This is a genomic window from Clostridium tetanomorphum, from assembly GCF_017873215.1.
In the GTDB taxonomy this organism is placed as follows: Bacteria; Bacillota; Clostridia; order Clostridiales; family Clostridiaceae; genus Clostridium_AO; species Clostridium_AO tetanomorphum.
The window spans coordinates 1-57,671 of the sequence record NZ_JAGGKA010000016.1 but is presented as its reverse complement, the minus strand read 5'-3'; the positions used below and the strand labels follow the sequence as shown (position 1 = coordinate 57,671).

The 57,671-nt window shown below is 28.4% G+C and carries 52 protein-coding genes, 1 pseudogene and 1 other annotated feature; of the genes and pseudogenes, 15 read left to right on the top strand and 38 right to left on the bottom strand.

All coding sequences use genetic code 11. From position 1 onward, the window contains the following. Positions 1 to 40: 40 nt before the first annotated feature. Positions 41 to 216, bottom strand: a binding site (T-box leader). Between the two features lie 63 nt (positions 217 to 279). The 16 genes from carB to J2Z24_RS14850 all read right to left on the bottom strand — a co-directional run bounded on the left by carB (position 280) and on the right by J2Z24_RS14850 (position 17,820). Continuing rightward, positions 280 to 3,468 carry a carbamoyl-phosphate synthase (glutamine-hydrolyzing) large subunit gene (gene carB, locus J2Z24_RS14925; protein WP_035145986.1) on the bottom strand — a complete coding sequence of 1,063 codons (3,189 nt, stop codon included), beginning with the start codon at positions 3,466 to 3,468 and terminating at the stop codon, positions 280 to 282. Then, a complete protein-coding gene (gene carA, locus J2Z24_RS14920) occupies positions 3,455 to 4,537 on the bottom strand; it encodes a glutamine-hydrolyzing carbamoyl-phosphate synthase small subunit (RefSeq protein WP_035145983.1) in 1,083 nt (360 codons plus the stop codon). Before carA ends, carB begins: the two co-directional genes overlap by 14 nt. A gap of 23 nt (positions 4,538 to 4,560) precedes the next feature. Beyond that, positions 4,561 to 5,553: an ornithine carbamoyltransferase gene (gene argF, locus J2Z24_RS14915; RefSeq protein ID WP_035145980.1), complete on the bottom strand. Its 993-nt coding sequence runs from the start codon at positions 5,551 to 5,553 to the stop codon at positions 4,561 to 4,563. A 28-nt stretch (positions 5,554 to 5,581) separates the two neighbouring features. Then, positions 5,582 to 6,382: an ABC transporter substrate-binding protein gene (locus J2Z24_RS14910; RefSeq protein WP_035145978.1), complete on the bottom strand. Its 801-nt coding sequence runs from the start codon at positions 6,380 to 6,382 to the stop codon at positions 5,582 to 5,584. 519 nt (positions 6,383 to 6,901) lie between these two features. Then, complete coding sequence (locus J2Z24_RS14905) at positions 6,902 to 7,927, bottom strand: AI-2E family transporter (protein ID WP_035145976.1); 1,026 nt, start codon at positions 7,925 to 7,927, stop codon at positions 6,902 to 6,904. Then, entirely contained in the window at positions 7,902 to 8,420 is a 519-nt protein-coding gene (locus J2Z24_RS14900) for a PRC-barrel domain-containing protein (RefSeq protein WP_035145973.1), read from the bottom strand. Before J2Z24_RS14900 ends, J2Z24_RS14905 begins: the two co-directional genes overlap by 26 nt. A gap of 166 nt (positions 8,421 to 8,586) precedes the next feature. Continuing rightward, entirely contained in the window at positions 8,587 to 9,669 is a 1,083-nt protein-coding gene (mnmA, locus tag J2Z24_RS14895; RefSeq protein ID WP_085059003.1) for a tRNA 2-thiouridine(34) synthase MnmA, read from the bottom strand. Between the two features lie 181 nt (positions 9,670 to 9,850). After that, positions 9,851 to 10,282 carry a Fe-S cluster assembly scaffold protein NifU gene (gene nifU / locus J2Z24_RS14890; RefSeq protein ID WP_035145968.1) on the bottom strand — a complete coding sequence of 144 codons (432 nt, stop codon included), beginning with the start codon at positions 10,280 to 10,282 and terminating at the stop codon, positions 9,851 to 9,853. 2 nt (positions 10,283 to 10,284) lie between these two features. Further along, a complete protein-coding gene (nifS, locus tag J2Z24_RS14885; RefSeq protein ID WP_035145965.1) occupies positions 10,285 to 11,478 on the bottom strand; it encodes a cysteine desulfurase NifS in 1,194 nt (397 codons plus the stop codon). 6 nt (positions 11,479 to 11,484) lie between these two features. After that, entirely contained in the window at positions 11,485 to 11,916 is a 432-nt protein-coding gene (locus J2Z24_RS14880; protein WP_035145963.1) for an RrF2 family transcriptional regulator, read from the bottom strand. 247 nt (positions 11,917 to 12,163) lie between these two features. Continuing rightward, a complete protein-coding gene (locus tag J2Z24_RS14875) occupies positions 12,164 to 13,447 on the bottom strand; it encodes a replication-associated recombination protein A (RefSeq protein ID WP_035145961.1) in 1,284 nt (427 codons plus the stop codon). A gap of 18 nt (positions 13,448 to 13,465) precedes the next feature. Continuing rightward, positions 13,466 to 14,440 (bottom strand): hypothetical protein, encoded by a 975-nt coding sequence (locus J2Z24_RS14870; protein WP_051593160.1) that lies wholly within the window; start codon positions 14,438 to 14,440, stop codon positions 13,466 to 13,468. Positions 14,441 to 14,461: 21 nt separating this feature from the next. Next, positions 14,462 to 14,926, bottom strand: coding sequence for a flavin reductase family protein (locus J2Z24_RS14865; protein WP_244983373.1), 465 nt, complete (start codon positions 14,924 to 14,926; stop codon positions 14,462 to 14,464). Positions 14,927 to 14,993: 67 nt separating this feature from the next. After that, a complete protein-coding gene (locus J2Z24_RS14860) occupies positions 14,994 to 15,782 on the bottom strand; it encodes a histidinol phosphate phosphatase (RefSeq protein ID WP_051593159.1) in 789 nt (262 codons plus the stop codon). A gap of 18 nt (positions 15,783 to 15,800) precedes the next feature. Continuing rightward, on the bottom strand, positions 15,801 to 16,709 hold the full coding sequence (locus tag J2Z24_RS14855) for an AEC family transporter (RefSeq protein WP_035145954.1): 909 nt from the start codon (positions 16,707 to 16,709) through the stop codon (positions 15,801 to 15,803). 70 nt (positions 16,710 to 16,779) lie between these two features. Further along, entirely contained in the window at positions 16,780 to 17,820 is a 1,041-nt protein-coding gene (locus J2Z24_RS14850; protein ID WP_035145951.1) for a C45 family autoproteolytic acyltransferase/hydrolase, read from the bottom strand. A gap of 232 nt (positions 17,821 to 18,052) precedes the next feature. Here J2Z24_RS14850 and proB point away from each other — a divergent pair, with 232 nt between their 5' ends. The 5 genes from proB (at position 18,053) to nadC (ending at position 23,372) form a co-directional block, all read left to right on the top strand. Beyond that, positions 18,053 to 18,868: a glutamate 5-kinase gene (gene proB, locus J2Z24_RS14845; RefSeq protein WP_051593158.1), complete on the top strand. Its 816-nt coding sequence runs from the start codon at positions 18,053 to 18,055 to the stop codon at positions 18,866 to 18,868. Positions 18,869 to 18,886: 18 nt separating this feature from the next. Then, positions 18,887 to 20,176 (top strand): glutamate-5-semialdehyde dehydrogenase, encoded by a 1,290-nt coding sequence (locus J2Z24_RS14840; protein ID WP_035145948.1) that lies wholly within the window; start codon positions 18,887 to 18,889, stop codon positions 20,174 to 20,176. 170 nt (positions 20,177 to 20,346) lie between these two features. Then, positions 20,347 to 21,249, top strand: a complete 903-nt coding sequence (gene nadA, locus J2Z24_RS14835) for a quinolinate synthase NadA (protein WP_035145945.1) — start codon at positions 20,347 to 20,349, stop codon at positions 21,247 to 21,249. A 4-nt stretch (positions 21,250 to 21,253) separates the two neighbouring features. After that, positions 21,254 to 22,555 carry an L-aspartate oxidase gene (locus J2Z24_RS14830; protein ID WP_035145943.1) on the top strand — a complete coding sequence of 434 codons (1,302 nt, stop codon included), beginning with the start codon at positions 21,254 to 21,256 and terminating at the stop codon, positions 22,553 to 22,555. Further along, positions 22,536 to 23,372, top strand: coding sequence for a carboxylating nicotinate-nucleotide diphosphorylase (gene nadC / locus J2Z24_RS14825; RefSeq protein ID WP_035145941.1), 837 nt, complete (start codon positions 22,536 to 22,538; stop codon positions 23,370 to 23,372). Before J2Z24_RS14830 ends, nadC begins: the two co-directional genes overlap by 20 nt. A gap of 119 nt (positions 23,373 to 23,491) precedes the next feature. On the opposite strand, the gene J2Z24_RS14820 is transcribed toward nadC, so the two are convergent. The 3 genes from J2Z24_RS14820 to J2Z24_RS14810 are packed head-to-tail and all read right to left on the bottom strand — an operon-like array spanning position 23,492 to position 27,997. Beyond that, positions 23,492 to 24,856, bottom strand: coding sequence for a SpoVR family protein (locus tag J2Z24_RS14820; protein WP_035145940.1), 1,365 nt, complete (start codon positions 24,854 to 24,856; stop codon positions 23,492 to 23,494). Between the two features lie 23 nt (positions 24,857 to 24,879). Continuing rightward, complete coding sequence (gene yhbH / locus J2Z24_RS14815) at positions 24,880 to 26,070, bottom strand: sporulation protein YhbH (RefSeq protein ID WP_035145938.1); 1,191 nt, start codon at positions 26,068 to 26,070, stop codon at positions 24,880 to 24,882. A 4-nt stretch (positions 26,071 to 26,074) separates the two neighbouring features. Beyond that, positions 26,075 to 27,997 (bottom strand): PrkA family serine protein kinase, encoded by a 1,923-nt coding sequence (locus J2Z24_RS14810; RefSeq protein ID WP_035145935.1) that lies wholly within the window; start codon positions 27,995 to 27,997, stop codon positions 26,075 to 26,077. A 195-nt stretch (positions 27,998 to 28,192) separates the two neighbouring features. Between J2Z24_RS14810 and ltaE the strand changes: the two are divergent. Together ltaE and J2Z24_RS14800 are read left to right on the top strand one after the other, a co-directional pair. Then, positions 28,193 to 29,223, top strand: a pseudogene (gene ltaE / locus J2Z24_RS14805) (low-specificity L-threonine aldolase). 181 nt (positions 29,224 to 29,404) lie between these two features. Beyond that, positions 29,405 to 30,478, top strand: coding sequence for a GerMN domain-containing protein (locus J2Z24_RS14800; RefSeq protein ID WP_035145933.1), 1,074 nt, complete (start codon positions 29,405 to 29,407; stop codon positions 30,476 to 30,478). A 139-nt stretch (positions 30,479 to 30,617) separates the two neighbouring features. Here the strand turns inward: J2Z24_RS14800 and J2Z24_RS14795 are convergent, their stop codons facing one another. The 5 genes from J2Z24_RS14795 to J2Z24_RS14775 all read right to left on the bottom strand — a co-directional run bounded on the left by J2Z24_RS14795 (position 30,618) and on the right by J2Z24_RS14775 (position 34,275). After that, the gene (locus tag J2Z24_RS14795; protein WP_035145931.1) at positions 30,618 to 31,133 is read right to left on the bottom strand and encodes an NUDIX hydrolase; all 516 of its coding nucleotides are present in this window, start codon (positions 31,131 to 31,133) and stop codon (positions 30,618 to 30,620) included. Between the two features lie 13 nt (positions 31,134 to 31,146). Further along, positions 31,147 to 32,505 carry a PFL family protein gene (locus J2Z24_RS14790; RefSeq protein ID WP_035145929.1) on the bottom strand — a complete coding sequence of 453 codons (1,359 nt, stop codon included), beginning with the start codon at positions 32,503 to 32,505 and terminating at the stop codon, positions 31,147 to 31,149. Between the two features lie 15 nt (positions 32,506 to 32,520). Further along, complete coding sequence (locus J2Z24_RS14785) at positions 32,521 to 32,790, bottom strand: ACT domain-containing protein (protein WP_035145927.1); 270 nt, start codon at positions 32,788 to 32,790, stop codon at positions 32,521 to 32,523. A gap of 134 nt (positions 32,791 to 32,924) precedes the next feature. Next, positions 32,925 to 33,614 carry a hypothetical protein gene (locus J2Z24_RS14780; RefSeq protein ID WP_035145924.1) on the bottom strand — a complete coding sequence of 230 codons (690 nt, stop codon included), beginning with the start codon at positions 33,612 to 33,614 and terminating at the stop codon, positions 32,925 to 32,927. Between the two features lies 1 nt (position 33,615). Continuing rightward, entirely contained in the window at positions 33,616 to 34,275 is a 660-nt protein-coding gene (locus J2Z24_RS14775; RefSeq protein WP_035145923.1) for a tetratricopeptide repeat protein, read from the bottom strand. A gap of 186 nt (positions 34,276 to 34,461) precedes the next feature. Here J2Z24_RS14775 and J2Z24_RS14770 point away from each other — a divergent pair, with 186 nt between their 5' ends. Next, positions 34,462 to 35,445 carry an alpha/beta hydrolase gene (locus J2Z24_RS14770; protein ID WP_035145921.1) on the top strand — a complete coding sequence of 328 codons (984 nt, stop codon included), beginning with the start codon at positions 34,462 to 34,464 and terminating at the stop codon, positions 35,443 to 35,445. An 82-nt stretch (positions 35,446 to 35,527) separates the two neighbouring features. On the opposite strand, the gene J2Z24_RS14765 is transcribed toward J2Z24_RS14770, so the two are convergent. The 3 genes from J2Z24_RS14765 to J2Z24_RS14755 form a co-directional block, all read right to left on the bottom strand. After that, on the bottom strand, positions 35,528 to 36,958 hold the full coding sequence (locus tag J2Z24_RS14765) for a M56 family metallopeptidase (protein ID WP_035145919.1): 1,431 nt from the start codon (positions 36,956 to 36,958) through the stop codon (positions 35,528 to 35,530). Between the two features lie 5 nt (positions 36,959 to 36,963). Continuing rightward, the gene (locus J2Z24_RS14760; protein ID WP_035145917.1) at positions 36,964 to 37,341 is read right to left on the bottom strand and encodes a BlaI/MecI/CopY family transcriptional regulator; all 378 of its coding nucleotides are present in this window, start codon (positions 37,339 to 37,341) and stop codon (positions 36,964 to 36,966) included. Between the two features lie 266 nt (positions 37,342 to 37,607). After that, positions 37,608 to 41,378 carry a phosphoribosylformylglycinamidine synthase gene (locus J2Z24_RS14755; RefSeq protein ID WP_035145914.1) on the bottom strand — a complete coding sequence of 1,257 codons (3,771 nt, stop codon included), beginning with the start codon at positions 41,376 to 41,378 and terminating at the stop codon, positions 37,608 to 37,610. Between the two features lie 224 nt (positions 41,379 to 41,602). On the opposite strand from J2Z24_RS14755, the gene J2Z24_RS14750 reads away from it, so the two are divergent. The 4 genes from J2Z24_RS14750 to J2Z24_RS14735 all read left to right on the top strand — a co-directional run bounded on the left by J2Z24_RS14750 (position 41,603) and on the right by J2Z24_RS14735 (position 45,558). Further along, on the top strand, positions 41,603 to 43,462 hold the full coding sequence (locus tag J2Z24_RS14750; RefSeq protein ID WP_035145910.1) for an LTA synthase family protein: 1,860 nt from the start codon (positions 41,603 to 41,605) through the stop codon (positions 43,460 to 43,462). A 122-nt stretch (positions 43,463 to 43,584) separates the two neighbouring features. Then, positions 43,585 to 44,625 (top strand): FAD:protein FMN transferase, encoded by a 1,041-nt coding sequence (locus J2Z24_RS14745; protein ID WP_035145908.1) that lies wholly within the window; start codon positions 43,585 to 43,587, stop codon positions 44,623 to 44,625. After that, the gene (locus J2Z24_RS14740) at positions 44,609 to 44,998 is read left to right on the top strand and encodes a NusG domain II-containing protein (protein WP_035145905.1); all 390 of its coding nucleotides are present in this window, start codon (positions 44,609 to 44,611) and stop codon (positions 44,996 to 44,998) included. The genes J2Z24_RS14745 and J2Z24_RS14740 overlap by 17 nt, the downstream gene beginning before the upstream one ends. A 29-nt stretch (positions 44,999 to 45,027) precedes the next feature. Continuing rightward, complete coding sequence (locus J2Z24_RS14735) at positions 45,028 to 45,558, top strand: Gx transporter family protein (RefSeq protein WP_035145902.1); 531 nt, start codon at positions 45,028 to 45,030, stop codon at positions 45,556 to 45,558. Positions 45,559 to 45,638: 80 nt separating this feature from the next. Here J2Z24_RS14735 and J2Z24_RS14730 read toward each other — a convergent pair whose 3' ends face one another. The 6 genes from J2Z24_RS14730 to rsxC are packed head-to-tail and all read right to left on the bottom strand — an operon-like array spanning position 45,639 to position 50,548. Beyond that, complete coding sequence (locus J2Z24_RS14730) at positions 45,639 to 46,463, bottom strand: RnfABCDGE type electron transport complex subunit B (protein ID WP_035145900.1); 825 nt, start codon at positions 46,461 to 46,463, stop codon at positions 45,639 to 45,641. Positions 46,464 to 46,475: 12 nt separating this feature from the next. Continuing rightward, positions 46,476 to 47,051, bottom strand: coding sequence for an electron transport complex subunit RsxA (rsxA, locus tag J2Z24_RS14725; protein ID WP_035145898.1), 576 nt, complete (start codon positions 47,049 to 47,051; stop codon positions 46,476 to 46,478). Between the two features lie 44 nt (positions 47,052 to 47,095). Next, positions 47,096 to 47,701, bottom strand: coding sequence for an RnfABCDGE type electron transport complex subunit E (locus tag J2Z24_RS14720; protein ID WP_111947481.1), 606 nt, complete (start codon positions 47,699 to 47,701; stop codon positions 47,096 to 47,098). A 2-nt stretch (positions 47,702 to 47,703) separates the two neighbouring features. Then, on the bottom strand, positions 47,704 to 48,273 hold the full coding sequence (locus tag J2Z24_RS14715; RefSeq protein ID WP_035145893.1) for an RnfABCDGE type electron transport complex subunit G: 570 nt from the start codon (positions 48,271 to 48,273) through the stop codon (positions 47,704 to 47,706). Between the two features lies 1 nt (position 48,274). Further along, the gene (locus J2Z24_RS14710) at positions 48,275 to 49,207 is read right to left on the bottom strand and encodes an RnfABCDGE type electron transport complex subunit D (RefSeq protein ID WP_035145892.1); all 933 of its coding nucleotides are present in this window, start codon (positions 49,205 to 49,207) and stop codon (positions 48,275 to 48,277) included. Positions 49,208 to 49,240: 33 nt separating this feature from the next. Further along, on the bottom strand, positions 49,241 to 50,548 hold the full coding sequence (gene rsxC, locus J2Z24_RS14705; protein WP_035145890.1) for an electron transport complex subunit RsxC: 1,308 nt from the start codon (positions 50,546 to 50,548) through the stop codon (positions 49,241 to 49,243). Between the two features lie 707 nt (positions 50,549 to 51,255). On the opposite strand from rsxC, the gene J2Z24_RS14700 reads away from it, so the two are divergent. Further along, positions 51,256 to 52,032, top strand: a complete 777-nt coding sequence (locus J2Z24_RS14700) for a threonine/serine exporter family protein (protein ID WP_035145887.1) — start codon at positions 51,256 to 51,258, stop codon at positions 52,030 to 52,032. Further along, positions 52,029 to 52,472 (top strand): threonine/serine exporter family protein, encoded by a 444-nt coding sequence (locus J2Z24_RS14695; RefSeq protein ID WP_035145884.1) that lies wholly within the window; start codon positions 52,029 to 52,031, stop codon positions 52,470 to 52,472. Before J2Z24_RS14700 ends, J2Z24_RS14695 begins: the two co-directional genes overlap by 4 nt. 35 nt (positions 52,473 to 52,507) lie before the next feature. On the opposite strand, the gene J2Z24_RS14690 is transcribed toward J2Z24_RS14695, so the two are convergent. After that, the gene (locus J2Z24_RS14690; RefSeq protein ID WP_035145881.1) at positions 52,508 to 52,777 is read right to left on the bottom strand and encodes a metal-sensitive transcriptional regulator; all 270 of its coding nucleotides are present in this window, start codon (positions 52,775 to 52,777) and stop codon (positions 52,508 to 52,510) included. 176 nt (positions 52,778 to 52,953) lie between these two features. On the opposite strand from J2Z24_RS14690, the gene J2Z24_RS14685 reads away from it, so the two are divergent. Continuing rightward, the gene (locus tag J2Z24_RS14685) at positions 52,954 to 53,442 is read left to right on the top strand and encodes a DUF4883 family protein (RefSeq protein WP_307861371.1); all 489 of its coding nucleotides are present in this window, start codon (positions 52,954 to 52,956) and stop codon (positions 53,440 to 53,442) included. 65 nt (positions 53,443 to 53,507) lie between these two features. Here the strand turns inward: J2Z24_RS14685 and J2Z24_RS14680 are convergent, their stop codons facing one another. The 4 genes from J2Z24_RS14680 to hprK all read right to left on the bottom strand — a co-directional run bounded on the left by J2Z24_RS14680 (position 53,508) and on the right by hprK (position 57,437). After that, positions 53,508 to 54,917 carry an aminopeptidase gene (locus J2Z24_RS14680; protein ID WP_035145879.1) on the bottom strand — a complete coding sequence of 470 codons (1,410 nt, stop codon included), beginning with the start codon at positions 54,915 to 54,917 and terminating at the stop codon, positions 53,508 to 53,510. A gap of 102 nt (positions 54,918 to 55,019) precedes the next feature. Next, positions 55,020 to 55,958: a magnesium transporter CorA family protein gene (locus J2Z24_RS14675; RefSeq protein ID WP_035145876.1), complete on the bottom strand. Its 939-nt coding sequence runs from the start codon at positions 55,956 to 55,958 to the stop codon at positions 55,020 to 55,022. 8 nt (positions 55,959 to 55,966) lie between these two features. After that, positions 55,967 to 56,518 (bottom strand): 5-formyltetrahydrofolate cyclo-ligase, encoded by a 552-nt coding sequence (locus J2Z24_RS14670; RefSeq protein WP_035145875.1) that lies wholly within the window; start codon positions 56,516 to 56,518, stop codon positions 55,967 to 55,969. Beyond that, entirely contained in the window at positions 56,508 to 57,437 is a 930-nt protein-coding gene (gene hprK, locus J2Z24_RS14665; protein ID WP_035145873.1) for an HPr(Ser) kinase/phosphatase, read from the bottom strand. Before hprK ends, J2Z24_RS14670 begins: the two co-directional genes overlap by 11 nt. Between the last annotated feature and the right edge of the window lie 234 nt (positions 57,438 to 57,671).

Genomic DNA, 57,671 nt, shown 5'->3' with positions numbered 1-57,671 from the left:
TGCAAAATGTTTTTAAAATCAAAAAGAAGCCTTATTCCCTATAAGGGACGAAAGCTTCTCCGCGGTACCACCCTAATTATATAAGTTGTAAACTTATACCTCTTCTATATTACTTAGCTCCAAAACAGCTTCAATACCATTACCAAGAAGTTTGCACCCACCACTTCCTCTCTAAATGATAATCCTGTATTTACTCCTTTTTTTCATCACTAAAATATTCATTTTGATAAAAATTATAATTTAAAAAAAGATTTATGTCAATATTTAACCTTTTATTAATTACTTTCTATATTCCATTAAGGTGCTACAATTAATACTTTTTTCTTCTCTTTTAACCTGTATTGCTCTAATATAAGCTTTTGCCGTATCTAAAGAAGTAAAAATACTTATATTATTTTCTATGGCTTTTCTTCTTAATTTAAATCCTTTTGTGTTTTTATTATTTCCAACACTTGCAGTATTTATTATTAAATTAAATGCCTTGTTTTTCATATCATTTATGGCTTCTTGTATATCTATTAATTTGCATTTTATTTTATTATAATTTAAATATTCATAAGTTTTATAAGATGCAAATATATTAAATCCTAATTTCTCATATTCTTTAATTATATTAACTCCTTCTTCTTTATCCTTATTATTCAATGATACATACATATTTCCACAACTTATAATATCAGTTCCTGAAGCCTTAAAGGCTTTGTAAATAGCCACATTTAAATCAAAATCTATTCCTAGTACTTCTCCTGTAGACTTCATTTCTGGTCCTAAAGCAATATCCACTCCTGCTAATTTCTTTGTGGAAAATATAGGCATTTTTACTGCATAAAATTTTTCATTTCTATAAATTCCTATAGGATAATTTAATTCTTTTAAGGTTTTTCCAAGCATTATCTCTACAGCTAAATCTACCATAGGTATTCCCGTTATTTTGCTCAATATAGGAACTGTTCTAGATGCTCTAGGATTAACTTCAATTACATAAATTTCCTTACCATCATAAGCATACTGTATATTTATAAGTCCCTTAATATCTAAAGCTTTTGATATTCTCCAAGTATAATATTCAATCTTCTCTAAAACATTATTATCTAAGCTTATAGGTGGATATATACTTATACTATCTCCTGAATGTACTCCTGTTTTTTCTACATGCTCCATAATTCCAGGTATTAAAACATTTTCTCCATCACATATTCCATCAACTTCTATTTCAATTGCTTTTATATATTTATCTATAAGAACAGGATGCTCTTTGGATAAATTCACCTCTTCTTTTAAATATTTATACAAATTTTCTTTATGATAAAATACTTGCATAGCTCTTCCACCTATTACATAGGATGGCCTTACAATTAGAGGGAATCCTATACTTTGTATTAAATTATCCACTTCATCTAAATTTGTTACTGCTGCTCCTATTGGAGTGTTAATTTCTAATTTATTTAAAAAGCTTCTAAACTTATCTCTATCCTCTGCTAAATCTATGGAATCAAAACAGGTTCCTAATATATTTATCCCCTTTGACTTTAGCTTTTTACATAAATTTATAGCAGTTTGCCCTCCGAATTGAACAATTACTCCTTCAACATTTTCTTCTCTTATTACATTCATCACATCATCTATATATAAAGGATCAAAATAAAGTTTATCTGCCACATCAAAATCTGTACTAACTGTTTCTGGATTATTATTGATTATTATAGCTTCATATCCTTCTCTTTTAATCGCCCATACTCCATGAACACAGCAATAATCAAACTCTATACCTTGTCCTATTCTTATAGGCCCTGATCCTATAACTAATATTTTCTTATTTTTAGTTATTATATTATCACTTTCATTATCATAGCATGAATAATAATAAGGTGTATTTGATAAAAACTCTCCGCTACAGGTATCCACCATCTTATATACAGGCTTTATATTATTTACACTTTTAATTTTCTCTAAATTTTCTCTATCTATACCTATTAATTTACATATATATTCATCTGTAAATCCCATAGTTTCTGCTTTATGAATTAAATTTATATTTGGAACATTATTTATAAGCTGTTTTTCCATATTAATAATATTTTCTATTTTATTTAAAAACCATTTATCTATTTTTGTAATTTCATGAATTTCTTCTATTTTTAATCCTTTTCTAATTCCTTCAGCTATAGCAAATAATCTTTCATCATCAGAAAGCTTAATTTTATCTATTATTTCTTCCTCTGAAATAATAGATAAACTCGGCAGACTTAATCCTATAATCTCTCCTTCTAAACTTATAACTCCCTTTAACAGAGCACTTTCAAAGCATCTATCAATAGCCATAACTTCTCCTGTAGCTTTCATCTGAGTTCCTAAAGTTCTATTAGCACTTCTGAACTTATCAAAAGGCCACTTTGGTATTTTAACTACACAATAATCTAGAGCTGGTTCAAAAAATGCACTAGAATTTCCTGTTACATAGTTTTTTAATTCATTTAGACTATATCCCAATGCAATTTTTGCCGCAATCTTTGCAATAGGATAACCTGCTGCTTTTGACGCTAAAGAACTTGACCTACTAACTCTAGGATTTACTTCTATAACTATATATCTATTTTCTTTAGGATGGAGAGCAAACTGAACATTACACCCTCCTTCAATTTTTAAACTTTTAATAATCTTTAGGGATGCATTCCTTAACATTTGATATTCTTCATTACTTAATGTCTGAGATGGAGCTACAACTATGCTATCTCCTGTATGAATACTTACAGGATCTATATTTTCCATATTACAAACCACCATAGAATTATCTTTACCATCTCTTATAACTTCATATTCTATTTCCTTCCATCCACCTACACTTTGTTCTAAAAGAATTTGCCCTATAGGACTTTCCTCTAATCCTTTTTTGCATCCTTTTGTAAGCTCATCATAATTAGATACAATTCCCCCTCCAGTGCCACCTAAAGTAAACGCTGGTCTTATAATAACAGGAAAACCCTCTTTCTCTACAAATCTCTTACACTGTTCCAAATTGTTAGCAATTGTACTTACAGGAATAGGCTCCCCTATTTCTTTCATAAGATTTTTAAATTCTTCTCTATCCTCCGCTTTCTTTATAGCTTCCTCCTTTATTCCTAAAAGCTTTACTCCATATTTGTCTAATATTCCTAAACTTTTTAATTCCATAGCAATGTTTAAAGCTGTTTGTCCTCCAAACCCTGCTAGAATTCCATAAGGCCTTTCTTTTTTCAAAATATTTTCTAAACAGTCAACTGTTAAAGGTTCTATATAAGTTTTATCAGCTATATGTTCATCTGTCATAATAGTAGCCGGATTACTATTTACAAGTATTGTTTCTATTCCTTCTTCCTTAATAGCTTCACAAGCTTGAGTTCCTGAATAATCAAATTCAGCCGCTTGCCCAATTATTATAGGTCCAGAACCTATTATTAAAACTTTATTTATATCTTTATTCAATGGCATTTGTATCATCTCCTAGCATGTTATTAATAAATTCGTCAAATAAATAAGAAGTATCTGTAGGTCCTGGAGCTCCTTCTGGATGAAATTGTACAGAAAAAATAGGAAATTTCTTATGTTTTATTCCTTCAACAGTGTCATCATTTAAATTTACATGGGTAATAATTAAATCTAAGTTATCTAAGCTTTCTTTCTTTACTGCATATCCATGATTTTGTGATGTTATATAAGCTTTATCTTTTTCAATGTTATAAACTCCATGATTGCCACCTCTATGTCCAAATTTCATTTTATAAGTATCTCCACCTAAAGATAAAGTCAATATTTGATGTCCTAAACATATACCAAATATAGGTATTTTACCTATAAATTTTTTCACCACTTCTATACTTTCCTTTAATTCTTTTGGATCTCCTGGTCCATTACTTAATAGAATGCCATTAGGATTAATGCTCATAATTTCTTCATAGGAAGAATTATATGGAAACATAGTAATATCACATTTTCTTTCTACCAAGTTTTTTATTATACTCTTTTTTATACCAAAATCTAATATTGCTACTTTTAATTCTTCTCCCTTTATGTGTCTTACACAATTTATGCTTACTTCTTTAACTAAGTCCTTATTCGATATAGATTTCATTTTTTCTTTTATCTTATAAAGAGGTAAATTTTCATTGGATATGATACATTTCATTGCTCCTAATTCACGTATTTTCTTAGTTATACTTCTGGTATCTACTCCAGATATTCCGACTACCCCCTTTTCCTTTAAGAATTCATCTAAATTTTTCTCACTTAAATGGTTTGAAGGAACATGGCAAATAGATTTTACTATAAGTCCTTTAGCATATACTTTAGAGGATTCGTTATAAATATTATTAACACCATAATTTCCCATAAGCGGATAACACATGCTTATTATTTGCCCAGCATAAGATGGGTCTGTAAGTATCTCTCCATAACCTGTCATAGAAGTATTAAAAACTAGTTCCCCAATAGAGGTGCCTTTTTTTCCTATACCTTCTCCTATATATACCGTTCCATCTTCTAAATAAAGTAATCCGTTCATTTTTATACCCTCTTTCTTAAAAGTTACATCAGTGTAGCTACCATAACAGCTTTAATAGTGTGTAATCTATTTTCTCCTTGTTCAAATACTAAAGAATATTTACTTTCAAATACTTCTTCCGTAACTTCTAAAGACTTAAGTCCAAATTTATCATATATTTTTCCCCCAATTTCTGTTTCTAAATTATGATATGCAGGAAGACAATGCATAAATTTTACATTTTCATTATCACTTATTTTTAATAATTTCATATTTACTTGATAAGGTAAAAGTTTTTCTATTCTTTTCTCCCATATTCTTTCTTCTTCTCCCATAGATACCCATACATCTGTATAGATTACATCTGCTCCTTTAATTTCTTCTATATTTTCTGTAATGGTTATTTTACCGCCCTGTTTTTCGGCTTCTTTTATACATTCTTCTATTAAACTTTGTTTTGGAAATAACTCTCTAGGTGAAATTATTTTAAAATTCATTCCTACCTTACTAGCTCCTATCATAAGAGCATTTGCTACATTATTTCTTCCATCACCTATATAAACAAATTTTATAGAACTTAAAGATTTATTAATGGTTTCCCTTAAAGTTAAAAAGTCTGCTAATACTTGAGTTGGATGATCTTCATCTGTAAGCCCATTCCACACAGGCACTTTTGAAAACTCTGCTAAAATTTCCACTGCTTTTTGAGAGTAACCTCTATATTCAATACCATCAAACATTCTTCCTAAAATTCTACCTGTATCTTTTATAGATTCCTTTTTTCCCATATGTGATCCATTAGAATTTATATAAGTAATATTAGCTCCCTGATCATAGGCTGCAACTTCAAAAGAACATCTAGTTCTTAAAGATTCCTTTTCAAAAATTAAAGCTATATTTTTTCCAGTTAGTAATTTATCTTCATTACCCTCTTTCTTCTGCTTTTTCAATTTTTGTGCTAAATCTAGTAAATGCTCTATTTCCTCTAATGAAAAATCTTTTAATGTTAAACAATTTCTATTCTTTAAATTAATCATTTTTATCCCCCTTACATAACTATTCTTCTTAACTTAATTTTTCTTTATAAGCATCATATCCAAACCACTTCATAGAAAGCTTTGATAACGTTCCATCCTTTTCCATATCATCAATTATTTTATCTATCTCTTCTCTTAATTCTTTATCTTCTTTTCTGTAACCAATACCCATAGGTTCTTTACTAATAATGCCATCTAAAATTTCATATTCTCCTTTTTTCTTTCCCATATAATAAGCTCCAACCTGTGCATCCATAATTACAGCATCTACTCTGTTAGCAGATAGTTCATGAAATGCTTCCGTTATTTTGTCATATTTTTTCAATGACTTTATCCCCTTCATATTAGCAGCTACATTATCTCCTGTAGTTCCAAGCTGGCAAGCTAATACTTTTCCTTGCAAGTCTTTCACTTCATTAATACTTTTATTTCCTTTTTTAACAGCTATAATTTGTCCTCCTACTATATAAGGCTTAGAAAAGTCTATAGATTCCTTCCTTTTATCTGTAATACTAATGCTTGCAATAGCTATATCAAATTTTTTAGAATTGAGAGCCATTATCAATCCATTAAAATCTACTATTGAAAATTCTGGAGTCACCCCCAATCTTTTTCCTAACTCTTTGCCAAAATCCACATCAAATCCTACTAGATCTTTATTTTCATCTCTAAATTCCATAGGTGGATATCCTTCTTCTATGCCAATGACTATTTTCTTATTTTTCTTTACACTTTGAAGTAAATTTAAATCTTCTTTTTTAGAAGCACATCCCCCTAGCACACTTCCTAAAATTAACATTGTGATAAAAAATTTAATTGCTTTTTTCATAAAAATGCCCCCTTAAAAATTAATATTTAAATATTCATTTATGCATAAATATACATATTTATTTTTATTAATATATTTATTTTCGTTTCATACCAGCCATATATCGAAAAATATGTTTATAATTATAAGATATATTTTATAATTATGCAATAGATTTTATATAAATACATTAAATTTTCTTTTCTAAAGATCACCGAACATTAGTGAAAATTGAACAAATACACCAATAATGTATATCCTAGAATAAATGATTGAACCATAACTGCTTATTTAGAAACGTATCATCCACTGTGCACAGTATAAGAGGTGTAAATCTCAAGAGTTTCAATGCCCCCAGCCATATAGGTACAGAGTATTGCAAATGATAGCTATGGTATAAAAAATAAATTGATTAGGGACATAAATTACAATTTGATATAATTTAATTAGTTAAATTATTATTTATATAAAAGTTTTTACTTTTTTATAAAATATATATGTAGTAGGAATCAATATAAATTTTTCCCACTACATATACTATTAAAAAATATAATAATTTAAGTCTTCATATACTACTTTAATTATTACTCCTACAGGTATTGCTAATATCATACCAAAAAATCCCCAAATTTTGCCTCCAATTATTAGCAATAGTATTACTATTAAAGGATGCATACTTATATTATCTGCAATGAATTTAGGGGATATAATGTTTCCTTCTACTTGTTGAATAAAATATAGCCACAAAGCAGTCCAAAAGGCAACACTGGGAGATTTTAAAAATGCTACTACAATACTAGGTATAGCTCCAAATACAGGGCCAAAGTATGGAATTATATTAAAGAATCCATTTAATAGTGAAAGTATTAGAGGGAAATCTACTCTTAATATTAAAAGTACTATGAAAGTGAATATTCCCACAATTATGCATAAAATTACTTGAGTAGCTATATATCTTCCCAGTATTTTATCAATATCTTTAGCAACTATTCTAATCATATTTCTACTTTTTACAGGGAAAATAGTAAGCAGTCTATTACTTATATCCTTTCCATCTGAAAGAAAATAGTATGCTATTATAGGCACAATGGCAAAAGATATAAAATTTTCTCCTAATAAAAGTATTCTTTCAAATGCAGTATTAAAAGCATTGTCTAAAGTTACATTAATTCTACCATAAGCATTTTGAAGTAAATTGTAAAAAAATTTATTATTACTTAATGGCTTAATCCTTTCATAAAAATTATTTATAAAAAATTCAATTTTATGTAAAGCATCACCAATATTTGAGCTTTCTCTAAATAAAGTTGGTATAAGAAAAGTAACTCCTACTATAAATAAGACAATAATTATACATATAAGTAATACTGATGAAAAACATCTATTAAAACCTAAATGAATTAATTTCTCATTTATTGGTTTCAAAACATATGCTAATATAAATGATAAAAATAACAAATGTGTTATTTCTCTTATTATTTTCAACCTAAACAACATTATACATAATATGGAAACAATCATAGAAATAAGGATATATTTTTTATTCTTTTTTAGGAAGTTCTTCATATTCCCTACTCAATTTGAATAAGTTACTGGGTATATTTGAGAGAATTATCTTATCCTTATTTCCATAATATAGTATTGAATCTTTTCCTAGAATTATATCCTTTATTAAAATAATCTTTTTGCCATGAATAAAATTAGTTAGATATCCCGTTGATACAACTATTCCATTTATTAAGAAAGTTTTTTCATCAAAAATTATATCATCAGCCATACCAATTATGTTTCCATGTAAATCTATTACATTTGTATAAACTATATCGGAAAACTGAAGATAATTACCTTTATTCCATTTATCTACTATCATGCTTTCATTAAAAGATAAAATATTTTCTTTTAATACATATAAAGATGGACCAAATATCATATAAGATGTTATAGAAAATCCAAGTACTCCTCCTATATGAAAATCTACTATAATATCCTTTATAAAACCAATGCTTTTACCCTTTATACTACTTACTTTCATAAAAAGAAAATCTTTTTTTCTATACATCCTATTCACTCCAAATTATAAATTCATTTTATATTTTTTCCTTTAGTATAAAAAATATGCTTAACATAATATTATAAAAAATATACAAAAAATAATAAAGAATAAATAGGGAAAATTTCTCTATTTATTCTTTATTATTTATGCTCTAAATATATTAAGTTTTAAATTAATTTACAGCTTCTATAATTCCTCCACCAAGAAGTAAATTTTCAATGTAAAACACTACAGATTGTCCTTTAGTTATAGCTCTTTGCTTCTCATCGAATATTACTTTAACTTTCCCATTTTCCAAAGGTTCAATGGTAGCCAAAGAGGTTTTTGAAGAATATCTAATCTTTGCTGTAACTCTCATTTTATTTTTTAATTTATCAAAAAGAATAAAATTTACATCTCTAGCTGTAAGTTCATTTTTAAATATTTCCTCTTCTTCTCCTAATACTACTTCATTTCTCTCTGGAATAATATCAGTAACAAATATAGGTTTTCCTAAAGCAATTCCTAACCCTTTTCTTTGCCCTATAGTATAATAAATTATTCCTTTATGCCTTCCTAAAATTTTTCCATTCTTGTCCACAAAATTTCCTGGAAATATTTTCTTAGGATAATGATTTATTATATAATTTCCATGATTATTATCGGGAATAAAACATATTTCCTCACTGTCTTTTTTGTTATGTACATGAAGACCTATTTCTTTTGCAATTTCCCTTATTCTTTCCTTTGTGTACTCTCCACAAGGCATAAGAACATGTTTTAATTGATGTTGCTTTATATTATATAGCATATAAGTTTGATCTTTATTATCATCTTCTGCTTTATATATTAAATATCTATCTCCGTTTTTTTTAATTTTACAATAATGACCAGTAGCTATATAATCTGCTCCTAGTTCTATAGCTTTATTTAAAAAAGCATCAAATTTTATATGTTTATTACAAAAAACACAAGGGTTAGGTGTTCTTCCCTCTATATAATCATTGATAAATGGCGCTACAACCTTTTCATCAAATTCTTTAATTAAATTTATTTCTACAAAAGGTATCTCTAATTTATCACATACTTTTTTTGCATTTTCTACTATTAAATCTGATTCACTTTTTTGTCCATTACATTTATTTCCTGGGAAAACTTTCATAGTCATTCCTATAACTTTATATCCCTGTTTCTTCAATAAATATGCTGTAACGGAACTATCTACTCCGCCACTCATTCCAACCACAACTTTTTTTGTCATAAATCTTTTCACCAATCCTTTTTTAAAGAATACATAATGGGTAAGTATAATTTTTCTCCACTTTCAATTCTCAACTAAATAAATCTTCTCATAATTTTTCAAAACTATCAATATAATTCCTATAAAAAACGTAGAAATCCGCCATAGACGAATTTCTATATTTATTCTTTATTCCATTATATTTTTTCTATAAATACTATTCTCCATGTACTTCCTCATGAATATGTTCCGAATGAGTTTTCATTTCCCAAGGTTCTAAACCTGCAGATTCTCTATAGTTGTTTATTGCTTTGTGTATAGCTTCTTCTGCGAGTACTGAACAGTGCATTTTTACTGGTGGAAGTCCATCTAATGCTTCAGCTACCGCTTTATTAGTTAAGTCCCATGCTTCTTCTACAGTTTTACCTTTTATAAGTTCTGTAGCCATACTTGAGGAAGCTATAGCTGAACCACATCCAAAAGTTTTAAATTTTACATCCTTTATTATATTATCTTCAACCTTTAGGTAAATTTTCATTATATCTCCACACTGTGGATTTCCTACTTCTCCTATTCCATTTGCATCTTGAATTTCTCCAACATTTCTTGGATTTTTAAAATGATCCATTACTTTTTCGCTGTATATCATAACTACTTATCCTCCTTCTTTAAAAAATCTTCCCATAGTGGTGACATATTTCTTAATCTTTGAACTATTTCTGGTAATACATTTAATACATAATCTACATCCTCTTCTGTACTTCCAGCTCCTAAAGACAATCTTAAAGAACCATGAGCAAGTTCATGAGGCAATCCCATAGCTAAAAGCACATGTGATGGATCTAAAGAACCTGATGCACAAGCACTTCCTGTAGATGCACATACTCCCTCAAAGTCTAAGGATAAAAGTAACGCTTCTCCTTCTATTCCTATAAAACTAAAGTTTGCGCTACCCGGAAGTCTATTTTGACCAACAGGTCCATTAATTTTAGTATATGGTATTCTTTCCATTACTCCATTTATTAATTTATCTCTTAATGCTTTAAGTCTTGCAGCTTCTTCATTTAATTCAGACACCGCAATTTCTATAGCTTTTCCCATACCTACAATGCTTGGCACATTTTCTGTACTTGCTCTCTTTCCTTTTTCCTGTCCTCCACCATGAATAAGATTATCTATTCTTATTCCTTTTCTTATATATAAAGCTCCAATACCTTTAGGTCCATAAAATTTATGACCTGCCATAGAAAGCAAATCTATGTTCATATCTTCTACATCTATTGCTATATGACCTATTGCTTGAACCGCATCTGTATGGAATAATATTTTTCGTTCCCTACAGACAGCACCTATTTCTTTTATTGGCTGAATTGAAGCTACTTCGTTATTAGCAAACATAATTGAAACTAATATAGTTGTATCCTTTATTGCATTCTTCAAATCTTCTATTTTAATTAATCCATTTTCATCTACTGGTAAGTAAGTTACTTCAAAACCATTCTTCTCTAAAAATTTGCATGTATGAAGTACCGCATGGTGTTCTATAGCTGTAGTAATTATATGATTGCCTTTATTTTTGTGAGCAGATGCTATACCTTTAATAGCCCAGTTATCTGCTTCTGAGCCACCACCAGTAAAATATATTTCATCTTTTTTAGCATTTATAGCTTTAGCTACTCTTTCTCTAGCTTTATCAATTGCAACTCTTGGTTCCTCTGATATAGAATAAAACTTTGATGAAGGATTAGCAAATTTCTCTGTAAAATAAGGAATCATCTCCTGTAATACTTCTGGTTTAGTATATGTGGTTGCTGAATAATCCATATAAACATATTTTCTATCCATTTAAATTTACTCCTTTCGTGTTGAAGCCCTTAATTTATCATAATCATCAACTAAATCCTGTAAGGTTGTTGACTTTGTTACTTGCTCTACACTCTCTTTTATTTTTACCCATAATAGCCTAGTTGAACATGAATCCATATTACTACAACTACCCTCTAAAACACATTCGGATAAATCTAGAGGACCTTCCAAAACTTCCATAATTTCAGCTATACTTATATCTCTAGGTTCTCTAGTTAGTATGTATCCTCCCTGTGCACCTCTTATACTTTTTATTAAATCAGCTTTTCTAAGAGAAGAAAATAATTGCTCTAAATAATACTCTGATATATTTTGTCTTTCAGCTATACTTTTAATAGAAACCGGTTCGCTACCATAATTTATTGCTAAATCTACCATAGCTCTAACTCCGTATCTTCCTTTAGTTGATAACTTCATTTAACCACCTCTCTAGTGTTCAATGAAAGTAGACTGTTTTACTAAACTTTCAAATTTATAATAGCAAATCAGAGTAATCTTGTCAACTATAAAAATAAAAAATTTTACCTTTTGAAGAACTTACTTGTAAGCATCTTTTTTATAATATCTCCAAAAGGTAAAATCTTTATGTAATTTTATATTTAGTCCATAATTTCTTTCAAACTTTAATTCAAATAACAATGCTCCTTTAAACAGTTATGTATAACTAAGGCTCTTTCGATGCTCTTAAAAATTTCATATATGCCAGCATCTTTTCCTCCATTTTATTTTTTCCTGGTTTATAGTAAGCTGAATTTTTAATATTATCTGGAAGATATTGTTGATTCACATAATGATTTTTATAATTATGAGGATACTTATACCCTATACCTCTTCCCAAACTTTCTGCTCCATTATAATGAGCATCTTTAAGATAAGATGGTATGTCTCCAACATCCTTATTTCTTATATCCCCTAAAGCTTTATCTATAGCCTCTATTGTTGAATTTGACTTAGGAGAAGTGGCTAGAAGAATTACTGCCTGAGCTAAGGGAATTCTACCTTCTGGCAGTCCAAGTTGCATGGCTGAATCTATACAACTTTTCACTATAGAAATAGCATTAGGATAGGCAAGCCCTATGTCCTCACAGGATATAACTAAAAGTCTTCTACATATAGAAGGTAAATCTCCTGCTTCTATAAGTCTAGCTAAATAATGAATAGAAGCATTTACATCACTACCCCTTATAGACTTTTGAAAAGCGCTTAAAATATCATAATGACTGTCTCCAAACTTGTCATAATTTAATATTTTAATTTGAGTACATTCTTTAGCGACTTCCAAATCTACACCTATTGTTCCATCCTCACTAGATATAGTAGAATATACTGCCAATTCCACTGAGTTTAATGCTTTTCTTAAATCTCCTCCACTTACATCTGCAATATACTCAATTGCTTCTTCTGTAAATTGTATATTTTTATATTCCATTTCTTTTTTTAAAATGTTTATAGCTCTCTTTATTCCAAATATAATATCTTGCTTATTCAAAGATTTAAATTCAAAAATTGTGGATCTACTTAATATAGCTTTATACACATAATGATATGGGTTTTCTGTTGTACTAGCTATGAGAGTTATCTTTCCATTTTCCATAAACTCTAACAGAGACTGTTGTTGTTTCTTATTAAAATTTTGGATTTCATCTAAATACAAAAGTACTCCTTTTACTCCTATTAGCCCATCTAATTCCCCTATTATTTCCTTCACATCATTTAAAGATGCATTTGTAGCATTTAATTTATAAAAAGTCTTATTTGCTTTCTTAGCTATTATACTAGCTACGGTAGTTTTTCCCGTACCTGGTGGGCCATAAAAAATCATATTAGTTATCTTCCTAGAGTTTATAATTCTATTAAGTATTTTATTTTCACCTAATAAATGTCTTTGACCAACTACATCATTTATTTCTAATGGTCTTATTCTTTCTGCTAAAGGTTGTATATTCATTGCCCTTTAAAGTCCTTTCTAACTATTCTTCAAAAGGTTTTCTAATGTTTTATCCATGATTCTCTCACTTGTATCTAAGACCTTTTTACTTTGATTCTTTAAAGCATTTATAGTTCCTTTAAAAACTGCTTTAGAAATATTATTATTTAGAGAATATTTAAATGCCCTTACCTTTTTTCTTTCTATTCGTCCTAAATAAAATAAGATTTCATCTTTACATTCAGGCGAAGTTACCTTTAATGCTTCCTCCAAATACTTTTTACCCATCATTCCAAAATTTTCCTTTTCCAAAGGATCTTTAGCATACATACTTAAAAGCTGTGCGCTTCTCCCAATGCAAACCAAATTTTTTTCATCTTTTACTCCACTCTTTAAGCCTAAATTAATGCTCTTTAACAAAGCCCTTTTGTATGTCCATTTATCTTTGTCAAAAGATTCTTCAATATACTCTCCACCAAATTCGCTACTTATATCCATAGCAGTTCCTATAGGATCTATAGGAGATTTAGCTAAATTCATAATTAAAAATGCTTTTTTATAATAGTTGATACTCTGAGCCAATATCAAAAATCCATATGGATCTTTTAGATTATTTTGAACCATGGTTTGAACCTTTTCTATTCCTGCTGCCCCTTCTGCTATATCGTCTACTAGAGTCACTATAGGAATACCTTTAAATTCTTTTCTTAATCTACCTACAAAATTTAAATCTTTATTTTCTTCTTTTCTTTTTTTATTAGAATATTCTAGCTCTTTCTTTAATTTCTCTATAGAAGTTTTCCTTTTTATTTTTTCCTTATTTTTTACTTCTTCAATCTTTAATTGAATATTTTCTTTTTTATTCTTTAATTGTAAGACTTCTTTTTTTTCTAGACTAATTATTTCTTTCTCAATCCTTTTTGCCTTACTATTTAAATAGCCTCGTTGCACATTTTCTTTTATTTTACTAAAAACAATGCTATTTAAACTATTTACCTTTCTAAAAAAACCCATAAGAAAACCTTTCTTTCATAATTATTTTAAATAGCAATCCACTATTTCTCCATAATAAATAGTGTGATAATCTCCATTCTTATAGCAATTTTCTTTTATCTCCTCACTTAAAAATTCTGGATTCATAGCTTCTTTATATACTATTTTACACTCATAGTGTAAATCACAATTTTCTATAATAGGTGTTTCAACTTTTCTTCCACTTGCTACTTTTAGATTACATTCCTTAAATTTGTCTATGTCTCTTCCTGATTTTGAGCCACAAATAGCTACTTCCTTTTTCATATCTTTATTTACAGGTATACTTACAGTGAAAGTTGAAGATCTTTCTATCATTTCAAAGGTATATCTAGACTTTCTAACCATTACAGCTAAAATTGGTTTTTTCCACTGATATCCTATATTTGCCCAACCTATAGTCATTGTATTTATTTTGTTTTCATTTTTTACAGTTAAAAATGCTCCCTTACTTTTTATTATTTCCATGGCATTTTCCATGTTATCAAAAAAAATTCATAATTAATCCCTCCAAATATATATAATTTATTCTTTACTATTTATTATCTACAATAACCGGTTTTCTTTCTTTAAAATAAACAAGCTTCAGACCACATTCTTCGGCAAACTGTTTCCCTAAGTTAAAATCGCTTCCTATATTTTCAGGTCTATGAGCATCTGATCCTAAAGTAACTATTTTTCCACCCAATTCATTAAACCTTTTGTATATAGGTATAAGATTTTTTATTGCTTCTCCATCTTTAAACCTTCTTGTGTTTATCTCAATAGCTTTATCCCTAGAAATTAGTATTTTAAATATTTCATCTAATATTTCATTATACTGTTCATAATAGATATGACTATCATTATATGGAGCATATCTACATATATAATCTATATGTGATAGTGAATCTATATAATAATGTTCTTTTACACAATTAAGCATATACTTAAGATAATTTTTATATACTTCTTCTTTAGTTCTTTCTTCATAAAAGCTTTCTCCATATATATCATAGTATTCATCTTCATTTTTCACCACATGAATAGAGCCTAAAACAAAATCAAAAGGATAATCTTCACATATTTTTATGTTTTCTTCTACACAGTCAGGTCTCATTCCCATTTCTATCCCTAAAAGCAGCTTATCACTTCTATACTTTTTATATTCTTTAAAATATTCTTCTATATCAAATATAAACTCACCTGGTATCATAAAATTTAAATCTAAATGCTCTGTTATTATAATACCTATATTATTTTGTTCAGAAGCTTTAATAGCTTCCTTTAGAGTCATAGGACAATCTGTTGAAAAATCTGCATGTATATGACAATCGAACATCAATACCCTCCTTAATATTAATTATAATAATGTTATTACTACAGGTATAGTAAAAATAGATAATACTGTAGTCACAAAAATACATTTAGCTGAAAATATTGTATCACTATTATACTTTTCTGCAAATACTGTAGTCATAGCTGCAGCAGGCATGGCTTCTAAAATAACACATAACTTTAATAAATATGTATCTGCATTTATAGCTGTTAACAAAAAATATATTAAAAATGGTATAACCATTAATCTTATTATGGATATGTAATAAAGATTTATATCCTTTATTATAGTGTAAATAGATGCTCCTAAAAAACTTGCTCCTACAATCATCATGGATAATGGTGTAGTCATAGCTCCTATAATATTTAAAGTATTATTGATATATATAGGTAGCTTAATATTAAACATAAAAATTAATAATCCTATTACTACAAACAATATCCCCGGTTGCATAACTATATCTGCTATTTTCAAATTATTTTTTTCTTCTTTATTAAACATAATTACTCCATAAGTTAGAAGTATTATATTAAAAGGTATTCCAAATATGGCTGCATAAAACACTCCTATTTTACCATATATACCTTCTACTATAGGATAACCCATAAATCCAAAATTTGAAAAAATAGCTACAAATCTTAGTATTATTCCCTTATCTCCTTTGAATTTTATAAAAAATATTTTACTTAAAAAAGCTAGAACTATATGTATAAGCAAAGAATATATAATAACTAATTTTACTTTATAAAATAATTCCTTTGAAAAATCCATATTAAAGGATGATAGTATGAGACAAGGGAGTGTTATATTCATTAAAATATCTGTAAGACTTTTTATAGTATCTTCTTTTATAAATTCTTTTTTTCTTCCATAAAGTCCTACGAGCATAATTAAACACAATACAATTACTTGATTTATAATATCATTTTTCATTACTTTCTCTCCCACTTACTCTCATTCATAATTATATCATATACTTTAAATCGAAATAATTTTACCAAATTTAACAACTTCTAAATATATTGTAATCTTTGTAAAACCCTTCATGATCATAAAAAAACTCTAACCATACCTTGTCCTTATTTTTTGTATCTATAGCAAATCTAGAACATGTAAAATTAGGATCTCCTTTTAAACCCAAAATTGAATTAAAATAATTCTCTCCTCTATAATTTAGAATTTCTAAAAAATCAGATATACCTACTTTATCTTCTTTTATTTTAATAATTTCTTCTAACAATTTTTTTCCTGTTTCTAATCTAAAAATTGAAGTACTTCCCTCTTGAGTATTTACTTTTCCATTATTTATATCATTATGAATATAATGATTTGTATGTATATATAAACTATTTATCTCCTTTACACTAATGTGTTTTGAAGTTACTTCTATAGATATACATAGGTTATTATTTATATCTATAGCTGTGGCATGAAAACCCGACCCCCTATTTTCTATACTACATCTTCTTATAAAATCGTCTAAAGATGTTGCTTCACTAATATATCTTTGAATAAAGTATCTAGGTATTCCTTCTATATTAACATCTTTACTATAACAATAATTTATGGTTTTAACTATTCCATGACTATTATAACTAAAGGCATTTCCAAAAGGCATATTGGAATAATCATAAGTTACAAACCATTGATTTCCACTAGTACATTTTGTTATAGCTGCATTTCCTGGCTTATAACAGTCGTCTTCGTTATGAGCTAAAATAAAGGTACCATCTTCTCTTTTATAAACTAAAGAAGTACATCCTACTCCTTCATCCAATATCTCAGCACATAAAGTTAAAAAATATAAATCCTTATTAACCAAAGCACCTTCTGCTCTTCCATAAACTTCTTGTAGATATTCTGGAAAAATTTCTTCAACAATTCCCTTTACTTTATTTATCTTTTTCATAAAATCTTTGTCTTTTAAAAATTTCTCATACTTTACTGTATAATCTCTAATAGCTTTTTTCATTTCTATTCCTGTAATTTTTCCTCTTTCATAAGGTGTGCCTTTTGCTTCTATAAATTTTATTTTATAACTCATGTTAGTCCTTGTTTCCTCCATATAAATAGTTGTACTTTAACTTACTTTTTAAATTATAACATATTATTCTAATATATATTAATAAAAAACTCTTAACGTATTTATATATAATAAAAATAGGTTATAATAAAATAAATCTGAGTTAATTACAAATTATATTATTTATATTAAATTTGAAATTTCACTGATTTATGAGATAATTATATTAAAAAAATTTAAAGGGGCGGTAATTATGAATAGTTCTTTAGCAAAGGAAAGAATTCATCAGTTAGAAAAAGTAAAAAATATAGTTGTAAAAGTAGGCTCCTCTACTCTTACTTATAATAATGGTTTATTAAATCTTTCCCATATTGAACATTTGGTTCGTCAATTATCAGATCTACACAATAAAGGTTATGGAATTATTTTAGTAAGTTCTGGTGCTATAGGAGCTGGCATGGGAAAACTTGGTCTTAAAGAAAAGCCTCAAAGTATTCCTGAAAAGCAAGCTGCTGCTGCTGTAGGGCAAGGTATTTTACTACATATGTATGAAAAAATATTTTCTGAGTATGGCAAGACTGTAGGTCAAATACTGCTTACAAAAGAAGATATGACAGATGAAACTAGACGTGATAACGCCTATAATACCTTCACTTCTCTTTTAGATAAAAGGGTTATTCCAATAATAAATGAGAACGATGCTGTGGTAGTGGATGAAATAAAAGTAGGCGATAACGATACATTATCTGCTTTGGTAGCTAAATTAGTAAAAGCTGATTTATTGATACTTATGTCCGATATAGATGGTTTATATGACTCAGATCCAAGAAAAAATCAAAATGCAAAACTTATTAGTTTTGTAGATGAAATTACTGAAAAAATAGAAGCTTGTGCCGGTGGTGTTGGCTCCAATCTTGGCACAGGAGGTATGGCTACAAAGATAAATGCTGCCAAAATTGCTACCTCATCTAAAATTTCAATGGTAATTGTAAATGGAGATAATGCAGAAGTTTTAAGAGATATACTAGAGGGAAAAGAAGTAGGTACATGGTTTAATTCAAATAAATAATTATAGGAGGACATACTTATGGATAATTTAGAAGAATATTTAATAAAAAAAGGACAGAGAGCTAAAAATGCCGCAAGAGTGTTGTCTACTCTCGATACTAACTGTAAAAATAAAGTTTTACTAACTATGGCAAAATCTTTAGAAGATAATATAGAATCTATAATAAAAGCTAATTCTATAGATATAAAACATGGTGAAGAAAAAGGCCTAAGTAAAGCAATGCTAGATAGACTTCTAATAAATGAAAAAAGAATTTTAGATATGAGTGAAGGCTTAAAACAGGTAGCTGAATTACCAGATCCTATTGGAGAAATTGTAAAAATGCGAAAAAGGCCAAATGGTATAACCATAGGTGAAAAAAGAGTACCTTTAGGAGTTATAGGTATAATTTATGAAGCAAGACCTAATGTTACTGTTGATGCTGCAGCACTTTGCTTAAAATCTGGTAATGCAGTGCTTCTTAGAGGTGGTTCTGAAGCTATAAACACTAATAAAGTTATAGCTGATATATTAAGTAATGCCTGCAAACAATGTAATCTTCCTGAAGGAGCAATTCAACTTATTGAAACTACTGACAGAGAAGCTGTAAATATAATGCTAAAATTAAATGAATATATAGATGTATTAATTCCTAGAGGTGGAAAAGGACTTATTCAAACCGTAGTAAAAAATGCTACAGTACCTGTAATAGAAACTGGTGTGGGAAACTGTCATATTTTTATTGATGAAAGCGCTGACCTAACTGTGGGTGAATCTATTGTAATAAATGGTAAAGTACAAAGACCTGCTGTATGCAATGCTACTGAATCTTTACTTATACATGAAAATATAGCAAATGACTTTCTCCCTATGGTAGCAAAATCCTTAACAGATTTGGGAGTTGAATTAAGAGTTTGTAATAAATCTAAAAGCATACTTGAACAAAAAATAGATGATAAAAATATTTTAAACAAAATAGTTGATGCAGTAGAAGAAGATTGGGATACTGAATATTTAGATTTAATATTAGCAGTTAAGGTTGTATCTTCTATAGATGAAGCACTAGACCATATATACAAACACAGCACAAAACACTCTGAAGCTATAATTACAGAAAACTATTCTAATTCTCAAAGATTTTTAAATGAAGTAGATGCAGCTGCAGTATATGTGAATGCTTCAACCAGATTTACTGATGGCTTTGAATATGGTTTTGGTGCAGAAATAGGCATAAGTACTCAAAAACTTCATGCGAGAGGTCCTATGGGACTTGAACAACTTACTACAACTAAATATATTGTTTATGGAAATGGACAGATTAGAAAATAAACTTACCTAACAAATAAATCACAAAGTATAGAAGGATTACCTAACATTTACGGTAATCCTTTTTTTAATAAATTTATTGATAAAAATAAAGAGTAGTGATATATTATTCGTACAGGTGTATATACATATGAATATATACCTGTATACTTTAATTTAAAGAGGTGTTCTTTATGAATTTAAAAGAAGATATATTAAAACTGAAAAAAGAAAGGAATGTACTTATACTATCCCATTATTATCAAAATCCAGATATTCAAGATATTGCAGATTATATTGGGGATTCTTACTTTTTAAGTGAAATATGTAAAAAGTGCAGTGAAGAAAATATTATTTTTTGTGGCGTTAAATTTATGGCTGAAAGTGCCAAGATACTTTCACCAAATAAAAGAGTTTTTCTTCCCAACCCTGATTCCCTATGCAACATGGTTTTCATGGCAGACTCAGAACGTGTTAAAAAACTAAAGAAAAACTTTCCAAAGGCTAATGTAGTTTGCTATATAAATTCATCTACAGAAGTTAAAGCAGTTTCAGATGTATGCTGTACTTCTTCAAGTGCTCTTAATATAGTTAAAAATATTGATAGTAATGAAATAATATTCGTACCTGATAAAAATTTAGGAAGCTATATTCAAGAACAAATACCGGAAAAGAAAATTATATTATGGGATGGTTTCTGTAATGTGCATAACAAAATAAATAAAAAAGATATTCTATCAGCAAAAGAAGAATATGGACAAGACATTAAAGTATTAGTACATCCAGAATGTACAAAGGAAGTACGTGATTTAGGAGACTTCATAGGAAGTACAGGAGAAATAATAAAATTTTCCTCTTCTGATAGTTCAAAAAAATATCTTATCGTAACAGAAGATGGTATTTTATATAAGTTAAAAAATGAAAATCCTCATAAGGAATTTTATTCTTTACATATGACATGTAATAGTATGAAACTTACATCTCTTGATGATGTATATAATTGTTTAAAATACTTTAAAAATGAAGTATTTATTGATGAACATATAAGAAAATCAGCATATAAATCTCTTGAAAATATGCATATTCTTGGGAGGTAATAAAATGAATATTACTGCAGATGTTTTAATAGTAGGTACTGGAATCGCCGGAATATACAGTGCTTTAAATTTAAATAAAAATCTAAATATAGTGATGATTACTAAATCAAAAGTAGAAGAGTGTAATTCCTATCTTGCTCAAGGTGGAATCTCTACAGCTAAAAATAAAGATGATATAAACTTATTTATTAAAGATACTTTAAAAGCAGGTAACAATAAAAATAATATAAAAGCAGTAGAGTTTCTTGCCTCTAAATCAATAAGCAATATTAAAGAACTTATTAGATTAGGTGTAGAATTTGATACTCTAAATGGTAAACTCGATTATACAAGAGAAGGAGCTCACAGTATAAATAGAATTGTTCATTGTGCTGATGAAACTGGAAAGAGAGTTTTTAAATCCTTATTAAATCACCTTATTAATAAAAAAAACATAAAAATATATGAAAATACTTGTCTTGTAGATTTAATAAAAGAAGACAATACATGTTACGGTGGAATTGCAATTCAGCAGAATAATATATTAAATATTCAAGCCAAGTATACAATACTAGCAACTGGAGGTATAGGTGGTTTATTTAAAAATTCCACTAATCAAAGAACTTTAACTGGTAACGGTATAGGTATAGCCTTAAAAAATAATATTGAATTAAAGGACTTAAACTATATTCAATTTCATCCTACAGGTTTATATGAAGATAATTCAGAAAAAAAGAAATTTTTAATTTCCGAATCTCTTAGAGGCGAAGGCGCTAAATTAGTAAATATTAATGGCGAAAGATTTGTAAATGAACTTCTTCCAAGGGATGTAGTATCGAAAGCTATATTAAAGGAACAGAAAAAAACAAATTCTAGTTATGTATATTTATACATAACTCATATGCCTAAAGATTTTGTCATAAAAAGATTTCCAACCATATATAGTGAATGTAAAAAGAGAAATATAGATATAACAAAAGAAAAAATACCTGTAACTCCAGTTCAGCATTATTTCATGGGAGGAATAAAAGTAGATCATTTTTCAAGAACTTCTATAAAAAATTTGTTTGCCTGTGGTGAAACTAGCTGTACTGGAGTTCATGGAACTAACAGATTAGCAAGCAACTCCCTTTTAGAAGCTTTAGTATTTTCAAAAGAAGCTGCTAATTTTATAAATAATAACATTAATAATACTTTTGTTAACTATATAAACAGAGAAATATCTTATGAAGAAGGGATAAAACTTTCTCATCTAAATGAAAGATTAGCTTTAAATAAATTTATAAAAGTTAGAGGTGATATAAAAAATGAACTGGTTACTTGTTGATGAAATACTATTAAGCGCACTTAAAGAAGATTCATTATATGATGACATAACTACCAATTCTATTATAAAGAAAAATAGCACTTGTTATGTAGACTTAATTGTAAAAGAAGATGGATTTATTTCCGGATTGGAAGTATTTAGACGAGTATTTACCCTTTTAGGAGATGTAAATATACAGTTTTATACAGAAGATGGAGATATAGTTAAAAATTCACAAGTTATTGGCATAATTAAAGGTAATACTAGAAATGTACTTACAGGAGAAAGAATAGCTCTTAACTTACTTCAAAGAATGAGTGGTATTACAACTATCACTAGAAGTTTTGTAAAAGAATTAGAAGGTACAAAAGTAAAACTTTTAGATACGAGAAAAACAACTCCAAATCTAAGGATTATTGAAAAATATGCAGTTAAATTAGGAGGCGCTTTTAATCATAGATTAAATTTATCCGATGGAGTACTTATAAAAGATAATCATATAGCTGCTGCCGGTGGAATAAAAAATGCAATTACCATGGTAAAAAACAATGTGTCTTTCATAAAAAAAATAGAAGTTGAAGTTGAAAATATAGCTCAGGTCTATGAAGCATTAGAAAATAAAGCAGATATAATAATGCTTGATAATATGGATATAGAAACAATGAAAAAGGCAGTAGAAATAATAAATGGTAGAGCTTTAATAGAAGCTTCTGGTAACGTAACTTTAAGTACAATAAGAAATATTGCTAAAACTGGAGTAGATTATATATCTTCAGGTATGATTACCCATTCTGTTAAATCTCTTGATATAAGTATGAAAAATTTAAAAATGTTATAAAATGAGAGACAGTAGATGAGAGTGTAAAAACAAATCTATCTACTGTCTCTTTGAATTTTACATAATTTCTCTAATTTATAAACATATCATCTTAATTCTTTATTTTTAACTGCTTACTATTAAACATAAGTTATCTGCTTATCACTATCACAAATAACGCTTATTTCTCTATCATCTACATAGGTTTTTAATATAATTTTGTGTTTCCATAGCTGAACTATATATTTTAAAACTTCCACAGCATAGTTTAAATCTAATTCTCTTCCATCAAATTTATGATCTAAAATTAAAGTTTTATTATATTCACTCATATCATTAATAGCTATATAAGGGATATTTCCCATACCACAGGATGCACATAGAGCATTTTTTATTTTCTTATATCCCTGTTCATCAGATACTTCTTCAATGACATAATCTTTATCATGTTTGCCATATTGAAAAAGATTCATTTCTTCACATAATTTTTCACTTAAATATCTTCTTATAAAGGATTCATCTCTTTCAATTTCTCTAACTTCAAATATCTTTTCTTTTCCATACTTTTCTTCTAAATCTGTAAATATTTTAAATCCCATATAATAAGGATTTATTCTTCCTTCTAGGGGAGTTATTACATCATTATGTCTTTTTAAAAATTCTAAATACAATTCTTGTGGAAGATCTAATTTTTTTAAAATATTGTAGTGCCAATAACTTGCCCAACCTTCATTCATTATTTTCGTTTCTATTTGAGGTAAAAAGTATTTTGTTTCTCTTCTTACTATTTCCAAAATATCCCTTTGCCAGTTATATAGATCTCCATATTCTATTATAAATCCTAATATATCCTCTTCAGGTTCTAATGGTATTTTCTCTATATTCCCTAGCTCTTTTTTCTCTCTAGGTTTCAATATATCATTTTGCTCATATTTTTTATAATCCTCTATAATCCTACTTTTTATCTCTGCATTATTTAGTTTTTTCACTCCAATATTTCTATCGCATTGAAGTTTAATAGCATGAGCTGCATCCAAAATTTTTTCTACTTCTTCATATCCTATGCTAGGATCATTTATATATTCCCTGATTCTTTCTGCTCCATTTTTAAACATTTCTATAGTATATTCAGCATCTGTTCCTTTAGAAAATAGCCTATTATTTTTGAAAAAGTCATTATGTCCATATACATGGGCTATAGTCAATATTTGCAATAACAGAGTATTATCCTTCATTAAATAAGCTATACAGGGATTAGAATTTATAACCATCTCATAAGGTAATCCTGTTAAATTATACCCATAAAGGGTTCTTAATCTATCATATGCTTTACCAAAACTCCAATGTGGATATCTTGATGGCATTCCTAAATATACTTCATAAGATATCATATCATTATAGTCAATTATTTCAAACTCTTGTGGATAGTAATCTAATCCTAGATTTTTAGTTATATATTCAATTTTATCATTCCAATATTGTAACTCTTTCATATTATAGCTCAATGAGGTATCACCTCTCTTTCAAATTAACTGTTTATTTTAATTTCAGCTTTTAATAATTCTCTTAAAGCATTCCATAAATCTTCCTTTTTTTGCATAGTTACAGCTATAAAATTTTCCTTTTTAACATCTTTATCATATCTTTTTCTTATGCTGCTTACATATCCATAGGTCATTATTTCTGCATAACCAAAAAGATTACAAATATCACTTAATTCATTGGCAGCCTTTACAGCTCTCTCATTATCTTCACTCCAGTTGTCACCATCACTAGCATGAAATGCATATATATTATAATTTTCTGGATTAAATTTTTCTTTTATTATATCTAAAGCCATTTTATATCCACTAGATATATAAGTTCCTCCTGACTCTACTTTATGGAAAAATTCTTCCTCTGTTACTAATTTAGCTGTAGTAGAATGAGATATAAAAACTAATTCTGCACTTTCATACTTCATTTTTATAAAACTGTATATCATAAAAAACAAGGATCTTGCTAAATATTTTTTATTTTGATCCATTGAAGCTGAAGTATCCATAATACAAATAACTACAGCGTTATATTCTTTCTTCTTTTTAGGCTTTACTCTGTAATATCTTAGATCATCTTTTTTAAAAGGAAATCTCCCTATTTCTACCTCTTTCACATTTCCATTTAATTCTTTTTCTCTTTCTATTAGTACTCTTTTCATTCCCTGTTTTCTTTTTAATTTTTCTACTACTGTCCTCTTTTTAGCAAGCCTTGGTGGTATACCATTTTTTTGGTACCCACTTTTTTTCTTAGATCCTTCTTTTAATATTTCTGAAAACTTCTTTTTCTTTAAATTAGGGAGTTCTAAATCATCAAATATATATTCAAATATATCTTCAATAGTTATTTCTGTTTCAAAAATATCTTCTCCCTCTTCATTACCTGCTCCCTTGTTCCCCTTTTCTCCCTGTCCTTTTTCTGTTCCTATTTTATCTCCTCTTCCTTCTGTACCATCTCCGCTTCCAACTCCAGGAACATTTTTGCCATATATAAATTGATATTCTTTAATTCCTCTTATTGGAATCTTAATTTTTTTATTTTTAGTCTGACCTATTAAGCTTTCTTCGGATAATATATCAACCAAATTTTTTTTTATAGAATCCTGAACTAATTTCTGATGTCTCCTTCTATCTTCTGCAGATCTGTCATGAGGAATAGGATTAAATTCTCTAAATATTGCCATAGAATCAATCCTTCCATAGATTATTAGCTGCATACTTTAAGATTACATCACAACATTCACTACAATACCCATTCCTCTTCATTTCATCTACCATAGTATTATACTTTTCTCTTTGTTCCTTATCTCGTACTCTAGATTTAGTTATTATTCTTGACATTTCTCTCACAGAATAAGTTAATTTTTTCTCTATAGCTTCTTTTAATGGTTCATAAGAAGTATAATTTATTTTTCCACCTTTTCTTACTAAATAAAACATATAAGAAGTTACATCTGCTCTAAATCCTTTAGCTGATGAGTCAGAAATTCCAATTTGTTCTTCTATAGACCTCATAAATTTTTCATCTGGCTCCAATTCTTCTCCTGTTGCTTTATCCTTTATTTTTGTTTTGTTAACAAAAGCTTCTGCATGATCTAAATAATTATTAAATAAGCTCTCAGCTTGTTCCCTGAAGCTCTGTATAAAAGCTTTTGTTATTTCTTTTTCTAATACTTTATTGTATTCCTTTCTTACTGTATCCTGTAAAAAAGCTAAATATTTTTTTCTGTCTTCATCAGAAATATCTAAGTCTTTTACAGATTTTATCATGCTCTCCATAACACTTAATGGATTTATACAATTAGATTTCGATTCAGAAATAGCATTATCAATGGCCTTAACTATAAATCTTGTGGAAATTCCTGACATTCCTTCACTTAGTCCCGCTTCTTCTCTTAATTCGGAAATATCAATCTTTTTAGTTGTTCCTTTTTCTACTATTTCTTCTCCATTATATATTTTAAGCTTTGTTAATAAGTCTACTTTATTTGAAGAAGTAAGCCTTGTAAGTATTGCAAACATTGAAGCAACATCAATAGTATGAGGAGCTATATGAGCCTTAAAATTACTCTTTTTAAGAATCTTTTCATATATCTTCTTTTCTTCACTCAATTCAAGACAATAAGGCACTTCTACTTTTACTATTCTATCTAGTATAGCTTCATTAGTATGATCTGATTTAAATTTATTCCATTCAGCTTCATTAGAGTGAGCTACTATAACACCATCAAAATAAATCATAGAGCCTTTTCCTGGGGAAGGAATTGACTTTTCTTGAGTTGCAGTAATAATTGTATGAAGATATTCAACATCATTTTTGAATACTTCTATAAATTCTACTAATCCTCTATTCCCTACATTAAAAGCTCCATTTAATGCAAAAATTCTTGGATCATCTTCAGAATATAAGTCCATCTTAGATATGTCTACTGATCCTATGAGCACTGATGTATCTTGATTATTAGGATCTACAGGTGGAACTACTCCTATTCCCTTTCTTGATCTTATAGAAAAATCAACTAATTCAACTGGAAATTTTTCATATTCCCCATTATATTCTTCTTTTAATTTGTATCTGCATACTGGGCATAAGTCTCCTTCTATTTCTATACCTAGCTCCTTTTCAAATTCTTTTCTTAAATGCTTAGGTATAAGATGAAGTGGATCTTCTCTCATTGGGCATCCCTTTAATGAATAAACTGGTTCTGTATTTTCTAAAGCTTTCTTTAAAGTTTCTACAATGGATGATTTTCCTGATCCTACAGGTCCCACTAAATATAATACCTGTCTTGCTTCTTCTCCTTTCATAGATGCAGAATAAAAATAATTAACCAACTTCATTAAAGTTTTATCGATACCAAAAAAATCTTTGTTAAAAAAATTATAACTTTTTATAGTTTCGTTACCATACACCTTTTTTACTCTTATATTTTCTTCTGGGGATATTATTTCTACCCCATCTTTCATGATAATATCATATAATCTTTTATGAGCTAATTTACAAGCCTCAGGATTTTTCTTTAAAATGTCCAAATAATCCATAAGAGTTCCTTGAAACCTTTCTCCTTTTCTTTTTTCTCTATCTTTTTCAATTAACTCTCTAAAATTCATATATACCTCCATTAAAATTGATGCAGTTTTACCTTATATTTTTATAGTATTTATATTAATTTTAAAAGAGTTTTAGAACAAAGTACTGATTTCAATTATTTATTAATTTAGTAATATTTTCATAATTACATTTATTATTAGTTAATTTTACACTATAATAAGAGTATACTTTTAAACTAAGGGGGATATAGTATAATGAATTTTATTGATTTGCGAAGTGATACTGTAACAAAGCCTACAGAAAAAATGAGAAAAGCTATGTATGAAGCTGTAGTAGGTGATGACGTTTATGGTGATGATCCAACTATAAATGAATTGGAAGATTACGCTGCACAATTGGTTGGAAAAGAATCTGCATTATTTGTTCCAAGTGGCACATTTGGAAATCAACTTTCTTTATTTACCCATTGTATTCGAGGACAAGAAGTTATTTTAGGCGATGATTGTCATATTGTGGCTCATGAAGTAGGTGCTCCTGCTGTAATTGCCGGTGTTCAATTAAGAACCATTAAAAGTAACAAAGGGAAATTAGATCCTAATGATATAAAAAAAAAATACGAGGTACTGATATACATTTTCCTGAAACAGGTCTTATATGTGTAGAAAATGCTCACTCTAACGGAAGAGTAATACCTTTAAATACTATGGAAGAAATATATAATATAGGTGTAAAAAATAATATACCTATACATTTAGATGGTGCAAGACTTTTTAATGCATCTACTTATCTTAAAGTAGATCCTAAAGAAATTACAAAATATTCCCACTCTGTAATGTTTTGTTTATCAAAAGGTCTTTGTGCTCCTGTAGGTTCAATATTAGCTGGAAATAAAGACTTTATAATTAAGGCTAGAAAAAAAAGAAAACTTATGGGAGGAGGATTAAGGCAAGCTGGCATTCTAGCTGCTGCAGGATTAATAGCTTTAAAAGAAATGCCTGACTATTTAAAAAAAGACCATGAAAATGCATTATACTTAGGCAGAGAATTATCTAAATTACCTGGAATAAACATAAATCTTGACGATATTCATATTAATATGGTATTCTTTAACATAGATGATACAAATTATGATATGGACAATTTAGTAGAATTTTTCTATAAAAAAGGAATAAAAATCAATGGTGTAGAAAACGGTGAATTAAGATTTGTAACAAATTATTGGATTACAAAAGAACATATAGACTATGTAATAAGTATTCTAAAAGAAATATTAAATAATAAATAGTTCATATAATTAAAAGTTAAAATGAGAGTAGACTTAGTTCTACTCCATCATTTTTTAATTTATTATTTTTTAAATAGGAATGACTAACTTGTTCCTATTTTAGTATAATTAAAAGTAATACTAGACTTATAATAATAATTTTTCGTATAATTATTATACAATCATAATAGGAGGGATATATATGAAAAAATTTATACTAATACTTCTTTTACCTTTTGTTTTATTAACTTCCTGCAATAAACCTAATACTGTTGAAAAAGATAATAATACTAAAATAGAAAATCCTGCATCTAATAAGGATGTTTCTAAAATGGAAATAAAAAATTACTATCCATTTAAAGAAAATGTAAGATTAAAATACAAAGGAACAGGAAATGAATTCGCAGAAAGATCTGTGTACACTGACTATATAAGTGACAATAGAATTCAATTAAGGGTTGTTAATCCAGGAACTACTTCTGCCCAGGTACTAGAAATTAAAGATGGGGAATTAAGACTTATAACTTCAAAAAGTGAATTCTATTATAGAGACAATATAATTAATACTGAAAATAAGGAATACGAAGTTTTGTTAAAAGAACCTTTAGTTAAAGGAACTTCTTGGAATCTTCCTAATGGAAATAAAAGATATATATCAGATACAGAAAAAGAAATAGAAACTCCTTATGGAAAGTTTAAAGCTCTAGAAGTTACTACAGAAAGTAATGAAGATAAAATCTTTGATTATTATGCTGTAGATAAAGGTTTAGTAAAAACTGTATTCAATGGAAAAGGTCTAGAAGTTATAACAGAACTTGAGAGCATTCAAGAAAATACTCCTGTAACACAAACTGTTAAATTTTATTATCCAAATATTGTAGAGGATAAAATTGTATCCTTAAAAAGAACGTTAAATTTTAATACAAATGATGATTTAAAGACAGTTTTAGAAAAGAATTTCAAAGAAGTGCCAGATAAAAATATGAGTAAACTTATTATGTCTGATAATATAAAAATAAATAAAATATTTCTTGATGCTAAAACTAATACAGTAAATATTGATCTTTCAGATAATTATGTTAAAGAAATGAACTTTGGTTCTGCTTCTGAATTAGCTACTTTAAAAAGTATTACTAATACTTTAGGTGATTACTATAATGTAGATAAAGTTTATATAACTTTAGGTGGAAAACCTTATTCCTCTGGTCATATGCTAATGAAAGAAAATGAAACTTTTAAAGTTGATTTTACAAATATATCTGAGTACAATAAATAATTATATCTAGATACAAAAGAAGAGTTAAGAAACTTACTATTTTCCTTAACTCTTCTTTTTTTAATATTATTTAAAACTTTTAATAGACTATATATTATTAATTAATGTTTCTATAAAGTAAATAATAAACCTTCCATTATTAATGTGTTGCTATTTTATTTTTTAAATAAAAGTAGGCCATTATAGTCTTATCATCTTCTATTTTTTCTTCTAATACCATGCCTTCGAATTCTTTAAAAGGAATCCAAACTCCTTCTGTCACATCTACATCTTTAATTTTTTCTGAATCAAAACTGTCTTTACTTATTCTTACTTCAAATAAGTGCATACTACTACTACTAAATCCTAAAATAGGTTTATAAGAAATAACCTTTCTCAATTCCTCTTTTTTTATATCTAAAGCGGTTTCCTCTTTAATCTCTCTAATAAGACATTCTTCTATTTCTTCTCCCTCTATATCTAAAAGTCCTGCTGGTATTTCTAAAGTTTCTTTCATGATAGAGGGTCTAAATTGTTTTACTAATAATATTTCATCAAATTCATTGATAACAATAGCTGAAACTGCACTATGGTTTTTTACTATTTCATAGCTTCTCCCATTCAATTCTCTTTTGTATAATTTTAACCATCCACTATATACCATAGATTCTTTCATAAATGCTCACTCCTTAGTTTTTAAAACTATGTATAGGTGCTGGTATCCTTCCGCCTCTTTTTACAAATTTAGCACTAGAGAATTTGCTTACAGACATAATTGGAGCTTTTCCTAAAAGCCCTCCAAATTCTACTGAATCCCCTATAGTTTTTCCTGGTACAGGAATAATTCTTACTGCTGTAGTTTTATTATTTATAACCCCTATAGCCGCTTCATCTGCTATTATAGCTGAAATAGTATCTTCAGAAGTATCTCCTGGGATTGCTATCATGTCAAGTCCTACAGAACATACACAAGTCATAGCTTCTAATTTTTCTATATTTAAAGAGCCTCTTTCTACTGCATTTATCATTCCTATATCCTCACTAACAGGTATAAAAGCTCCACTAAGTCCTCCTACATGACTACAAGCCATAACTCCTCCTTTTTTAACTGCATCATTTAAAAGAGCTAATGCTGCTGTGGTTCCTGGTGCTCCACAACTTTCTATACCCATCTCTTCTAAGATATGTGCTACACTGTCTCCCACAAAAGGTGTAGGTGCTAAAGATAAATCTACTATTCCAAAAGGAACATTAAGTCTTTTTGACGCTTCTCTTGCAACTAGCTGACCCATTCTTGTAATCTTAAAAGCTGTTTTCTTTATAGTTTCTGCTACTATATCAAAACTTTCTTCTTTTATATTTTCCAAAGCAGCTTTAACTACTCCGGGACCACTTACTCCTACATTTATAACGCATTCTCCTTCTCCTACACCATGAAAAGCTCCTGCCATAAATGGATTATCTTCTACTGCGTTAGCGAAAACTACTAGTTTAGCACTTCCTATTCCATCTTTATCCTTAGTTAGCTCTGCAGTTTTCTTAATTATACTACCCATTTCTTTAACTGCATCCATATTTATACCAACTTTACTAGATCCTATATTTACAGAAGAACAAACTTTTTCTGTTATACTAAGTGCTTCTGGTATAGATTGAATTAAAATTTTATCTCCATTAGTATATCCCTTATGAACTAAAGCAGAAAATCCACCAATAAAGTTTACTCCTACAGTATCTGCAGCTTTATCTAAAATTTTTGCAAATTCTACATAGTCTTTATCCCCTGATGCTCCTGCCACAAGTGACATTGGAGTTACAGAAATTCTTTTATGTATTATTGGTATTCCACATTCTCTTTCTATGTCTTCTCCAACTTTAACTAAATTTTCCGCATATCTTGTTATTTTATCGTATATCTTATTTCTTGCTACTTTTCCATCTGAGTTAATACAATCTAAAAGTGAAATTCCCATAGTAATGGTACGGATATCTAGCTTTTCTTTTTCTATCATTCTGATAGTTTCTAATATATCATAAGAATTAATCATTTGTGCCCCTCCTCTTTATATACGATGCATAGAATTAAATATATCTTCATGCTGTACTTTTATTGAAACCCCTAATTGTTCTCCTTTTTTATCCAGGCATTCCTTTAATTCATTAAAAGGTATATTAGATTTTTCTAAATCCACTAACATTATCATAGTGAAATAATCTTGAAGAATTGTCTGGCTAATGTCTAAAATATTAACCTCTCTTTTTGATAGTTCATTACTAACACCAGCGATTATACCTACCTTATCCTTTCCTATTACAGTTATTATAGCTTTCATGTTTCTTTGCCCCCTTAAAAATTTATTTTATTGCTAACGCCATTTAAAATTTATTATTTTTATGACGTAAGCTAAAGTTTATACTATAGCTAATCCCCAAAATTTCAAATTAAATTTTGGGGATGAATTAGACATTAAAAATCACATTCTATATTCATTTCCTTTAAAAATTTTATTTTTCTTTCATATATTTCTTCTCTTTCTTTTATAATAGCATCCATTGGTCTTCCATTACAAATTGGATTGTAAGCTAACTGCCATGCTCTTAAAAATTCTATAGCTTTAATTAATGCACTTCCTTGACTATAAAATCTTTTATCTCCCATTATTTTAGTAAGTCTATTGCAAAATTCAAGTAGAAGTTCTTTTTCCACTCTTCCACCGCCAGCCCACACTAGCTTTGGAGAAAGTGAACTCCATAATTCTGATTTCATATTTTTCCATAGATCTATAGCTTTGTTCTTGTCTTCATTTTTATTAATTAATTCCTTTAGATTAGTATCCATACTTTCTTTTATTTCACTATGAAATAAATTTAGTACTCCACCTGTTCTTTTATAAACAGATTGATACAAAAACTCCACTTTATCATCTAAAGGTAACATCTTCTTATATTCATCAAATATAGGAGAGTTTTTAAATTCTGGAATAATTTCTATTATACCTGAATAATCTTTATTTATTATTGTATGCTCATAAAGTGTCTTATTATCTAATTTTTCATAAACTTCATTTATGGAACATTCTATTTGAATTAAAAATAATTTCACTGCAGATAATTGATTTGGCAGCCATACATTACTTTCTTTTTTATCATTTGTCATATTATGCATCTCCTTTTAGATTTGTTAAAGTTGCTCTTGCTTTATCATAATCTGGATACTCTTTTAATATTCCTTCAAGTATTTCCTCTGCTCTTTCATAATCTTCTTTAACAGTTATATAATGAACTGCAACATTATGAAGAGCGGTAACTTTTAAATCTTTAGGATTAACTGAATTATCACTGTAGTAGATAGCTTTATTATAATATTCTAAAGATTTTTCAAACACTCCTAGTAAACTATATATAAATCCTAAGTTATAATAACAGTTAGAATCATTATTTTTTATAGTTAATGCCTTTGAGAATCTATCCTTTGCCTGAAAAATATCTCCATAATACATTAAGCTAATGTCCCCTAATATATATTCAATATAATAATTATCCTCATATTTATTTAATTTCTTAGAATACTCTTCTACATCCGTTACATTTTTCTCCTGTGAAGCCTTTATAAATAAGAACATTAAACATCCCCATTCTAAATCTAAAGCTTCCTTATTTTTTTCAATATACTCATTAAAATAGTTTTGTAAGGCTTCTCTGCCTTCTATCTCTTTTAATATTCTTTCTTTATAATTTTCTTCTATAATCCCTGTTTGATATTTTTCTAGAATAATTTTTTGATAGTTCTTTATACTATGTTTAATACTGTTGCTCATTTAATTCACTCCTTGTATTATGGTTAGCATTTCTATTATATATCTTATTCTACAAAAAAATCTACCCTATTATACTTTTTTCATATTTTCTGCTATGATTTTCTTAACTTTATTGAAAACTATTTTACTAATGCCTTATTCTTATTGTACAATTATGTATGAATAATTATCTAAGGAGTCATTATAATGAAAAATTTTTTAAAACTTATTAAAATGTTTTTGATATTAGCTCTTATTTTCCTATGTTTCTTTATTTTTGTATACAGAGGAAAAATCAAGCTTTATATGAGTATAGGTAAAAAATATATTAATATGCAAAGAAATATACCTTCTGATATATCTATTGATGATTCAAATAGTATGAATACTGCTAACTTAAAAGACATTATTTATAAAAACACTAACAATGTTCCACTAACTCTAGATATATATAAATCAAAAAAGCAGCTTTCTAAGGGTTCTCCAGTAATTTTATATGTTCATGGTGGATCCTGGGCTTATGGAAATAAGGAAATTCCCTCAGCTCTTTCACCTATATTAGATACTTTTCGAGAAGAGGGTTTTACCATAATAAGTATTGAATATGAACTTATGAAACCTGGGGTTAATTTTGATAAACTTGTTTGTGATGTCAAAGATTCAATAAGATGGATTTACAAAAATAAAGATACATATAATTTTAATACAAAGGAAATTGGTATTTTAGGTATTTCAGCAGGAGCTCACTTATCTTTACTTGCATCCTATACAGATGATGGTAAATTCACGGATGATAAAACTTTAGAAGCTTATCCTTCAAAAGTAAAATATATCATTGATTTTTTAGGACCTACAGATTTAAACACTTTAGATTTCTCAAAAGCTAATTGGGATATTAATAATATCTTAAAGTCTATTCCTAATATAAAAGAAGTTGCTTCTAAATATAGTCCTATAAACTATATTAATAAAGAAATTCCAAAAACTTTAATGGTTTATAGTAAAAATGATACTTTAGTTCCTTATAAAAATGCTATTGATCTCTATAACAAATGTAAGGAAAAAAAAGCTTCTGCAAAATTAGTAACTCTGCAAAATAGTAGTCATGATTTTTCAAATTTTAAAAAAGAAGATATTCTACTTTTATCTAAAGAAGTCCTAAGATTTATTGTAGAAAATTCATCTATTTAATACTTGCCGGAGCTTTTTATCTGTGTGAGTTTGCTATAATATTGCAGCAGATTCCTTTAAAAAGCCCCGAAAGTTTTATAATTTAATTATCTTTAAGTACTTTTATTCCGCTCCAATTTTGATTTTTTACCATAGGTATAAATTGATCTTGAAATACTTTTAATGATGAAGAATATTCTCTTATATCTTTTTTAAATACATTATTAAAAACTTCTCTTTTAAATGAAAAACTGTTACCATTTTCTCCATCATCAAATTTAAATTTAACTTCATCAACATTATTTACAAGACAAAATATTACCGCTGCATTTTCTAACATATTATTTGTTTTACTAATACTGTTTTGTGACAATACTTCAGGCTTAATATTATAATTTATGGTTATCCCATAAGGTTTTGAGTCTGTCTGTAGAGAAAATCCATTTTTATACTTCGAATAATGTAGATTATCTGTAAGATTACCAATTTTACTTGCATCTCCTACATATTGAGTCTTATATATATATAATTTTTCAGAATTTAGTTTGTTAATTTTTGTGTAAGATTTCATCACTGGATTGGTAAGACAAATTGCCGTAATTAAAATTACAATAGCAATTGCAACAATACTCCATATTGCCTTTGGCTTTTTAAAGTAAGCAATATATTTAATTCTTCTTGTTACATCCTTTTTTCCATTTTGCAATGACGTAGTCCCTAAAATAAACTTATTCTTTTTTAAAGCAGTTTTAAGAAGTATATTAGCATATTCTTTCTTCTTATTATTAATTTGTAATACTCTATAGTCACATAAAATTTCCATATCTCTTCTAAATTCAGAAACACAATACCATATAAGAGGATTGTACCAGTAAGCACACAGTAGTAATGTAGCCACAATATTCCACAAAACATCCTTATTCTTAAGATGTACAAGTTCATGGGTAAACACACTGCTAAGTTCTTCTTTTGTGTATCCTTGTGGTAATAAAATTTCTGGTTTTACTATTCCTTTTAACATAGGAGTTTCTCCACCTAATCTTGCAATCACATTCTTATTTATCCCTACTGATTTCTTGCATTTATCTAGTATAAGAACAATATCTGAATCTTTTAATATTGGGAGTTTTGTTGTTTTTTTATGAAATAAATAATATGTTATTATCATAATCAATAACATAATTATGGCACCAATTGCCCAAATAAAAAATATATTATTCACTAAGGCTTCACTTAAAATAAACTCCTTATGTCTTTCTCCTAAAATAATATTTCCTGTAACAAAACTTTTACTTTCATGAGAAATATTTTCCATAACCCTTTGAGAGATTTCTATATTTTCAACCTGTGGCACAGCATTAAAAATACTTATATGACTCTCGGGAAAAACTGGAATTAAAAGTCTCATAGCAAGTACAATCCAGACAAGGAATTGCCAATTAGGAGAAATTTTGCTTTTAAGCGTTTTTTTTACTGTCAATATAATAAATGCTGTTATAGAGGTTGTAATAGTTATATTTATAAAATAATTCATTTCAATTACTCGCCTCCATCCATGCTTTCTATAATTTCTTTAAGCTCTGCAACTTCTTTTGGCGAAAGCTCTTCTTGTTTGGCAAGAGTTGAAATCATCATTGACACCGAACCATTAAAAACTCTTGTAAGAAAATTTTTTGTCTCCTGTACCTTACATTCTTTCTCCTGTACAATAGGGAAATATTTAAAATTTGAAGATGATGATTTATCTGCATCGATTGCTCCTTTTTCCATAAGCCTTGTTACCAAAGTTCTTATAGTACTATAACTCCATTTCGTATCTTTAAGATTTTGTGAAATCTGTTTTAAAGTTAAGTTTGGCTCCTTCCATAGACATGTCATTACCTTCCATTCTGACTCACTTATATTATATTTACTCAAGAAACACACCTCCGACTACATTTGTGGTTATATACTGAGTTTACATCTGTGGTCAGAGTTTGTCAATATTAAAATTTAAAATAAAATATTTTACTAACTATATATCAAAAGTATAAAAAAGATGGCTGTCGCACTAAGAATAAATCCTACAATATATTGTGTTAACTTTAAACTTGCAAAACAGTATATTGTATGTAAATTCCTTAATGCGGCAGCCCCCTTTAATTTTTCCGTTGTCCGTGCTCTTAAATAAAGTGCAATTCACTCTATTTAAAATATTCCACTCCAGATTTGAAAATTTTCATATCCATTTCACCATATACATTAATACTAACTCTTTTACCTATTCTCTCTGAGTGTGCCATTTTTCCTAACACTCTTCCATCTGGGCTTGTTATTCCTTCCACTGCATAGTAGGAGCCATTAGGATTAAAATTAATATCATAAGTAGCATTTCCATTAAAATCTACATATTGAGTAGCTATTTGTCCATTTGCTATAAGTCTTTTTATTTCCTCTTCACAAGCTACAAATCTTCCCTCTCCATGGGATACAGGTACTGTAAAAATGTCCCCTACCTTTACATTGCTGAACCAAGGAGATTTATTTGAAGCTATCTTTGTTCTAACCATAGAGGATACGTGTCTTCCAATTTTATTGTAAGTTAATGTTGGAGACCCCTCAGTTATTTCTCTTATTTCCCCATAAGGTACAAGTCCTAACTTAATTAATGCTTGGAAGCCATTACATATACCTAAAGCTAATCCATCTCTTTTATTCAAAAGATTCATAGTAGCCTCTTTAATTCTTTCATTTCTAAATACAGTTGCAATAAACTTTCCTGATCCATCTGGTTCATCTCCAGCACTAAATCCTCCAGGAATCATTAATATATTACATGAATTTATAGCCTTTACCATAGCTTCTATAGAATCTTCTATATCCACTATACTATTATTTTTAAATACTACTATGTTTGATTTTGCTTCAGCCTTCTTAAATGCCCTGCTTGTATCGTACTCACAGTTAGTTCCTGGGAATACAGGTATAAATACTTCTGGTTTAATATTCTTTAATATTGAAATCTTCTTTACTTCACTATTGTATATAATGTTTTCAATGTTCATATCTATATTTTCTGTTTTAGTTTTAAACACGCTTTCTAAAGGAGATTGCCAAGCTTCGATTAACTTATATAATTCTATTTTCTCATCTTCTAATAAGAAATAAGACTTTTGTATAGTTTCTCCTAATAATTTATAAGAAATATCCTTTAACTCTTCTTCTATATTTGCTTCATTTTTAAATTCTACCACTATAGAACCATACTTTGGTGAAAGTAAATTCTCTATATTTATCCAAGAATCTTTCTCAAATTTTACTCCTATTTTATTACCAAAAGCCATTTTACTTACAGCCTCTACTACTCCACCTTCTCCTACTGCATAAGCTGAAATTATTTTTCCTGTGTTTACAAGAGAATTAATTCTTTCATAGTTTTTCTTTAATGTTTCAAAATTTGGCATATGATACTTATCTATTGGTAGAGTGATTAATACCACTTTATGCCCTGCACCTTTAAATTCTGGTGAGATTACATTGTCTACATTTACCACGTTTACTCCAAAAGCTATTAGTGTTGGTGGTACATGTAATTCTTTAAAGCTTCCTGACATACTGTCTTTTCCACCTATAGCCGGTATATCTAAAGCAGTCTGAACTTTTAATGCTCCTAATAGTGCTGCAAAAGGCTTGCCCCATTTTTCTGGATTTTCACCAAGCTTTTCAAAGTATTCCTGACAACTTAATCTTATCTTGCTATAATCTCCACCTGCCGCTACTATTTTAGCTACGGCTTCAATTACTGCATACAATCCTCCATGAAATGGACTCCACTCTCCAATATAAGGATTATATCCATAACTCATTATAGTGGCAGCATTAGTTTCGCCTTCTAACATAGGAATTTTAGCTACCATACTTTGAGAAGGCGTTAAGGAATATTTTCCTCCAAAAGGCATTATCACGGTTCCAGCTCCAATAGATGAATCAAATCTTTCTACTAATCCTTTTTGACTACATACATTTAACTTATCTAAAGTATTTATAAAAGCACTTTCATAAGTTTCATAATCCTTATTATAGTTATTAAAGAAGTTTTCTTTTTCTTCTGGAGCTTTTACCATTATATTTGTATAGCTTGTTGCTCCACTGGAATTTAAAAATTCTCTATCTAAATCTACAATTAAATTTTCTCTCCAGTACATTCTAAGTCTTTTTTCTTCTGTTACTTCTCCAATTTTTGTAGCCTCTAAATTTTCCTCATGAGCAAGTTTTATAAATTTTTCTACATTATCAGCACTAATTGCTATAGCCATTCTTTCCTGAGATTCAGATATAGCAAGCTCTGTTCCATCTAGTCCCTCATATTTTTTAGGAACTAAATCTAAATTTATGTTTAATCCATCAGCAATTTCTCCAACAGCTACAGATACTCCACCAGCACCAAAGTCATTACATCTTTTAATCATTTTAATTACTTCTTCATTTCTAAAAAATCTTTGTATTTTTCTCTCTGTTGGAGCATTTCCCTTTTGAACTTCTGAACTACATTCTTCTATAGACTTTTCATCATGTTCTTTTGAAGAACCCGTAGCCCCTCCGCAACCATCTCTTCCTGTTTTTCCTCCTAATAAAATAATGCAATCTTCTGGCATTGGAGTTTCTCTTATTACATTTTCTTTCTTTACTGCTCCTATAACTGCCCCTACTTCCATTCTTTTTGCCACAAAACCCTCATGATAAACCTCTGATACGTGCCCCGTAGCTAATCCAATTTGGTTACCATAAGAGCTATATCCTTTAGCAGCTGATAAAGTGATTTTTTTCTGAGGTAATTTTCCTTCTAAAGTTTCTTCAATACTTTTTCTTGGATCTCCGCTTCCTGTAACTCTCATAGCCTGATATACATATGCCCTTCCTGATAGTGGATCTCTTATAGCTCCTCCTAGACAAGTAGCTGCTCCTCCAAAAGGTTCTATTTCTGTAGGATGGTTATGAGTTTCGTTTTTAAACATAACTAGCCATTCTTCTAATTTCCCATCTACTTCTATATCTACTGCAATACTGCATGCATTTATTTCCTCACTTTTATCTAAATCTTCTAACTTCCCTTCCTTAGATAACTTTTTCATAGCAATAGTAGCTATGTCCATAAGTGAGAGTTTTTTGTCTCTTCCATTATATAAATCTTTTCTGATGCTTAAATAATTTTCATAGCTTTCTTTTAAAGGTGTATTTTCTTCTTTATTCTCTATATTAACTTCTTCAATTACTGTATTAAAAGTTGTGTGTCTGCAATGATCAGACCAATAAGTGTCAATTACTTTAATTTCAGTAATAGAAGGATCTCTATTTTCTTTTATAAAATATTGTTGACAAAATTTTAAATCATTTAATGAAAGAGCCAATCCTTCACTATCTAAAAATTCCTTTAGTTCATCTTCAGTAAAATTAATGAAATTATTTATGGTTTTTATATCTTTTGGTGCTTCCAAATTTAAATCTAATGAGATAGGTTTTTCTAGACTAGCTTCTTTTGAATCTACACTATTTATACAATATGATTTTATTTTTTCAAATTCTTCTTCAGTTATATTACCCTTTAAAAGGTAAACTTTCGCGGTTTTTATATTAACAGATGCACTTTGTGTAAGTATTTGAACACATTGAATCGCAGAATCTGCCCTTTGGTCATACTGTCCTGGTAAATATTCTACTGCAAATACTCTTTCTTTGCCCTCTAAAGGTAATTCTTCTTCGTACACATAGTCTACTACTGGTTCAGAAAATATTATTCCTTTAGATTTGTTTAACTCTTCTCTATCTATTCCCTGAATATCGTATCTATTTAATACCCTTATATTATTTATAGTATTTATTCCTAAAGTTAACCTTATGTCCTTTAATATTTCATCTCCCTCTATATCCAGTTCCTTTTTCTTTTCCACATAGATTCTAAATATTTTATTAATCATAATGCTTTTTATCCCCCTCATTACGAACAATATTTTTAACTTTTATTGTTTTATTCGTATTAATTATAACATACTATAACTCTTTTGGGTAGTTAATTTTTAAAAACTACTAATTTTTTTGTTTTAGTAATAAAAAATTAAAAGATATTTTATTGTTATTAAAGGTTTATTATGTTATGTTAGTTTTGTTGTTATTTTAAAATTATACTTTTAAGGAGGCAGCCATGTTATATGTTAAAAAATATGTAACTAAAATTTGTGGTTATTTATATGACTTTCTAGATATTATACTATTTCTACTTATACTTATACCCAAATCTCTTTATTTTCAGAAAGTTATATCTCCTACATATTTTAACTATAAGAGCATTTTAAATCCTATATTATTTTCATTACTAATGATAATTTCTATTGGATTTTTAATAAAGAGAAATTTAAGAGCTATATATTTATATTTAATGGACATACTTATTTCATTGCTTTACATAGGAGATATTATATATTTTTTAACCATAGGAGATTTAGTATCCTTTATTTCTATAAAAAATGGCTTTTTTGTAGAAACTATTTCTAATAATTTATTAAACTATGGATTAACTAAACATAATCTATTATTACTAATAGATATAATAGTACTTTTTCCATTTTTGATTAAATATTATAAATCTCAATATAAACAACTTAACTTATTAAAAAGAATTTTTCTATTTATTATATGTTTGTTTTTAAGTGTACAACCTACTAAATCTTATATAAGGGATTTGAATATAGAACAACCTGGATTATTAAAAAATATGTCTAATAAAATTTATGTAGGTAGAATTTTAAATGGAATAAATTTTCACTTAATAGATGGTTATAATTACTTTATAAGGAATAAAAAAGATACATTGGCTAAAAATTATAGTGAATCTGAGATTAAAGATTTTATAAATAATAAAAATATTGATAATTCAGTAAACTCATTTACTGATAAAGGCAATGAAAAAAATTTGATAGTTGTTCAATTTGAATCTCTTCAAAACTTTGTTATAAACAAAAAAATTGAAGGTAAAGATATAACCCCTAACTTAAATAAATTTATAAATAAAAGCTTATATTATAATAATTGTTTTTATCAGGTTATGGAAGGTAATACATCAGATAGTGAATTCATAGTTAATAATTCACTATATCCATTATCCTCTGGTACACCTTACTATAGATATGCAAATAACAATTTTAATTCCTTACCTAAACTTCTAGGTAATAAGGGTTACTATACTTCTGTATTTCATGGCAATACTGAAGGCTTTTGGAATAGAGCTGTTATGTATAAGTCCATCCAATTTAAAAAATTTTTCGGACTTCACAGCTTTAACATAGATGAAGAGATTGGTATGGGATTAAGTGATAAATCTTTCTTTAACCAAAGTTTCGAAGAAATAATTAAATTTAAAGAACCCTTTTACTCATTTTTAATTACTTTAAGTAGTCATTATCCTTTTAAAAATCCCCACAATACTTTTAATAAAGGAGATCTTAAAGATACTTTCCTTGGCGATTATCTTTCTTCCATACATTATGCGGATGAGCAATTAGGAGAATTTTTAGAAAAACTAAGTGATAGTGGATTAATGGATAGATCAATAGTAGTAATTTATGGAGATCATAATGGAGTTCCCTACAATTACATAAATGAAGCTTATAAATTAGATAATATTAAAAATCCCAATGAATTTACTTATTTTATGTATCAAAAGGTTCCTCTTTTAATACACTTTCCTAAAGATGAATATAAAGGTACCAATAATAACTATGTAGGCCAAATGGATATATATCCTACTATTGCTAACCTATTTAATTTAAAAAATCCCTATATGTTTGGTAAAGATATTTTAGGTTCTTCTTCAAATAAGGTATTATTTAGTACTGGTTCTTTCATAGATAAAAATATACTTTATATTTCTTCATCAGATTCTTTTTATAATATAGCTACAGGTGAAAAAATGAATTCTTCTTCACTATTAGAAGATATGAAAAATAATTATAAAAAAGAAATAGATTATTCTATAAATATACTAAAGAAAGATTTAATTAAATAACTTAATATTATTGATATTAATTTTCAGTTAAAGTCATATTTATGTTATAATTATTATGTTTGAAAATATCTAATTTATAATAGATTTAAACAAGCAAAATATTATATCAAGGTGGGAAACAAATGAAAAAAAAATATGCATTACTATTAATAATTACAATATTTATATCTTCATTATTTTTTACTTCTTGTAAAAAAAAGGAGCAGCCTTCTGTTACTAAAGAAAATTATCTATTAGGAACTATTGTTAAATTAAAAGTTTATGGTAACAACGCTGAAGAAGCTACAAATAAAGCCATGAATGCAATTTCTAATATTGATGATAAAATGTCTCCTAGTAAACCTAACAGCGAAGTATCATTAATTAACAAAAATGCAGGAAAATCCTTTGTAAAAGTTAGTAATGATACTTTCCTTGTAATAAAAAAAGCTATAGAATATGCCAATCTTTCAGAAGGTGCCTTTGATATAACTGTAGGACCCTTAGTTAATATATGGGGTATAGGTACAGACAAAGCTAGAATACCTTCTCCAAAAGAAATAAAAGAAAAAGTAGCTTTAATAAATTATAAAGATATATTATTAGATGAAAAAACTAAATCTGTAAAATTAAAAAAAGAAAATGAATCCATTGATTTAGGTGGTATAGCAAAAGGATATACTGCAGATATAGTAAAAGAAATACTAGAAAAAGAAGGAATAAACACTGCCTTTATAAATTTAGGTGGAAACATAGTTACTGTTGGAAACAAAACAGATGGTACTCTATGGAATATAGGTATCCAAGATCCATTAAAACTTAGAGGAGAGTACTTTGGTATAATAAAAACATCTCATAAATCCATAGTTAGTTCTGGTAACTATGAAAGATTTTTTGAAAAAGGCGGTAAAAGATATCATCACATATTAGATACTAAGACTGGTTATCCTGCAGATAAAGGTTTAATTTCAACTACAATTATCTCTGATAAATCTATAGATGGTGATGCTTTATCTACTAGTACCTTTGTTCTTGGTTTAGACAAAGGTATGAAACTTATAGAATCCTTAAAAGGAGTAGATGCTATATTTATAGCTAAAGACAAAAAAATCTATACAACCTCTGGATTAAAGGATTCATTTAAACTATCAAATGAGGAGTATATTTATGAAAAAAGGAGATAAAATAGTTTTTATTGTTATTGTAGTTATAATATCTTTGGGGTTTTTAGGAAAATTCCTTTATAAAAATGCCATAAAATCTAATGAGAAAATTGCAGTAATCAAACAGGATGGAAAAATATTTAAAAAAATAGATCTATCAAAAGTTACTAATTCACAAGAAATAACTATAAAAACAAAAGATAATCATTTTAATAAAATACTAATAGAAAAAAATAAAATTAGCATAATAGATGCCGATTGTCCAGATAAAGTTTGTATAAAAACTGGTCCAATTTCTGAACCCGGTGATACCATAGTTTGTCTTCCGAATAAACTTATAATTACCATTGATGGCTCTAAAGCTAATAGTGAAATAGATGCAACTACTTTTTAAACGTAAACAATAGAATTGCAGGTGATCAAATGAAAAAAACTAAGAAACTAGTATTTTTAAGTTTATTAGTAAGTATAGCATTAATTATATATATAGTAGAAGCTCAGCTTCCTGTATTAGTATCTGGTGTTCCTGGTATAAAATTAGGTCTTGCAAATTCAATTTCTTTATTTGCTCTTATAATGTTAGGTTCTAAAGAAGCATTACTTATAATGCTCTTGAGAACAACTTTAGGATCCTTCTTAGGTGGAACTATGTCTTCTTTTCTATATAGTATAGCAGGAGGATTATTAAGTAATTTAGTCATGATTTTACTATATAAAAAGTTTAGTCATAATCTAAGTCTTTGGAGTATAAGTGTATGTGGCGCTATCTTTCATAATATTGGTCAATTATTAGTGGCTGCACTAGTAATACAAGATTTTAGAATTTATCTTTATTTACCTGTTCTTATGATAGCTTCTATAATAACAGGATATTTTATAGGTGTGGGAACTAATTATCTTTATAAACATATAGAAAAAGTTCCTTTATTTAAAAATTTAAAAACATTAGATTAACTAAATAAGCCTGAAGAATTATTTCCTCAGGCTTATTTAATAAAAAACATGGTTTTGTAATTAAAACCATGTTTTTTATATTAGTTATTAGAAGCTTCTTTACTAACATTTGTGTTCAAATTAACAATAGCCTTTGTAGGACATTTACCAACACAGACACCACACTGAGTACATTTATCGTAATCTATTACTGGTAAATTATTAACCATAGTTATAGCCTCACTTGGGCAATTTCTTACACATAAACCACAAGAAAGACATCCTACAGAACAAGCATTTTTAACTTCTATTCCTTTATCATGTGAGTTACATGAAATACGTACTTTCTTTGACATAGGAGTTAATTCTATAACTGATTTTGGACAAATACTTACACAGGCTCCACAACCAGTACATGCTTCTTCATCTACTACTGCTATACCATTTTCAACATGAATAGCATCAAAAGCACAGACTTGTACACAGCTTCCTAATCCTAAACATCCAAATCCACAAGTTTTTGAACCTGCTCCTGGAATATTAGCTGCATCTACACAAGTCATAGCTCCATAATATTCATATTTTTCTTTAGCCTTATCACAAGTACCTTGACATTTTACATATGCCTTTTTAGGTTCTGATGAGTCAACTACTACACCCATAATTTCAGCAATTTTTGCTGCACATGCTGCTCCACCAACTGGACATCCATTTGGCTTTGCTCCAGCATTAACTACTGCATCAGCATAAGCGTCACATCCTGCGAATCCACATCCACCACAGTTAGCACCTGGTAATGCGGCCCTAACCATTGGTACTCTTTCATCTACTTCAACTGCGAATTTCTTAGACGCATATCCTAAAAGAAGACCAAATACTACACCAAGTCCACCTAGACTTAGTACAGGGAATAATAAACCTTCCATAGTGACACCTCCTTAAATTAAGCCCTGGAAGCCTAAGAAAGCTATAGCCATTAATCCTGCTGTTACCAATGTTATTGGTAAGCCTTTTAATGCTTCAGGAATATATTCATTTGTTTCCATTTTTTCTCTTATACCTGCAAGTAAAACAAGTGCAAGTGTAAATCCAAGTGCTGCACCAACAGAGTTTATAATACTTTGAATTAAATTGTATTTTTCATTACTGTTGATAACTGCCATACCAAGAACAGCACAATTTGTAGTTATAAGTGGAAGATAGATACCTAATGCTTTATAAAGATCAGGACTTACCTTCTTTATAACCATTTCAACAAACTGAACTAATGATGCAATAACAAGTATAAATGCTAATGTTGATAAATATTGAATATTTAATGGTATAAGTATGAATCTTTCAACTAAGAAAGTCATTATTGCTGCTAGCGCCATAACAAATGTAACTGCAGCTCCCATTCCTGTTGCTGTTTCAACTTTTTTTGAAACACCTAGGAATGGACATATACCTAAGAATCTAGATAAAACGAAGTTATTAACCAATAAGGCACTTATAAATATAGTAAAAATACTCATTTTTCTATTTGTCCACCTTTCCTTTTAAACTAAGGCATCTTAAACTATTTAGCTTTAGCTTTCTTTAATTTTCTCTGATTTAATATAGCCATTAAGATACCTAGTGTGAAGAATCCACCTGGTGCAAGAATCATAATTAATGCAGGTTGAAAAGCATCTGGTGTAATTTGCGCTCCAAACACCTTACCAGTTCCTAAGAATTCTCTGATTATACCTAATGCTGCTAATGAAACAGTAAATCCTAATCCCATTCCTAAACCGTCAAAGAAGGATGCTCCTACACTATTCTTGTTAGCATAAGCCTCTGCTCTACCAAGAATTATACAGTTAACAACTATAAGTGGTATAAATATACCTAGTGATTTATTTAAATCTGGAAGATAAGCTTGTAATAAAAACTGTAACACTGTAACAAGTGTCGCAATAACAGTTATATATGCTGGTATACGAATTTCATCTGGAATTACCTTTTTAAGTAATGATATTACAACATTTGATCCTATTAATACCACAGTAGCGGAAAGTCCCATACCAATACCATTAATAGCACTAGTAGTAACCGCTAATGTAGGACACATTCCAAGGACCTGTACAAAAGTAGCATTTTCTTTTACTATACCATTATATAATCTTTCGGAAACTACTCCCATTATTATTTTCCTCCTTTCAATTTAGTGTCATAGAATTTAATAGCTTCATTAACCCCTAATGTTACTGCTTTAGAAGTTATTGTTGCACCAGTTATAGCTACAATTTCATCTTCTCCTGATGCTGCTCCTTTTACAACTTTTAATTCTTTTGCTGGCTTATTTGCATATTGACCTGAAAATTTTGGGTCAGTAGCATTTGCTCCAAGACCTGGAGTTTCTGCATGATTTAATATCTTAATACCAGTAACTTTTCCTTCTGTTGATACCCCTACCATCATTTCAATAGCTCCTGCATATCCTTTTGGGGCAACTTTTATTGTATATCCTTTTAAATCTGATCCTGATTTACCTTCAGTAACACCTAAAACAATCCCTTCACCTTTTATATCAGTTTTTTCTGCAAATTCTGATGCTTCCGGTAATATTGCTTTATTTGCTTCATCTAAAGTTTTCTTATTTTGAATTGCTATAGGTTCTGCTGTTACTTGGTTAACTCCACCAAGTATTAAACCACATACAGCAGCTATTAACAGTAGAACCATTCCTAATTTAAAACTGCTTACTTTCTTCATTTTACTTCACCTTCCCAAATATTTTTGGAGCTGTCCATCTTTCAATAAGTGGAACAAATAGGTTCATAACAAGTATTGAGTAAGATACTCCTTCTGGATATCCTCCAAATATACGAATAAGAGAAGTAATTACTCCACAACCTACTCCAAATATAATTCTTCCAAGTGGAGTTATTGGTGATGTAGCATAATCAGTAGCCATAAATATAGCACCTAACATTAAACCACCTGCAAATAATTCATAAACTGGACTTGATCCTCTTCCTGCTATTGCAGTAAATATAAATGTAGTTCCTATAAATGATACTGGAATTCTCCAATCAATTATATGCTTATAAAATAAGTAAGCTCCGCCTATTAAAAGAGCTAAAGCTGAAGTTTCACCTATACATCCTCCAACATGTCCAATAAATACACTCATTAAATCTGGAGCTGCTGCTCCTGTTGCTTCATTACCTTTTAATATAGCAAGTGGTGTAGCTGTTGTAACACCATCCAATGTCCAACTAGTCATTTGTACTGGCCAAGATGCAAGTAAAAATGCTCTGGCAGCTAATGCTGGGTTTACTATATTTTGTCCTAATCCACCGAAAAATTGTTTAACAACTATTATTGCGAAAAAACCACCTACAACTGGTATCCAAAGTGGAATGGACGCTGGTACGTTAAAAGCTAAAAGTAATCCTGTTACTACAGCACTATAATCTCCAACAGTAACCTTTTTCTTTGAAGCCTTTTGCCAAATATATTCAGCAACTACACAAGATAATACGGATGCTAATATTACTAAAAGTCCTTGTAACTTAAAGAAGTAAACACCTGCAATAGTAGCTGGTAATAATGCAATTACAACATCTCTCATTATTGACTGAGTTGTATCTTTTGCACGTATATGTGGAGATGAGGATACGGTATACATTGTTGTTTCAGACATTTAAATTCACCTCTTCATTAATTTCTTACATTTTTATTTCTTCTTAGAAACTGCTTTTTTTCCTGAACGAATTCTTTGTAACAAGTGACGTCTTGCTGGACATACAAATGAACAACATCCACATTCAATACAGTCTCTTCCACTGAATTCATTGAACATATCAAGATTTGATACTGCTGATGCTGTAGCAAGTTTTGTTGGCATTAAATTCATTGGACAGACTTGTACACATTTTCCGCAGTTTATACAATTTGATTCTTCTTCAATTTCAGCTACTTTTTTAGTTAAACAAAGTACTCCTGATGTTCCTTTAGTTGATGGCACATCTAATGAATACATTGCCATACCCATCATAGGACCACCTGATATAACTTTTAAAGGTTCTTCTGCAAATCCACCTGCTGCTTCTACTAATTCTCTTACAGAAGTTCCTATTTTAAATCTTAAATTCTTTGGTTCCTTTATAGCATCCCCAGTAACAGTAACAACTCTTGATGTTAAAGGTTTACCATTTACAACTGCATTATATATTTCATAAATTGTATCTACGTTTTGAACGATACATCCTGCATCAGCTGGAAGACCACCTGATGGAACTTCTCTTTTAGTGATAGCATAAATTAACTGTTTTTCTGCTCCTTGTGGATACTTAGTTTTAACAGCTTTAACTTCAATGTTTGCTATATTTTTAACAGCTTCTTGCATAGCTTTAATAGCATTCATTTTGTTATCTTCTATACCAATATATCCTGTAGCTTTAGGGAATAATTTTAAAACTATTTTTAATCCCTCAACTATTTCATTAGTCTTTTCAAGCATCATTCTGTGGTCACATGTTAAATATGGTTCACATTCTGCTGCATTTACAACAATTGAATCTATATTTTTATCTGGTGGTGGAGCAAGTTTTACATGAGTTGGGAATGTAGCACCACCCATACCTACTATTCCTGCTTCTTTAATGATGTTTATAATTTCTTCATTTGATAATTTTGTGTAATCTCTTTTTTCTGTTTCAATTTCTTCATACTGTCCATCGTTTTCTATGATAACAGCTGTAGATTTAACACCATTAAATAATGTAACTGGAGCCACATTTTTTACTGTACCAGATACACTAGCATGAATATTAGCTGAAACAAAGCCTTTAGCTTCACCTATTTTTTGTCCAACTAAAACCCTATCTCCTTTTTTAACTATTGGTTCAGCTGGTGCACCAATATGCTGTGACATTGGAATAACTATATCTCCTTTTGGTAAATACTCTTCGATTGGCTTGTTCTCAGTATAGTGTTTACCATGAGGAGGATGTACTCCGTTTTTAAATGTTAATAATTCCATAAAGACCCTCCAATCTATTAGTTTATCGAATTAAATTACTAATAAGCAATTCCGTCGATTTATAATAACGCCCAACTTCAATATTAAATTGTTCTGCGAACCATGTCAAGAGTTTTTAAATATTTTTAAAATTTAACCCCTGGAACACAAAGTATATGCTATCAAAGATTTTATTATTCTACAATAATGTATAAAATCCTCTATATTTATATTAATTTGCATATATTTTTTTATTCATGCAACCATGCAAATTATTGGGTAATTCCGATAATTTTGACTATTGTCGTAAGATTTTTATTTTGCAATTATTATAAGTTTTTTTGTTACATTATTTATAGAAATATTCTTCTAAAATATATATTTTAAGAATTATTTTAATGTAAAATATTATCTTTAAATTGAAATATATTTTAAACAATATTTCAATTTTCTATTTGTTTTTTTCCATATATTACTGCATCATCGCCTATATATAGCCCTCTCTTTTATTAATACTTGTATAATACCTTTTTTATTCGTAATCCATCCCTGTTCAACAGTAAAGTTTTTTATATCTTCAAGATTTTCAAGCTTTATAAGTTTTTATTATTAATCAATATATTAGCTAATAATTTATATATTAATTATATTACACCATAAAAATATGTTATAATACAATAGTAATTATATCTATTCTTATATACAAAAATTCGAAATGGAGATATATTATGGATACTAATAGAATACTTCATATATCAGCCTTCGCTGGAGAAATTATGCTTAAAAGTGGAGCAGAAACATATAGAGTAGAAGAAACTGTTACAAGAATTTGTAGTTCCTATGGAATAAAAAACTCAGACAGCTTTGCCACACCCACCGGAATAATCATTTCAGTTACTGACACTAATGGAAATACCATATCAAAAGTTATAAGAATAACATATAGAACTATAGACTTAGACAAAATCTCTAAGGTCAATGATCTATCTAGAAGAATTTGCTCTGAAGATTTAACCTTAGATTTTGTAGATAAAGCTTTAAATGATATAAATACTAATATGAATAAATATAGTAATAAAACTTTAATCATTGCATCCTCTATAGCAGCAGGTTTTTTCACTTTATTATTTGGAGGTAATTTCAATGATTTCTTCGTTTCACTATTCATCGGTTTTGTTATACAGATTCTCTCTATAATCTTAAGCAAAATAGAAACAAATACTTTTTTTATAAATGCTATTGGAGGTGCTACTGCTTCTTTTATAGCTCTTCTAAGTACATCTATTGGTTTTGGGGATAATACAGATAAAATAGTAATTGGTTCTTTAATGCTTCTAGTACCAGGCCTTGTAATAACAAATGCAATAAGAGATTCTGTTGCTGGTGATTTAGTAGCTGGTACTTCTAGGGCTGCTGAGGCCTTCTTGATAGCTATTGCTATTGCTGTTGGGAGTGGTATTGTTTTTAGTTTGTGGATTAAATATTTTGGAGGGGTTTCTATATGAATTGGAATGTAATCCTTTACTCTTTATACGCCTTCATAGCAACCTTTTGTTTTGGTATTATTTTTAACATAAAAGGTAAAAATTTAATTTTTGCAGCTCTTGGTGGATGTTTAGGTTGGTTTACTTATTTAATATCTTTAGAAAATAACCTATCTAATACTTTATCTTTTTTTAATGCAGCTATTGTTATAGCAATATTTTGTGAAATAATGGCTAGAGTCTTGAAAACTCCTGTCACTACATTTATAGTTTGTGCAATTATTCCTTTGGTTCCTGGTGGAGGTATGTACTATACTATGCTAGAATCAATCAATGGCAATATAAATAAATCATTAAGTTTAGGCTTAAATACTCTTATAATCGCTGGTGCTATAGCTTTAGCTTTAGCTCTTGTATCTTCTGTTACAAAACTTATAACTTACAAGAAGAAAATTAAGTAATTTTAAGTTTTACATAAAATGAGCAAACTTCTTGCTCATTTTATAAACATGGTCAATGTACTTACTAAATCATCTATTTTTTCTTCTCCCACACTATTTTGTCCTTCTCTAAAACATCCTTTTGCATAATTCTCTAAAACCAAAGTTCCTACTTTATTTATAGCTGCTCTAATTGCAGCTACTTGAATTAGTATTTCTTTACAGGTAGATTCATTATCTACCATCTTTTCTATTCCTTTTACTTGCCCTTCAATTCTTTTTAGTCTATTTAAAATATCCTTTTTTGCATCTAAATCCTTTGCCATAATATCACTCCTATCTATGTACAGTTTACGTATAACAATACCCTTACCCGGTACATGGGTATTATATCATTTATTATAAACATATTCAATAATCATTATTCTCCTTAATACATAATATGATTTAATGAATAATATTTATATTATATGCATATTCTTCAAATATAAATATTGATAGGGTGATTAAATTGAATAAAAAAAATTACTTCATTATTATATCTTTGATAATTGTGTCATTTATCTTTAGCTCTTGCAGTAACATATCCATAAAAAAGGCTAAAAAAAATAATTTTTATTATACTAATATGCTGGCTAAAACTATTTATACAGAACAAAATTATAAATGCAACATTGTAGACACAAACTTTTACAAAGGAATAGATTTAAGTAGTGATAATTTCAATATTATAAAAAACTTTATAAGCTCCCTAGATACAAAATATTTTATTTCTGTTCCTAAAGATTTACCGGATAAACCTCCATACAAAATGCTATTAACTTTTAAAAAAGAAAAGTTTGTAATAAATATATATAATGAAAAGTACATATCCATTCATCCTTGGGATGGATATTACGAAATGGATTATATAGATATGAGCAAGATTCCTTCTTCTTATAATCTGTTTAACTTGTGTAATTATATTGTTTCAAAATCAAGTGATTCTTAATAAAATAAAGAGAAATAAGCCACAACTTAGCTTACTTATTGCTATCTAAGTTATGGCTCTTTTTTCTACGCTTCCATTAAAAAAGCATGGTATGCTCTCATAGTTTCATATATATCAGCTTTACTTGCTACTTCCCAAGGAGCATGCATATTATGTAATGCAACTCCGCAATCAATAACTTCCATTCCATATTTAGCTAAAATGTAAGCTATAGTTCCTCCACCACCTTGGTCTACCTTTCCAAGTTCTGAAGTTTGCCATGAAACATTATGCTTTTCCATTATATTTCTTATTTCAGCTATAAATTCAGCATTTGCATCATTACATCCTGACTTTCCTCTAGAACCAGTATATTTATTAAATACTATTCCCTTGCCAAAATATGCAGTATTTCTCTTTTCCATTACTGAAGGATAATTAGGATCAAAAGCTGCACTAACATCAGAAGATAACATCTTTGAATTTGAAAGAGCTCTTCTTACCTTTAAATCACTATATTCCCCATAAAGGTTTAATATTTCTGCTACTGTGTTTTCAAAAAATCTTGAATGCATGCCTGTAGCCCCAACGCTTCCTACTTCCTCTTTATCTACTAATAAAGTTACACAAGTTCTATCTGCAGCTTCCATTTTCATCATAGCTTCAAAAGAAGTGTAAGAGCAAACTCTATCATCTTGTCCATATGCCATTACCATACTTCTATCTAATCCATAGTCTCTAGCTTTTCCCGCTGGAACTACTTCCAATTCTGCAGATACAAAATCTTCTTCTTCTATATTATACTTTTCATTTAAAAGTCTTAATATATTTAATTTTACTCTATTCTTTGCATCTTTATCTTTTATAGGAATACTTCCTATTAGTATGTTTAAATCTTCTCCTTCTATTCCTTTAGCTAATTTTTTGTCCATTTGTTCTCCAGCTAAATGAACTAAAAGATCTGAAATTCCTATAACAGGATCTTTTTCTTCTTCACCTATAACTACATTTATAACTGTACCATCTTTTTTAATTACAACTCCATGAATAGAAAGTGGTAATGTTACCCATTGATATTTTTTTATACCACCATAATAGTGAGTTTCAAATAAAGCTAAATCTGAATCTTCATAAAGCGGATTTTGCTTTAAATCTAATCTTGGTGAATCCACATGTGCCCCTAATATTTTCATTCCATTTTCTAAAGACTCTTTTCCTATTAAAAACAATGCTAAAGTTTTTCCTTTATTGTTAGCATATACTTTATCTCCAGCTTTTAGTTTATGTCCACTCTTAATAAGCTCTTCTATATTTTTATATCCATTTTTCTCTGCTAATATTATAAATTCACTAACACATTCTCTTTCTGTTTTGCATTTTGACATAAATTCTTTATATCCTTCAGAGAAAGAAAAAACTTTATCTAAATCTTCCTTAGAATATTTCTCCCATGCATATTCATACTTTTTAGTTAAACTCTTATTTTCTTCAGTCATATTTAATGCTCTAATTTCTTTAGAGCATATTCACCTCCATATCCAGTATTTATTATATATATTTTATCATAAAAAATATATTTTATATAGAATATATTAAGCTTATAACCATTTTTTTCTTTTAAATAGCCATATTAAACAGATTGAAATTGTAATCATTACAAATACAACATAATAATATCCATATTCTAACTGTTTAAATGGCACATGTTTCATATTCATTCCGCACATACTTGTTATTAAATTTAGAGGCAAAAATATTGTTGCAATTATAGTAAATATTTTCATCAGTTCATTATTTTTATTTGCTATTTCCGATTCAAAAGTTTCTCTAACTAAGGCTAAATCTCCTACTAAACTTTCTAAAGACATCATTAATTTATCTATCTTATTGTTTAAACTTTTAAAATTATCAATATATGAATCCTCTATTATAAAGTTATCATTACTTATCAAACTATCCCCTATATACCTTAATGGATTTAAGTATTTCCTTACTTTATACACTTGTCTTCTTAGAATTATTAAATCATCTAATTGCTCATGTTTTGGATTTTTTAATATAGCTATCTCTATTTTATCTGCTTCAGCTTCAAGTTCTGATATAACCTTATAATTTTTTACTATTATTCTATCTAAAATATAATAAAGTAAAATTGATGGGTTAGGGCTATCTTTAAGCATAAAACAATTTTTAGTTTTACTTACGTCACTTAATAGATCTTTTAATATATCTAAATCTTCTTTAAAAGAAGTTATAATGTTGTTTTTATCTAAAAAAATATAAAGTTCTCTAGAATGTACACCTTTATCATAATAATCTAAAACATTAAATATTATAAAAATATATCCTTTTACAAACTCTATCTTTGTTTCCTTATCAAAATCTCTACAATCATCCACATGTTCATTGCTTATTGAAAATTCATTAGCAATGTCACTTAACTCATCTACATAACACCAAATCCAATTATATCCTTTATTTAATTCTATTTTGTTCTTAATCTCATGAAAATTATTCAAAATATCATATACCTTCATCCAAAATATCACCCATTAGATATTATGCCATCAATTCTAACATCTAATTCATCCATAGGCACCTTATTTATTATTTGAACATTATAAGCCAAAGCTATTTTAGGTGCACTCTTTTTAGTTTTTACTAAAAATCTATCGTAAAATCCTCCTCCATAGCCAATTCTACCACCTTTATTATCAAATACTGCTCCTGGAGTTAATATTAAATCTATTTGTTCTTCATTTATTTTTTTACAATGCTTTTTGGGCTCTAGTATACCATATTTTCCTGGTTCCAGATCATTAAATTTTTCAATTTGTGCTGCATACATTCCTTCTGATTTAGAAACTACTTTAGGAATGCATACAATTTTACCATCATCAATAGCTTTTTTAATAATTTTATGTGTATCTACTTCTGTTTTATAACTTACAAATATAAAAATACACTTTGCTTTTTTATAATAACTATTAATAATAACTTTATTAAATATATCCTTATTATATTTTTCTCTCTCATCTATAGAAAGACTATCTCTTATTTTAAGTATTTCTTTTCTTATAGTTTTTTTATCTTCCATTTCTTTCCCTCCTATTCGCCTCCTCATCCATTCTTCTATTTATAATATCTACAGAAGTTATTTCTGAATTAAGATTGTACCTATAATTTACAGCCGCAGTCTCTATAATAACTGCAATATTTCTTCCAGGCCTTATTGGCAAGGTTATCCTTCTTACTAAAACATTTAAAATGTTCATAGTTTCTCCGTCTATGCCTAGTCTGTCATAATTTTGTTCTTCCTTCCACTGCTCTAAATGTATTATTAAACCTATAGTCTTTGTATCTAATACAGAACTTAATCCATACAACGCAGGTACATCTATTATACCCATACCTCTAACTTCCATCATACCAGAAGTGATATATGGTGACCTCCCTGTAAGTCTCCCATCTATTTCCTTTATATCCACTGCATCATCTGCTACTAATCTATGTCCTCTTTTTATAAGTTCTAAAGCAGTTTCACTTTTCCCTATGCCACTTTCTCCTGTAATTAGAATTCCTATACCATATACATCTACTAATACCCCATGAAGTCTAGTTTCAGGCGCTAATCTTTCATCTAAATAACTAGTAAGTTTGCTAATAAATCTAGTAGATATATTTTCTGTCCTTAGAACCCATCTATTATATTTTTTTGCATTTTCTATAAACTCCGTATGCGGTTCTAATTTTCTAGTAATTATTATACATGGAGTTTCAAACTCAAAAAATTTTTTCAATCTTTTTTTTCTTATCTCACGCTGCATTACATCTAAAAAACTCCATTCAGCCTTTCCTATTAACTGTACTCTTTCATTAGCAAAATAACTATAAAATCCTGAAAATTGAAGTCCTGGTCTATTTATATCACTAACAGTTATTTCTGTATTATCTTCCCCTTTATTTATAACTTCCAATTTTAAATCTTGTACAAGTTCCTCTACTGTTACTGTCATAGCTTTCCTCCTTATTAAAAACCATATATTTTTCATTATATCATACTATAACAATTATCTTATTATTTAATCTTTAAAAAATAATTAAGTAATATTACAATTTATTATCTATTTTTTAAAATTCTTAAATACAAAAAAGGGGCTGTCGCACTATAAAATTAGTGTGACAGTTTTTTTTGCATAAAAAAATAAATCTCCCACTCGGAAGAGTGAAAGACTTATGGTAAAATTAAT

What these genes read in the sequence shown, in the direction of transcription:
- rsxA (WP_035145898.1), bottom strand. Translation starts at nt 47,051, where the DNA reads ATGAGTATTTTTACTATATTTATAAGTGCCTTATTGGTTAATAACTTC.
- J2Z24_RS14905 (WP_035145976.1), bottom strand. Translation starts at nt 7,927, where the DNA reads ATGAAGAACTTCCTAAAAAAGAATAAAAAATATATCCTTATTTCTATG.
- J2Z24_RS14675 (WP_035145876.1), bottom strand. Translation starts at nt 55,958, where the DNA reads ATGAAGGTATATGATATTTTGAATAATTTTCATGAGATTAAGAACAAA.
- J2Z24_RS14810 (WP_035145935.1), bottom strand. Translation starts at nt 27,997, where the DNA reads ATGAATTTTAGAGAGTTAATTGAAAAAGATAGAGAAAAAAGAAAAGGA.
- J2Z24_RS14870 (WP_051593160.1), bottom strand. Translation starts at nt 14,440, where the DNA reads ATGGGTTTTTTTAGAAAGGTAAATAGTTTAAATAGCATTGTTTTTAGT.
- rsxC (WP_035145890.1), bottom strand. Translation starts at nt 50,548, where the DNA reads ATGGAATTATTAACATTTAAAAACGGAGTACATCCTCCTCATGGTAAA.
- nifU (WP_035145968.1), bottom strand. Translation starts at nt 10,282, where the DNA reads ATGATATACAGCGAAAAAGTAATGGATCATTTTAAAAATCCAAGAAAT.
- J2Z24_RS14740 (WP_035145905.1), top strand. Translation starts at nt 44,609, where the DNA reads ATGAAAAAAGGAGATAAAATAGTTTTTATTGTTATTGTAGTTATAATA.
- J2Z24_RS14750 (WP_035145910.1), top strand. Translation starts at nt 41,603, where the DNA reads ATGTTATATGTTAAAAAATATGTAACTAAAATTTGTGGTTATTTATAT.
- J2Z24_RS14910 (WP_035145978.1), bottom strand. Translation starts at nt 6,382, where the DNA reads ATGAAAAAAGCAATTAAATTTTTTATCACAATGTTAATTTTAGGAAGT.
- J2Z24_RS14710 (WP_035145892.1), bottom strand. Translation starts at nt 49,207, where the DNA reads ATGTCTGAAACAACAATGTATACCGTATCCTCATCTCCACATATACGT.
- J2Z24_RS14800 (WP_035145933.1), top strand. Translation starts at nt 29,405, where the DNA reads ATGAAAAAATTTATACTAATACTTCTTTTACCTTTTGTTTTATTAACT.
- J2Z24_RS14855 (WP_035145954.1), bottom strand. Translation starts at nt 16,709, where the DNA reads ATGAAAAATGATATTATAAATCAAGTAATTGTATTGTGTTTAATTATG.
- J2Z24_RS14720 (WP_111947481.1), bottom strand. Translation starts at nt 47,701, where the DNA reads ATGGGAGTAGTTTCCGAAAGATTATATAATGGTATAGTAAAAGAAAAT.
- J2Z24_RS14700 (WP_035145887.1), top strand. Translation starts at nt 51,256, where the DNA reads ATGGATACTAATAGAATACTTCATATATCAGCCTTCGCTGGAGAAATT.
- J2Z24_RS14765 (WP_035145919.1), bottom strand. Translation starts at nt 36,958, where the DNA reads ATGAATTATTTTATAAATATAACTATTACAACCTCTATAACAGCATTT.
- J2Z24_RS14830 (WP_035145943.1), top strand. Translation starts at nt 21,254, where the DNA reads ATGAATATTACTGCAGATGTTTTAATAGTAGGTACTGGAATCGCCGGA.
- yhbH (WP_035145938.1), bottom strand. Translation starts at nt 26,070, where the DNA reads ATGGCAATATTTAGAGAATTTAATCCTATTCCTCATGACAGATCTGCA.
- J2Z24_RS14695 (WP_035145884.1), top strand. Translation starts at nt 52,029, where the DNA reads ATGAATTGGAATGTAATCCTTTACTCTTTATACGCCTTCATAGCAACC.
- J2Z24_RS14670 (WP_035145875.1), bottom strand. Translation starts at nt 56,518, where the DNA reads ATGGAAGATAAAAAAACTATAAGAAAAGAAATACTTAAAATAAGAGAT.
- J2Z24_RS14795 (WP_035145931.1), bottom strand. Translation starts at nt 31,133, where the DNA reads ATGAAAGAATCTATGGTATATAGTGGATGGTTAAAATTATACAAAAGA.
- argF (WP_035145980.1), bottom strand. Translation starts at nt 5,553, where the DNA reads ATGATTAATTTAAAGAATAGAAATTGTTTAACATTAAAAGATTTTTCA.
- J2Z24_RS14900 (WP_035145973.1), bottom strand. Translation starts at nt 8,420, where the DNA reads ATGTATAGAAAAAAAGATTTTCTTTTTATGAAAGTAAGTAGTATAAAG.
- nadC (WP_035145941.1), top strand. Translation starts at nt 22,536, where the DNA reads ATGAACTGGTTACTTGTTGATGAAATACTATTAAGCGCACTTAAAGAA.
- J2Z24_RS14680 (WP_035145879.1), bottom strand. Translation starts at nt 54,917, where the DNA reads ATGACTGAAGAAAATAAGAGTTTAACTAAAAAGTATGAATATGCATGG.
- J2Z24_RS14730 (WP_035145900.1), bottom strand. Translation starts at nt 46,463, where the DNA reads ATGGAAGGTTTATTATTCCCTGTACTAAGTCTAGGTGGACTTGGTGTA.
- nadA (WP_035145945.1), top strand. Translation starts at nt 20,347, where the DNA reads ATGAATTTAAAAGAAGATATATTAAAACTGAAAAAAGAAAGGAATGTA.
- J2Z24_RS14780 (WP_035145924.1), bottom strand. Translation starts at nt 33,614, where the DNA reads ATGACAAATGATAAAAAAGAAAGTAATGTATGGCTGCCAAATCAATTA.
- J2Z24_RS14755 (WP_035145914.1), bottom strand. Translation starts at nt 41,378, where the DNA reads ATGATTAATAAAATATTTAGAATCTATGTGGAAAAGAAAAAGGAACTG.
- carB (WP_035145986.1), bottom strand. Translation starts at nt 3,468, where the DNA reads ATGCCATTGAATAAAGATATAAATAAAGTTTTAATAATAGGTTCTGGA.
- hprK (WP_035145873.1), bottom strand. Translation starts at nt 57,437, where the DNA reads ATGACAGTAACAGTAGAGGAACTTGTACAAGATTTAAAATTGGAAGTT.
- J2Z24_RS14850 (WP_035145951.1), bottom strand. Translation starts at nt 17,820, where the DNA reads ATGAGTTATAAAATAAAATTTATAGAAGCAAAAGGCACACCTTATGAA.
- J2Z24_RS14690 (WP_035145881.1), bottom strand. Translation starts at nt 52,777, where the DNA reads ATGGCAAAGGATTTAGATGCAAAAAAGGATATTTTAAATAGACTAAAA.
- J2Z24_RS14785 (WP_035145927.1), bottom strand. Translation starts at nt 32,790, where the DNA reads ATGAAAGCTATAATAACTGTAATAGGAAAGGATAAGGTAGGTATAATC.
- J2Z24_RS14840 (WP_035145948.1), top strand. Translation starts at nt 18,887, where the DNA reads ATGGATAATTTAGAAGAATATTTAATAAAAAAAGGACAGAGAGCTAAA.
- J2Z24_RS14715 (WP_035145893.1), bottom strand. Translation starts at nt 48,273, where the DNA reads ATGAAGAAAGTAAGCAGTTTTAAATTAGGAATGGTTCTACTGTTAATA.
- J2Z24_RS14775 (WP_035145923.1), bottom strand. Translation starts at nt 34,275, where the DNA reads ATGAGCAACAGTATTAAACATAGTATAAAGAACTATCAAAAAATTATT.
- J2Z24_RS14770 (WP_035145921.1), top strand. Translation starts at nt 34,462, where the DNA reads ATGAAAAATTTTTTAAAACTTATTAAAATGTTTTTGATATTAGCTCTT.
- J2Z24_RS14735 (WP_035145902.1), top strand. Translation starts at nt 45,028, where the DNA reads ATGAAAAAAACTAAGAAACTAGTATTTTTAAGTTTATTAGTAAGTATA.
- J2Z24_RS14875 (WP_035145961.1), bottom strand. Translation starts at nt 13,447, where the DNA reads ATGAATATACAACCTTTAGCAGAAAGAATAAGACCATTAGAAATAAAT.
- nifS (WP_035145965.1), bottom strand. Translation starts at nt 11,478, where the DNA reads ATGGATAGAAAATATGTTTATATGGATTATTCAGCAACCACATATACT.
- J2Z24_RS14865 (WP_244983373.1), bottom strand. Translation starts at nt 14,926, where the DNA reads ATGGAAATAATAAAAAGTAAGGGAGCATTTTTAACTGTAAAAAATGAA.
- carA (WP_035145983.1), bottom strand. Translation starts at nt 4,537, where the DNA reads ATGAACGGATTACTTTATTTAGAAGATGGAACGGTATATATAGGAGAA.
- proB (WP_051593158.1), top strand. Translation starts at nt 18,053, where the DNA reads ATGAATAGTTCTTTAGCAAAGGAAAGAATTCATCAGTTAGAAAAAGTA.
- J2Z24_RS14790 (WP_035145929.1), bottom strand. Translation starts at nt 32,505, where the DNA reads ATGATTAATTCTTATGATATATTAGAAACTATCAGAATGATAGAAAAA.
- J2Z24_RS14880 (WP_035145963.1), bottom strand. Translation starts at nt 11,916, where the DNA reads ATGAAGTTATCAACTAAAGGAAGATACGGAGTTAGAGCTATGGTAGAT.
- J2Z24_RS14745 (WP_035145908.1), top strand. Translation starts at nt 43,585, where the DNA reads ATGAAAAAAAAATATGCATTACTATTAATAATTACAATATTTATATCT.